The sequence below is a fragment of the Streptomyces dangxiongensis genome (assembly GCF_003675325.1).
In the GTDB taxonomy this organism is placed as follows: Bacteria; Actinomycetota; Actinomycetes; order Streptomycetales; family Streptomycetaceae; genus Streptomyces; species Streptomyces dangxiongensis.
The window spans coordinates 227,334-283,806 of sequence record NZ_CP033073.1 but is presented as its reverse complement, the minus strand read 5'-3'; the positions used below and the strand labels follow the sequence as shown (position 1 = coordinate 283,806).

Genomic DNA, 56,473 nt, shown 5'->3' with positions numbered 1-56,473 from the left:
GGGCGGCGAAGCCCGCCCGGCCGGCGGCGGTCATCGCCTTGCTGTCGGCCGCGCGCCGGGCCCCGAGCCGTCCATTCACTGTCCATGACTGTGTCCCCATACATGGCCGATGCCCCCGCGTCCCGGTGCGACACCTGCCCGACGGCCGCCGGTCGCGGGGGCCGGCGCTACTTCGACCGCTGCGAGGCCGCGGCGGCGGGACGCAGGTCGGCGAGAGTGAGGGGACGGGCCGGAGGGTCGGACAGTGCGGTCCGGGACGTGATGTGCCCCTGCCCGTCGACGTGCAGCAGTTCACCGGGGTCCATGAGCCGCCAGTGCGGGTTCTCGTCCATGGGCTCGCTCGCCACGACCACGGCGGGACGGTCGCTCAGGGCCGCCGAGTGCACGCGCAGCCGGCCGTGACGGCCGGAGTGGTCGAGATGCCGCGCACCGTGCCGGCCGCCGGCGGGACGCGGAAGGACGTACAGCTCGTGCGTGGCCGGATAGCGCAGGGCCCACAGTTCGTCGGCGGTGACGACGATGACGTTGAGGGCGTACAGGGGGAGGTGCGCGGCCGTCCAGCGCGCCGCGGCGAGGATGCCGGCGGACACGTCACCGCCGTGCGCCGCGGTCTCCCGGGTCACCAGCGCGAAGAAGCGCTCGGAGTCGGTGTCGCCGTGCACCAGCGAGATGTCCCCGCCCAGGTGCCGGTCCAGCTCGTCGAGACCCTCGATCACGCCGTTGTGCGCGAACAGCCGCCCGTCCTGTGCGAAGGGGTGGGTGTTGCGCACGTCCAGGCCCCCGGTCGAGGCGAAACGGATGTGGGCGAGGAAGGTGGCCGACTCGACCTGCCGGGCCTCCCGGGCGAAGACCCGGTCCTCGTAGGCGGCGATCGGCGCCTTGTGGACCTCGGGCGTGCCCTGGCGGGTGAAGTAGCCGAGCCCGGTCCCGTCGGGTTCCCGGTGGCTCTGCGCGTCGAGGCTGTCGGGCGCGTCCAGCAGCCAGAACGTGGCGGTCGTGCGCGCGGGGGAGCTGCTCAGCCCGAAAAGGCGGCACACGGCGCCCTCCTTCGTCTCGGTCTCGCCTCGGGGTTCGTCCCGGCTCTCGCCTCGGAGATCCATGGCCGGACGGCCACGGCCATGGTCCCCCGCCCGGCGCGACTCCGCACGCGGCGCGCGCGGCTGACGGTCCGTGGACATCCCGCGAAAAAAACAGGTGTGCATGCCGAGCGGCGGGGTAGACGCGGCTTCGTCGACCGGTGACCAGCACCAACGGAACGATTCGGGAGGGGAACACCATGACGACGCTCACCGTGGCCCAGGACACGAAGACGGCGGTCGGGCTGCCGGAGGTCGCGGATCCCACGGCTGTGGCTCCTCGGGATGCGCGGGAGCTGTCGAAGGTGTTCTTCGATGAGCTGGCGGTGCTGGAGGAGGGTACGGCGGAGTTCCAGTACGCGCGGAACACGTTGATCGAGATGAACATGTCCTTGGTCCGGTTCGCTGCGGCGCGGTTCCGCAGTCGGGGGCCGGAGGAGATGGAGGACATCGTTCAGGTGGGGATGATCGGTCTGATCAAGGCGATCGACCGGTTCGAGTTGACGCGTGAGGTGGAGTTCACGTCGTTCGCGGTGCCGTACATCGTGGGGGAGATCAAGCGGTTCTTCCGGGACACGTCGTGGGCGGTGCATGTGCCGCGGCGTCTTCAGGAGGCGCGGGTGGCGTTGGCGCGGGCGACGGAGGAGTTGCGGAGCCGGCTGGGGCGGACGCCGACGGTGCGTGAGCTGTCGGAGTTGATGTGTCTGTCGGAGGAGGAGGTCGTTGAGGCGCGGCTGGCGGCCAACGGCTACAACTCGGCTTCGCTGGATGCGGCGATCGGTGGCAGTGAGGACGGTGAGAGTGCGCTGCAGGACTTCATCGGGACGGAGGACGCGGCGCTGGGGCTGGTGGAGGACTTCCATGCGCTGGCTCCGATGATCGCGGAGCTGGAGGAGCGGGATCGGGTGATCCTGCATCTGCGGTTCGTGGAGGAGTTGACCCAGGCGCAGATCGGTGAGCGTCTCGGTGTCTCCCAGATGCATGTCTCGCGGCTGCTGTCGCGCACCCTCAAGCGCCTGCGCGAGGGAATGCTGACCACTAGCTGACGGCCACGGCCTCATCCGGCGCCCCTGACCACAGGGGCGCCGGCACTGTCGCCCCGCACGGTCGTCCGGGTCGCCCGCGCCACCGCGTGCGGGGACCGAGCGTTCCCGGCCCGCCCGCCGGGAAGCCGACGCCCGTGCGGGGCGCACGTGCGACGACGCCATGGCCCGCCGGGTCCACCGCCCGCCCGCCGGGTCCACCGCCTCTCCGCCGGGTCCACCGCCCTTCCGCGTCCCCGGCCGGTTCCGGCGCACGTACCCGTACGGCAGGCCACAGACCCCCACCGGCGGGGGTCTTCTCGTCTTCCGTCCCGTCCATCGGCGGACAAGTCGGGCCCGGTCCGCGCCCGTTCGGTACGTCGCCGCTCAACGCCCCTGGCTCGCCCCCTTGTTGAACGGCGTGCGGTAGGGTACGACCTGTTTGGTTTGATTTTCAGCCGGGGGAGGGTCCATGGCTCAGCAGGAGCGAGCTGTACGGACCCGGCGTGCTGTTCTCGAGGCCGCCGCCGGCGTCTTCGCGGAGCGCGGATACGCGGCCGCCACCATCGCCGAGATCCTCCACCGGGCCGGCGTGACCAAGGGCGCCCTGTACTTCCACTTCGACTCCAAGGCCGCCCTCGCCCGGGGTGTGCTCCAGGAGCAGATGCGGACCGAGTACCACCTGCCCCGGGAGCTGAAGCTCCAGGAATGGGTGGACGCGGGCATGACCCTGGCCAAGCGCCTGCCCCAGGAACCCATGCTGCTCGCCGGTGTCCGGCTCTCCGCCGACCTCCAGGGCCACGACGTCCTCGGCAGCACCTGGCCGGCCTGGGCCAGGCTGACCTCGTGCGTCCTGACCGAGGCCAAGCAGCGCGGTGAGGTCCTCCCGCACGTGGCACCCGAGGAGACCGCCCAGGTCTTCCTCGGCGCGTGGATCGGCGTGCAGTTCGTCTCGCAGGCGGTGGCCGGCTGGGCGGACCTCGACAACCGTATGGCGGCGCTGTACGACCACCTCCTCCCCGCGATCGCGGCCCCGGCCGTCCTGGTCCGGCTGGACACCGCACCGGACCGCGGCGCCCGCGTGATCGCCGAGGTCCAGGAGAAGTCGACGGCCCTCGCCGGAGCCCCCGCCTGACCCGGCCCCGCGCCGCGACCTCTCCCTCCGCCGTGCCGCACCGCAGCGGCCTTGTCCAGGCCGCCCGAACGGGCGCACGCGCGGACCGGTACCAAACCGCTGCGCCGGTTTCCCCGGACGCGCCCAGACGGTGCCGGCAACCGCGGTGCAGCGGCTGGGGGGAGCCGTACTTCCGGGACGGCGGTCCGCACGGCGTGACGGTCGCCCACGTCCGAAAGGCCTGCGCCACGTACCCGGTCGGACCTGTGACGGGACCGCCCCCCGCCGCTCGGATCACTCACCAACCCCGGCCGCGACGAATGCCGTTGGCGAACCGTTCACCTCTGAACGGTGTCGGCCGGGCGCAGCGCGTCCGATGTGAAAATCCGTGCGCGCGGTCACTAGGATGTGACACCAAGACAACCATGCGACCGGCCCGTGACCTGCGTGCCGGTCGGGGTCGCCGATGCCAGGGACCGCTCCCCGGGCTGCGGTGATCTTCCTTCTCAGGAGGACCCTCCGCATGTTCCGACGTATAGGCAACGCCGTCGTCCGTCATCCCGTTTGGACGATCGTGGCGTGGCTGATTGCCGCGGTGGCCATTGTGGCCACCGCTCCGAGTCTGCCCTCCAACAGCGATGAGAGCAGTTTCCTGCCGAAGAGTTACGAATCCATCAAAGCGGCACAACTCCAGGAGAGGGCGTTCCCCAGCGCCTTCACCCCGTCCGCGATCGCGCTCTACCAGCGCACCGACGGCGGCAAGCTGACCGCCGCCGACCAGAAGGACGTCGCCCGGATCACCTCGGATCTGGGCAAGAAGCACATCGACCAGGTGCAGAAGGTCGTCCCCGGCCAGCCGTCCAAGGACGGCAGGTATGACCTGACCCTGGTGCAGATGGACAGCAAGAACGCCGGCCAGCCCAAACAGGTCGACGCCGCCAGGGACTTGCGCGCGGAGGTCAGGAAACTGACCAAGGGCACGCATCTCGACGTCAAACTCGGTGGCTCCGCCGCCCAGGCGCTCGACCAGGAGGACTCGTCCAAGCGCGGCCAGGCGTTGATCGGTATCGGCACCTTCGTGATCATCCTGGTGACGCTGCTGATCATCTTCCGGGCGCCGATCCTGGCCGTCCTGCCACTGCTGCTGATCGGCCTCGTGTCCGCCATCGCCAACGGCCTGATCGCCTACGCCACCAAGCTGTTCGACCTCCAGGCCAACAGCTCGATCTCGTCCATCCTGATCGTCGTACTCTTCGGCGTCGGTACGGACTACTTCCTGTTCCTGATATTCCGGTACCGCGAAAGGCTGCGCGCGGGTGACGAGCCCAAGCAGGCCATGATCAACGCGGTCGCCCGGGTCGGCGAGGCCATCGCCTCGGCGGCCGGTGCGGTCATCATCGCCTTCCTCGCCCTCGTGCTGTCCACGCTGGGCTTCCTCAAGCAGATGGGCCCGGCGCTGGCCATCGCGGTCGCTGCCACCCTGGTCGCGGGCCTGACCCTGATCCCGGCCGTGGTCTCGCTCATCGGGCCCAAGGTGTTCTGGCCCTCCAAGTCCTGGCAGAAGGAGCCGGAGAACGCCCGCTTCGCCGCCCTCGGCCGCGGCGTGCGGCGCCGCCCGGCGCTGACCGCCGTCGCGTCCGGTCTCATCCTGCTGGCCCTGTCGCTCGGCACGCTCGGCTACAAGGCCACCTTCGACCTGGCCTCGGGCTCCATGCCCAAGACCAAGGAGTCCATGGTCGTCCAGGACGAGATGCAGAAGGCGTACTCGGCGGGCGCCGCGGCACCCACCGACGTCTACCTCTCCACCACCGACGGCAAGCCGCTGGACAGGTCCGCCTTCGACGCGTACGCGCGCAAGCTCGGCGCCGTGGACGGTGTCGCCGACGCCCGCATGACCCAGGTGAACAAGCAGGGCACCACCGCCGACTTCACCGTCACGCTCAAGTACGAGGCGTCCACGGACAAGGCCATCGACGCCGTGGGCCGGGTCCGCGACGTCGCGCACTCCGCGGCGCCCGGCGGCACCGAGGCGCTCGTCGGCGGCATGTCCTCGATCTACAAGGACATCGACGCCGCGGTGAACCACGACTACCGCACGGTGTTTCCCGTCGCCGCCCTCCTCATCATGATCATCCTGGGGCTGCTGCTGCGCAGCGTGGTCGCACCCTGGTACCTGATGGCCTCGGTGGGTCTCGGCTTCGGTGCGACCCTCGGCGCCACCGTGTGGATCTTCCAGGACGGGCAGGGGCACTCGGGGCTGATGTTCATGCTCCCGGTGATCATGTACCTGTTCGTGGTCGCGATCGGCACCGACTACAACATCCTCATGATCGCCCGACTGCGCGAGGAGGCCCGCGAGGGCCGTGACCCCCGCGAGGCGGCGGGCATGGCACTGCGCCACGCCGGACCGACCGTGGCCGCGGCGGGCTTCATCCTGGCGGCGACCTTCGCCACGATGATGCTGGCGGGCAACTCGCTGCTCATGGAGATGGGCTTCGCCGTCTCCTTCGGTATCGCGGTCGCCGCGTTCATCATGGCGATGTTCTTCACCCCGAGCCTCACGGCGCTCATCGGCCACGCGGCCTGGTGGCCCGGCCACGGGGACCGGGTGGCGACGCCGGCCGCCGGCCCGACCGCCGGGACCGACGGCCTCGGACCGGTCCACGGCGACGAGGACCGGGACGCCACCCACGACCCGGCGGGCCGCCGCGGCTAGCCGCGTCACCCAGGAAAGTCCTGCCGGGCCGCACGGCCCGGCAGGACTTTTTCGTGTTCGACGGGCAAGCCGCCCGGCGCCCCCGGGCGCTGACGCGGACGCCTGCGCCCGCACCGGACACGGCCGTGCGCGGGCGGCCCGCGCCGGGGGCCGCGGACACCGTGGCCGTGGGCGGCCAGTGCGCACCGCACGCTCGTGTGAGCCCTGTACGCGCCCCCGCTCGCCCGACAACACTGCGCTGTCGGCGGGCAGTCGGCAGCGATGCCGGCCGCCGGCCGTCCAAGTGACCAGAAAGGCAGGTCGGCGCCATGCTGTTGTGTCTGCCCACGTCCGTGACGGAAGCCCAGGAGTGCCTGGCCGAGGGAGCCGTGCCGATCGGCGGGGCTACGCTCGTGTGGGCGACGTGGCAACGGGACGGTTTCCCCGGCCTCGCCATGTCCCTGCGTGAGGTACCGGAGGCCAACGTCATGGGACGCGAGAGCGTCGGCGGCGCCGTGGTCCTGCACCGGATCGACGCCCAGCAGCCGGACGTCCTGCGGCTGGCCGCCGCCACGATCGGCACCGGCGCCGTGCGGCGGACCGCGACGGTCGGGGGCAACCTTGTCGGCAGTGCGCTGCGCTGCCTGCTCCCCGCCGCCCTGGTCCTGGACACCCGCGCGACGGTCCTCGAAACCGACGGGGTCCGCGAGGCGGACCTGACCGAGGTCGTCGCCGAACGGCCCGTCCTGCTCAGCCTGCGCTGGCGCGCGCCGATCGCCTCCGCCTACCGCAAACTGACCGGCCAGGCGGGCGGGCCGCCCCCTCTCGTCGTGGCCTCGGCCCTGCACGCCGGTGACGGCGGAGGCCGGTGCCTGCGCGTCGCCGTACGCGACGGCTACGACGTGCTCAGCGGGGACACCGCCGGTGACACCGGCGCCGAGGACGCCCTCGACGCGCTGCGCGGCACGGCCCTGGGCGAGCTGCCGGCCGTCGCATGGGACGTGATCCGCCCGCAGGTCACCGGCCTCCTGCACGGCGATGGCGCGAACGGAGAGGGTCTCAGCGCGCCGGATCGGTGATTCCGCCGCCGTGCGCCCCGGGGCGGCGAGACGCTCCCGCACGGCCGCGGCGTGGACCGGGCGACGGCGTACCTCCGCAGGGGCGCGATTCCACCCCCCGGACCGGCCGGTCGTTTGCCGTCCCGGCAAAGACGCTGGCCGGTGGCCGTCGCCCTGACCGAGTCTGACCGGGTACCGCTCCCGTCCCCGGAAGGCAGACCGTGACCGCGACGACGACCGCCCCGCCCCAACCCCTCGTGCCGAGCAGCCGCAGACGCTGGACGGTGCTGGCCGTCTGCTGTCTGAGCATGTTCCTGGTCGGCCTGGACACCACCATCGTCAACGTGGGCCTGCCCGCCATCGGCCACGGCCTGGGCGTGGGGACCCGCAGCCTCGAATGGACCGTGGACGCGTACACCGTCGTCCTGGCCGGTCTGCTGATCTCCTCCGGCGCGCTGGCGGACCGGTTCGGACGCCGGCGGGTGTTCCAGTGGGGGCTGACGGTGTTCGGCGTGGCCTCGCTGGCCTGCGCGGTGGCCCCGTCGGTGGGCGCGCTGATCGCGGCGCGCGCGGTGCAGGGGATCGGTGCCTCCATGCTCAGCCCCGTGGCACTCGCCATCGTGGTCAACGCGATGCCCGACCCGCGGGAGCGGGCGCGGGCGATCGGCGTGTGGGCCTCCGTGTTCGGGCTCAGCATGGCCGCGGGCCCGGTCACCGGCGGCGCCCTCGTCGCGGGACTCGGCTGGCGGTCGCTGTTCTGGATCAACGCTCCGGTCATCGTGGCCGCCCTCGTGCTCAGCGCCGTGTTCGTGCCCGAGTCCCGGGCGGCGAAGCCCCGGCGGCTCGACGTTCCGGGCCAGCTCCTGCTGACCGTGGTGATCGGACTCTGGGTCGGCATCCTCATCGAGGGGCCGCGCATCGGCTGGACGTCACCCGCGGCGCTGGCCGCCTACGCCCTCGCCGTCGCGGCCACGGCGGGATTCGTGTGGGCGGAGTCCCGCCGGGCCGAACCGCTGGTGGACCCCGGCCTGTTCCGCGGGCCCGCGTTCAGCGGCGCGGTCCTGGGCGCCGTGGCGGTGTTCGCCGCGCTGAACGTGACACTGCTGCTCAACACCCTCTACCTCCAGCACGCCCGGGGCTTCACCCCGCTGGCCGCCGGTACGGCGACCCTGCCCATGGCGTTCGGCGCCACCGTCTGCGCGCCGTGGTCCGGCCGCCTGGTCGGCCGCACCGGCCCACGACTGCCGCTGCTCGTCGCGGGCGGCTTCCTCACCGCGGGCGGGTTGTGCCTGACCGGGCTCGACCGGCACACCAGTGTGTACCTGCTGCTCTTCGCCTACCTGCTCATCGGCATCGGGTTCGGCTTCGCCAACGCGCCGATCACCAACACCGCGGTGAGCGGACTGCCGCCCGCCCGGGCCGGCGTGGCGGGCGCCGTCACGTCCACCGCACGGCAGCTCGGCTCCGCCGTCGGCATCGCCGTCGCCGGCGGCCTGGTCGCGGGCACCGGCCCCGAGGAACTCGCCCATGCCTCCCGCCCGGGCTGGCTGCTGGTCGCCGGCTGCGGACTCCTCCTGCTCCTCGTGGCCCGCGCGTCCCGGCCCACCGGGCCCCGCCAGGCCCCGGGATCCGGCACGCCGGCCGCCGCGCGGACCCGCTGACCGAAGCGCCACCGCCCCTGGCGGACGGCTCGTCCGCCCCCCGGTGACGTGTCATCGTGGCCGGTACGGCGACGGAGACGGCCATGGCCGGGCAGGTCGAGTCGCAGGCCCCGGGGGAGATCGGTCTTCCGCGCGCGGTGCCTGTCCGACCGGTAGTAGTCGGTCAGCAGGGACCTCTTCCCACGGAAGCCGTCAGGGCAGGGTGCGGCACAGCAGGGCCGCGGGGCCGGGGCGGCTGCCGACTCGGGTGGTGAAGGCGATTCCCGCGGCGTACTCGGTCACCGCGCACTGTCCCTTGGAGCTGCCGTACGCGAAGTCCCCGCCGGGCGCGTCGGCGGGACGGCCGTCGGACCGGTCGAACCACACCGTCCGCCCGGCACCCGCCGGGGCACTCCGTGCCGGGACGCACAGCGCCGCCGACACGCGCTCACCGCGCAGCCCGTAACCGATGAGGAACTCCCCGTCCGGGCACTGGTACTTGGTGTAGCCGGACGCCCAGTCCCCGCCGGCCGGCACCTGGCGCTCGTCGGTGACCACCGTCTGGCGCGCGTCCGCGGCACGCAGGTCCGCCGTGCCCGTGTCGGTGCACAGGCCGCGCCCGCCGGTGTGGCTCAGCCCGATGAGCCTGGTGCCGTCGGGGCAGGCGGCCTTGTACGCTCCCGGGTCCCAGTCTCCCGCGGCGCGCACCCGCAGTGACGCCACCGCGTCACCGTGATCGGTGCTGAGCATGCGCCAGACGGGAGCCGGAGCCACCGGACCGGTCGTGCCCGGCGCGGTCATCAGGCGCTGCCACGCCGTGCCGCGCCAGTCGCCGGGGTCGAGGATGCCGGAGCGGCGCCCGGTGTCGTCGTAGCGCAGCAGCGCCCAGTCGTCGTGGCCCGCGAAGCCGACCAGCGGCCAGAACGCGAAGTCGGCGTCGTGCTCGGCGAGATAGCCGGTGATGTTGCCGAACCAGGTCCGGGCCGCCGGGTTCGTCTCGGCCGACCCGATGCCGAACTCGCTCACCCACACCGGCGCGGTGTAGTGCCGGCCGCTCTCCTCCACGACGAACGCCTCGTCGTCCAGGACCGTGGCCAGCTCGGCGCGGGACAGGTCCTGGTAGCGGGCGTCGTGGGTCTCGCCGATGCCGGTGGCACCGCTGTGGTGCGGGCCGGTGTAGCCGTAGAAGTGGGCGGAGTAGACGAGTTTGCGGGCGTCCACGAGCGTGTGCGACAGCGTGCGGGCGGGAGCGAGCACCGGCCGGCCGTGCGGGAGCCCGTCCACGGGCACCCCGGTCCAGTTGATCCCCTCGATCACGATGAGGAGGCGGGGGTCGCCCTCGGTGAGGATGCGGTCGGCGGCCAGCTTGGCCGCGGCGTACCAGTCGTGGCCGTCGCCCAGGCCCCAGTTGGGGTCGTCCAGCACGTCGCGCCGGACCTCGTTGTACAGATCGGCGCCGACCACGTGGGGGACGGAGGCGTAGCGGCGGGCCATGAAGACCCAGTCGTCCGCCCACTGCCCGGTGGACTGCCCGCTGTTCCACCGCTCGTTGCCGTCGATGCCGCAGCACCAGCGGGAGGTGTTGGTGTGGTTGTTGAGGACGACCGCGAAGCCGCTCCGGCTGAGCGCGTCCACCACGGCGTCGTAGACCTGCAGCGGTGTCATGCCCCGCAGCCGGGGATTGGCCGCGACGGCGCTGTCCGGGACGGCAGTCGTACGGTGGATCATCTCGTTGGAGAACGGCAGCCGGATCGTGTTGATCCCCGCCTGGTGGAAGTCGGCGAGGAGTTGGGCCAGCGGTGCGCGGTCCAGGCCGAGGGGGATGTCGTGCGAGTCCTGCCCGGCGTGATGGCCGGCGGGGTCGGCGGCACTGCCGCTGCCGGTCCAGGAGCCCTGTGCGCCGTCCCAGTTGGCGCCCTTCAGCCGGAAGCGGTCGCCGTGCGCGTCGACGATGTACCGGCCCCGGGTCGACAGGGGTGCTGCCCAGGCGACGGGGTCCGCCGCGTCGGCGGGGGCCCGCACGGCCGTGGCGTGCCGCGGTACGGCGGCGGAGGCCGGCGTGGCCAGGGGGGTGGCGGTGAGGGTGGTGGCCGCGGTGAGCAGGAGACCCGCGGCGGTGACGGCGAGGCGCGGCACGGCTGATGGCATCGGCATGAGGGGCTGCCTTGAGGTCGGAGGCGTGGGGGAGCGGGGCGACGGGCCGGCGGCACCGCCCGGCCGGGGCCGGCAGCGGCGGGCGACCGGAGCACGGCCGGCCCCGGACGGTGCGGGAACTCCCCGTTCCGGGGGGGGGCGATGCTGCTGCGAGGGCGGCTGCTCGCGCCTCCTCACACGGTGGGAGTTGTCAGCAGGACAGGTTGCCGCCCGGGCTCACGCCGAGGATCTGGGTGAACCTCTGGTAGGCGTCGACGCGGCTCTGCACCTGGGCGGGGTTCTTGCCGTCGCACTCCAGGGAACCGTTGATGGAGCGGATGGTCTGACCGAAACCGGCACCGTTGACCATCGCGTTGTGCGGGGTCATGGTGCCCGGCCCGGACTGGGTGTTCCAGTACCACAGGCCCGTCTTCCAGGCCACGGCCGCGTCGTTCTGGACCAGCCAGGGGTTGTTGAGCAGGTCGATGCCGAGCGCGTCCCCGGCCGCCTTGTAGTTGAAGTTCCAGGAGAGCTGGATGGGGCCGCGCCCGTAGTAGGCGGCCTGGCCGGCCGGGCACCCGTAGGGCTGCCCCCAGTCGCAGTAGTGCGGGTAGTCGGCGGTGTTCTGCTCCACGACGTGGACGAGTCCACCGGTCTCGTGGCTGACGTTGGCCAGGAACGCCGCGGCTTCCTGCTTCTGCACTGTGTCGCTGCCGGTGTGCGCGAAGGCCGGGTAGGCGCTGAGCGCGGCGGTGAGGCCGCTGTAGGTGTAGAAGGAGTTCCGGTTCGGGAACATCTGGTTGAACTGCGCCTCGGAGACCGCGAATCCGGACGGCGTGCTGCCGCCCCCGCCTGCCGGAGCGTTCCACTTCTGGTTCGCGCCGCCGGAGCAGCTCCAGATCTGGAGACGGGTGGCGTTGGCCGAGTTGTTGTCGCGCACGTCCAGGCACTTGTTCGCGGCCGGGTTGACGATGTCGTGCGTGGCGGTGACCACCCACTGCTGGTTGGTTCCGCCGGAACAGTCCCAAAGCTGCACGGCGGCGCCGTCGGCGGTGCCGCGGTCCACGACGTCCAGACACTTGCCGAGCGCCCGCAGGGTGCCGTCACCCGGGTTGGCCCAGCGCTGCGCGGCGGTTCCGTTGCAGTCGTAGAGCTGTACGGCGGTGCCGTTGGTGCTCGCGGCGCCCGCCACGTCGGCACACTTGCCGGCGAGGCCGGTGATCTGCCCGTCTGCGGCCTGCGCGGGCGTGACGGCGAACAGGACGGCGAAGGACGCGGCCATGAGGCCGGCCACGAGCCGTCCGGGGCGTATGCGCGGGGAGGACGACCGTCTGATGCACGGGAGAGACATGGAGAGAACGCTCCAGTTCACGGGGCGGCTGCGATACGGGTCAAGGGGGGCGACGGAGGTCAGTCGAGAACCTTCTGCGTGACCACGATGTGTCCGGCGTCGGGGTTCAGGCTGCCGCCCAGCCGGCCGAACGCGCCGTCGGTGAGATCGAGGCACTTGGGTTCCTGCGGGGTCTGCGCGAACGTGCCCCGGTCGTTGATCCGGACCACCAGTGACCTGCCGTTGGCGACGTTCGTCACCTGGACCCGGGTCCCGAACGGAAGCTGGGGCCGACGGGTGAGAGAAGTGGCGGCCGTGTAGGCGTTGTTGTCGAAGACCTCGCCGCCGGCGGTCAGCGCGCCGGGCGGCTGGGGGCCGTAGTGCGTCGCCCAGCACCGCTCGGCGGCGGCCTGGGCGGGGGAAGTGATGAGCAGGCCGGCCGGCGCGGCGAGGGCGAAGGCGAGCGCGGCCTGTAACAGCGCGGAACGCGTGGGGGGTTGTACGGCCACGGAGGAGATCACAGCCTTTCGCGGTCGACGGATGGCAGGGCGTGCCGCACCGGGCTGCGTGTGCCGGATGAAGGTCCGCCCGGCATCGGAACGTAAAAGGTCTGCACCACAATCGTCAAGGCCTGAACGGGCCGTCGGCGCAAGGCAGTTGGAGTGTCCGGAACGTGAAGGCGGCGTTCGGACGGCGATGAGCAGGCTCTTCGGAGGATGCCCTCCGCCGCCCGACGCTCACCTGACGACGCAGCCGGAGACCCCCGCACGGCCGCCCGGCCGATGGAGGCCCCCGCCCGCACGGCCGCCGGCGTTGGACGGAGTACGCCCAGCGCGGCAGGACCGTCGCGATCATCGGTCAGGACGAGGCCGGTGCGCGCATGCGCGGGACGCTCGGCGGCGAGCCGGCCGGCAGCCGCTGAACCGAGGGGACCGGCCGGAGCGGGCGCGCGTTCGCCGGCTGTTCGTCGCGCAGTTCCCGCCCGGCGGCGTCAGCCGCTCGTGAGGACGACGAGGTGCCGGGTCGCCCGGGTCATCGCCACGTAGCGGTCCACCGCTCCCTCGACGCCCTCGCCGAACTTCTCCGGGTCGACCAGGACGACCAGGTCGAACTCGAGTCCCTTCGACAGTTCCGGGGTCAGGGACCGGACACGGGGCGTCGCCCGGAACGTGGGGTCACCGATGACGCAGGCGATCCCCTCGGCATGCGCGGCGAGCCAGTCGTCGAGGATCGACTCCAGGTCGGCGGTCGATCCGTGGACGACGGGTGTGCCGCCGCCGCGGATGGACACCGGCACGTTGGCATCGGGGAGCACGGCCCGGATGACGGGCTCGGCCTCCGTCATGATCTCCTCCGGCGTCCGGTAGTTGATGCTCAGGGGAGCCACGGTGACCCGGCCGAGCCCGACACGTGCCAGCCGTTCCTGCCACGACTCCGTGAACCCGTGCCGGGCCTGGGCGCGGTCCCCGACGACGGTGAAGCTCCGGGACGGACACCGCAGCAGCAGCATCTGCCATTCCGCGTCGGTCAGTTCCTGCGCCTCGTCCACGACGACGTGCGCGAACGGGCCGGCGAGCAGGTCAGGGTCGACGGTGGGCAGGGCGCTCCGGTCGACGAGGCTGTCCTGCAGGTCCTGGCCGTGCAGCATCATCACCGCGCCCTCACCGTCGTCGTCCGCCCTGAGCAGGCCCTCGATGACGGTGGACATGCGCTCGTGTTCGGCGGCCACCGCGGCCTCGTGCCGGCGCCTGCGCCGCGACGCCTCCGGGTCACCGAGCCGCTGCCGGGCCGCGTCCAGGAGGGGCAGGTCGGACACCGTCCACGCCTGGGCGTCCGCGCGCTGGAGCCGCTGTACGTCGTCCCGGTCCAGCCAGGGAGCGCACATCCGCAGGTAGGCGGGCACCGACCACAGGTCACCGACGAGGTCGGCCGCCTCCAGCAGCGGCCACGCGCGGCCGAACGCCGTGAGCAGCTCCCTGTTCTGCCGCAGCGCCCTGCGCAGCAGCGTCTCCGACACGTCGCCGGGGTGCTTGTCCACCAGCATCGTCAGCAGCTCTTCCCAGACCTGGTGACGCGCGTCGTTGTGCGGCGTACCGGGCTCCGCCGCATCGAACGCCACGGCCCAGTCGTCGGCGGTCAGCCGGATCTCCGACCAGGGGGTGATGACCGTCATCCCCTCGGCGGGCGGTTCCTCGTAGAAGCGGACGGCCTTCTCGATCGCCCGCACCATGTCCGCGGACGACTTCAGCCGGGCCACCTGCGGGTCGGCCTCGACCGTCGCCGCCGCTCCCTCGGCGACGAGGTCCCGCAGGATGCAGGTCTGCACACCCTCCTCGCCCAGACTGGGCAGGACATCGGCGACATAGTCCAGATAGGGCCGGTGCGGACCGACGAACAGCACGCCGCCCCGGCGGTGACCCAGCCGGGGGTCGGTGTACAGGAGGTAGGCGGAGCGGTGCAGCGCGACGACGGTCTTCCCCGTGCCCGGCCCGCCGTCCACGACAAGAGCGCCGCGGGACCCCGCGCGGATGATGGCGTCCTGGTCGGCCTGGATGGTGGCGAGCACGTCCCGCATCCGGGCCGACCGGTTGCCTTCGAGGCTGGCGATGAAGGCGGACTGGTCGTCGAGCGCGGCGTGTCCCTCCAGCCCGTCCGCGGCGAACACCTCGTCCCAGTAGTCGCTGATCCGGCCGCGGGTCCAGCGGTAGCGGCGGCGGCTCGCCAGTCCCATCGGGTTGGCATGGGTGGCCCCGAAGAACGGCTCCGCCGCCGGGGAACGCCAGTCGACCAGCAGCCGGCGTCCCGAGCTGTCGGTGAGGCCGAGCCGTCCGACGTACACGGGCTCGGGGTGGTCGGTGCTCACCATGTGCCCGAGGCACAGGTCCAGGCCGAAGCGGCGCAGGGTGCGCAGGCGGGCGGTCAGCCGGTGGATCTCCGCGTCCCGGTCCATCGCCTGCCGGCCCTTGCCGCCGGGCGCCTTCCGCTCGGCCTCCAGACGGTCGGACAGTTCGGCGACCGACTGTTCGAGGCACTCCGCGATGGCCGCGAAGTGCTCCTCGTCGCCGCTGATCAGAGCCGGGTCGGCCTTGGAGGACAGGCGGTCGGGAAGGTCGAACGCGCCGAGGGCCAGGGGGTTCACGCATCAGCTCCGATATGAGATCGCTTGCGGCCATGACGACACCCGGTGCCGCGAGAAGCCGGTTCAGGCCGGTCATTCTGCGGTACGACCGGGACCTTGCCGCAAGGCCCCCGATCGGCTATATGTTGAGAGTGGCAAGGAGTGGGTGACCTCCTTGCCTTTTCTTTTTGCCCGGCTCCGTCCGGGAACCGGTCCCGGCTCCGTCCGGAAACCGGTGACGAAGTCAGGGTACCGAGCGTCCCACCGAACGATCTTGGTGTAGGGCCTCGGCTTCGGGATACCCGCGTCACACACCCCGCCCGCCGCTGCCCCGACGCGCGGTGGCGGGGTGCCTTCACGCGACCGTCGACACCGGCCGGTCGGCCGTCGGGCGAAGAAGCCCGAGACAACCCGAGAGACGGAGAACACACATGTCGCAGGTGGAAGAGTCCATCGAGGTCGACGTCCCGGTCCGCACCGCCTACGACCAGTGGACCCAGTTCGAGACCTTCCCCCAGTTCATGGAGGGCGTCGAGCGCATCGAGCAGCGCACGCCGACCCTCACGCACTGGGTGACGAAGATCGACGGTGCCACCCGCGAGTTCGACGCCGAGATCACCGAGCAGACCCCCGACGAGCGCGTCGCCTGGACCACCGTGAGCGGCGAGGCCGAGCAGGCGGGGGTCGTCACCTTCCACCGTCTGGACGCCACCCGCACCAAGGTCATGCTGCAGTTGGACTACGAACCCCACGGCCTGGCCGAGACCGTCGGCGACAAGCTCGGCGTCGTCAAGCGGCAGGTCACCGGCGATCTGGCGCGGTTCAAGAAGTTCATCGAGGCCCGCGGCGACGAGACCGGTGCCTGGCGCGGCGAGGTCTGAGCCACGCACGTGAGGGCCGCTACCCGCGCCCTGCCGCACGGCGGACGCGGGCACCGTCCTCGGGTCCGGTCGTCCCACGGGCATAACCCCGGCCGGCCGGGCAACACGCGGTGGCAACGGCGGGCAACCGCGCGACGAGGAGGGGACAGGGCCATGGCGGTCACGCGGCACGAGGCGTTCGCGATCAGCTTCGCGGCGATGGCAGGAGCGGGGACGGCCGTCGGCGGCCGTCCGCTGGTGGAACCGTCGCCGGCCGCGGCCCTACCCGCACCGGCCGGGCGAGGACCGGGTGGAAGAGCTGCACCTGGCCTTCGAGGACCCCTCGGTCCCGCCGTCCGACGCACCGGAAGAGGTGCTGCACCGGTACTGGAGCCGGTTGCAGCCGCTGGACCTGACAGCCGAGAAGGCGGACGCGCTGCCCGCGCTGCCGCCCGAATGACCACACCGAGAGCACCGAGTGCACCGCTTCACCACCGTCGGCCGGATGAAGCCGGGCCAGCCGCCCTGCACCGCTCTGTTCGGGGTACTCGCACGCTCTCCGGGGCCGGGCGCCGACGGCGCCCTCGGCTCTCGGGAACAACGATCGACGGGAGGTGATCGTCATGTCGGATGCACATTTTCACCAGGAAACAGGCCGACAGGCGCCGGCTTCGGAGCCGGTGGGCGAACTGGTGCAGCGTGCCTCGCAGCAGCTGACGGAGCTGGTGCGGGGTGAACTTCGCCTGGCACAGGCGGAGATGAAGGACAAGGGCAAGCGGTACGGCAAGGGCGGCGGGACTGTTCGGCGGCGCCGGACTGGTCGGGTTCCTCATGCTCCAGGCCCTCGTGGCCACGGTGATCGCCGCGTTGGCGGTACCCCTTCCGGTGTGGGCCGCGGCCCTCATCGTCACCGCGGTCCTCGGCGTGATCGCCGGGGTGATGGCGCTGAAGGGGAAGAAGGAAGTCGCCCAGGCCGCCCCGCCCGCCCCCCAGCAGACGATCGAGAACGTGAAGGCCGACGTGGCCGAGATCAAGGAGAGTGCGCACCGATGACCCAGCCGCCGCATGACGAGCCGACCGCTTCCAGCCAGGAGGAGCTGAGGGAGCAGGTCGAGCACACCCGTCAGGAATTGGGGGAGACCGTGGAGGCGCTGGCGGCCAAGGCCGACGTCAAGGCCCGCGCCCAGGAGAAGACCGCGGAGGTCAAGGAGCAGGCCGTGGCGAAGGCCGGCGAGCTGAAGCAGCAGGCCGCGGTGAAGGCCGGGGAGGTCAAGGCGCGGGCCGCCGAGGCGGCTGCCCGGGTGCAGGACAAGCTCCCCGAGCCGGTCAAGGACAAGGCCTCCTCGGCCGCCGAGCAGGCTCGCGCGAAGGCCGCCGAGGCGGGCCGGCTGTGGCAGGAGAAGGCGCCGGAGCCGGTGCGTGCGAAGGCGGCGCAGGGCGCCCGGATGGCCCGTGAGAACCGGACCTGGCTGGTGGCAGCCGTCGGGGCGGTCGTCGTGGCCGGTCTGGTCTGCCGCCGCCGCAAGGGCTGAGCCCGTGACGGCGACGACGGCATGCCGGCCCGCCGGAGGCCGGGCCGACGTCGCCGTCCCCCGCGGCCCGCCCGGACACCGGCCGGGCTGATCCGCCCCGCGAGGGGGGCACCGGCGACACCGACAAGACCGGCGCCCCCCGCTGAGGGCACCCGCACGCGGACCCCGCTCCCGGCACCTCACGACCGACCGGCACAGCCGTGCGTGGCCGTGCCGGACACTGAAGAAGGACACGGGAGGTGGCGGATGCCGGTGGACGTGCGTGTGCGGCTGGGCAGGGCCCTGTTCCAGCGGGTCGCGGGTCCCGACGGGCCGGTCACCCGCGCCCGGATCCACCAGACGCCGGGCCCCCGCTGGTTCGGCCCCGACCGCCCGATCCGGACCGTGCACGGCGACGCCTCGATGTTCATCGGCGGGATCAGCGCCCTGCTGCTCCAGTCCCTGCACCCGCGCGCCATGGCGGCCGTCGCCGCCCACTCCGGTTATCGCGGCGACCCCTGGGGCCGGCTGCAACGCACCAGTGCCTTCCTGGCCGTGACGACGTACGGCACCGCCGTGGACGCCCAGAGCGCGGTCGACCACGTCCGCGCGATCCACGAGCGGATCAGCGGCACGACGTCCGGCGGCCTCGCCTACCACGCCGGCGACCCCCACCTGCTGGGCTGGGTGCACGCCGCCGAGACGGACATGTTCCTGCGCGCCCACGCGCGCTACGGGGCCCACCCGCTCGACGCCGCCGGGTACGACGCCTACGTCGCCGACACAGCCCGGGTCGCCGAGGCACTGGGCGTGACCGACCCGCCCCGGGACCGCCGCGCCCTGGCCGAGCGCCTGGCCGCCTACCGGCCCGAGCTGCGGGCCTCCTCCGAGGCCCGCGCCGCCGCCCGCTTCCTGCTGCTGCGGCCCCCGCTGCCCCTGGCGGCCCGGCCGTTCTACGCGGGACTGGCCGCCAACGGCGTCGCGCTGCTCCCGCCATGGGCCCGGAACCTGCTGCGGCTGCCCAGGCTCCCCGTGGTGGAGGACATCGCCGTACGCCCCACGGGCCACGTCCTGACCCGGACCATCCGGTGGGCCATGGCGCCGCCGCGCTCGCGCACGGACTGATCCGGCACGCCCGGGCCCGCCGTCCCCGCCCGCCTCAGCGGCGGATGCGGCGCTTCGAGCCGCCCCGGCGGAAGCGGATCGCCACATAGACGAGATCGACGACGAGGACGACCACGCCGATGATCAGAAGGTAGAACAGGCCGTGCGCGGCGACTCCGATGATGCCCAGGACCACGGCCACGAGGATCAGGAACAGGAACACGCTCATCGGGTCTCCCGGCGGCTCGATGCGTCAGCGGCGGGCCAGGCGGCGCTCGCCGCCGGCGCCCGGTGCGTAGGGCAGTTCGTAGTGGGCGAAGACACCGGGTTCCTCGGTGGCGGTCAGCTCACCGTCGGTGTCGATCGCCGGGGCCTTCCTCACAGTGTCCTTGCTGTGGGCGACCTTCAGGTATCCCGGGCCGACCGTCGCACCGGTGAGGGGCACGAACGCCAGTCGGCGCCGGGTGGGCAGGCCCACGGTCACGGTGGCGAAGAACGGCTGGTCGGTGCCGGTGTCCACGTAGACGGACTCCAGTACACCGATCTTGTGGCCGTCCGGGTCGACCACGTCGTGGCCGCGCCATTCCCTGATATCGGATGCCTCGAACATCGAAAAACCTCCTCTGCGGGGGTACCCGCGATGACGCCCGTGATGTCGTCGCCGCCATCGGCCGCGGCCCATTGCGGTGATCAGAAGGCGTACCGGATGCGCAGCCAGGGGGCGTGGGCGGCCACGAGACCGCGCAGGGTGTGCACGGCGTCCGCCTTGACGTGGTTGGCGTAGCGGACGTTCGACGCGCCGTTCTCCGAGCGTTTGCCTTGTTGCAGGGCGGGCTGCCAGAGCACCTCCTCGGCGCGGGGATGCCAGCCGAGGTTGACCTCGTGCAGGTCCCGGTTGTGCGTCAGCATGATCACTTCGGCGGCTGCCTGCCGTTTCACCCGGTCCGGCAGGACGTCGTCCAACTGCCGGAGCAACTCGGTCCAGGCGCCCTGCCAGCCGGGGCGCAGGACCACCGGGGAGAGGTTGAAGTGCACCTCGTAGCCCGCGTCGAGGAAGTCCGCCGCGGCGGCGATCCGGTCGGCCACCGGCGAGGTCCGCAGGTCCAGCAGCCGCGAGTCCGCCGCGGGCATCAGCGAGAAACGGATCCGGGTCCGGCCGCGCGGGTCCAGCGTCAGCAGGTCGGGGTTGACGAACTTGGTGGCGAACGACGCCTTCGCCGTGGGCCACTGCCGGAAGGACCGCACGAGATCCGCGGTGTTGTCGCAGATGAGCGCGTCCACCGAACAGTCGCCGTTCTCCCCGATGTCGTAGACCCAGGCCGTCTCGTCGCACTGGTTGGGTTCCGGTTTGCGGCCCTGGCGGGCGATGTGCCGTGCCAGGTGGGCGATGATGCCGTCGATGTTGGTGAAGACGGTGATGGGGTTGGCGTACCCCTTGCGGCGCGGCACGTAGCAGTACGCGCAGGCCAGCGCGCACCCGTTGGAGGGGCCGGGGGCGATCCAGTCGGCCGACCGGCCGTTGGGCCGCGTGGTCAGCGTCTTCCGCTCGCCCAGGACCAGCGTCTCGCCCTTCACCCGCACCCAGCGCTCGACGTTGCCCTCGTTGCCGTGCAGACCCGGGATGCGCCAGTGCGACGCCACCTCGATCACCTCGGCGGCCGGGAAGCGGGCGAGGATCTGACGGCCGCGCGCGGAGGCGGCGGCGGCCGGCTCCGCGTACACGGCCCGCACGGGCAGGAGGCGGCGCGCCTCGGCGGAGTCGCGGAACAGGGGGCCGTCCTGCGGCCCGCCCCCAGGACCGGAGCCGCCGTGCCCGGCCGTGTCGTGCCCGCGCGGCGACGCCGGGCCGTCCAGCGCGTCGAGACCGAACAGGGCGTCGGAGCCGTCGTCCGGTGCGGAGGGGTGTCTCATGTGCGCTCCGCTCGGGGTGTCGGGGGTGGCGGCCTCACTCCACTGTAGGCATCCCCCGGACGTACGGCGGACGCCCCGGCCGTGCGCCGCGTTCCCCGGCGTCGACGGCTCCGGCCTGCGCGTACGCGGCCGGGCCGGTCTCAGTCGTCGTCCAGGGGATCGTGGCCCCAGTTCATCAGCGAGTGGCGCCAGCGCGTGTCCCGCACGTCCCCGGAGGGGCGCTGCGCGAGGTGGCGGCGGATGTAACCGGTCACCTTGCGCATGTGCGCGTAGTCCGCGTCCGAGAGGTCGCTCTTCTTCTTGCGGAGGATGTCCACGATGGCGCGGCCGGAGGCGTGCCCGGTGGACTCACCCCCGTCCTTTGTGCTGTCCGGCCGCCCGGGAGTCCTCGGTCGCCAGCCACTGCTCCAGGGCGGCGGGTGACATGTTCACCAGCTCGCGGAAGGAGTCCTGGGTCTCGCGGTGCCCGTCGTCGCCCGCCACGCCGGAGCTACTTCTTCTTCTTGAGGGCCGACGGCTTGTGCACGGCCTTGCGGCCGGACTTGTCGCTGCGCACCTCGTACTGCGGGTCGTCCGGTGAGGCGTCCACGGTGCGGCCCGCCGCCTCGGTCCGCTCGGTGATCTTCTTCTCCACGGTGCCCGAGGTCTCGCTGCCGTGACTGCGCCAGGCGACCTTGTCGCCCTTGGACGGCTCGTTCTTCCCGGAAGGGTCCTTCGCCTTGGCCATGGTCGTACTCCCGCCGTGAGGGGTCCGCTGTCTCGCAGTACCACCTTGCGGGCGGGAGCCGCCCTCCGCACGTGCAGAACACCGGCGGCCGCGGCGAGCGAGGCCGTGTCGCCGCCGGGCAGGACGGAGCCGCGTGCGACGCCGCTTCCCGCCGGGCGGAGGCCGTCCTTCCTCGCCCGCCGGAGGCCCGCGTTCCCCACCGGACACCTGCCGCGCAGCACCGCGATCAGGCCGCGATCAGGCTGCTCATCTGCGTTGCGGCCGTCTCCGCGGAGCATCGGTTGCTTATTGCCGAGCCAGCTGGGAAGTCGGAGGTGCACAGCCCGCCGCCCGCACAGCCGGCCAGGCGGGGTCGGTTTCGGGGCGGAGCGGCCAAGCGCCCGCCCGTCACCTCAAGGAGTACCGTGACCGTTCGCATCGGAGTGGAAGAGGAATTCCACATCGTCGAGGTGGAGACGGGCCTGCTCGTTCCACGGGCCGACACGGTGCTGGAGGACCTCCCCGCAGAGATCTTCACGACCGAGTTGCAGCAGGCGACCGTGGAGTCGAACAGCGGCGTGCACACGTCCCTGAACGACCTGTACGGCGATGTCATCAGCACCCGGCGCCGGCTCGACGCCGCCGCGACCTCCCACGGCCTGGCCGTGGTGGCCGCGGGTACCGTGCCGCTGGCCCGCACGGCGGACATCCACCCCACCGCCGGCTACCGCTACCGCCACATGGTCGACGAGTACCGGATGGTCGCCGACGAGCAGCTAATTTGCGGAGCCCACGTCCACGTCGACGCCCCCGACCGCGACCTGACCGTACGCATCATGTGCGAGGTCGCGCCGTGGCTGCACGTCCTGCTGGCCCTGTCCGCCAGCTCCCCCTTCTGGCTGGGCGCCGACACCGGCTACGCGAGCTGGCGGACCATGCTGTGGCAGCGCTGGCCCACCGCGGGACCGGCCGGATGCTATGCCGACGCGGCCGAGTACGACGCGGCCGTCCAGGAGCTGATCGGCTCGGGCGTCATCAGCGACGCGAAGATGATCTACCACGACATCCGGCCCTCCGCGCACCAGAGGACCATCGAGCTGCGCATCTGCGACGCCTGCCCGCGCGCCGAGACGGTCGTGCTGATCGCCGGCCTGTTCCGGGCCCTCGTGACCGAGGCCCGTGAGCGGCTGGAGCGGACCGGGGTCCCTCCCTGCCAGGGCCGCCACGAGTGGCTGCGCGCCGCCGCCTGGCGGTCCGCGCGCTCGGGCCTCGAAGGCGTCCTCGTCGACCCCCGCACCCGGCAGGAGGCTCCCGCGGCCGAGGTGGTCCGGAGCCTGCTGCGCCGGGTCCGCCCGGCTCTCGAGGCCGCCGGCGACCGGGAGACGGTCCGGGAACTGGCCGAGCGGGCGCTCGCGGACGGCAGCGCCGCGTACCGCATGCGCCGCACGGCCGCGGACCAGGACCTGCTGGCCTGCACCGACCTGGCGATCGCGGAGACCCGCGGCGCCGCCGGCCTGCGCCGCCGGACCGTCACCGGCGCGGCCCGGCCCGTTCCCCGCCTCGGTCTGCCCGCCGAGGACGAGGTGCCCGGCTCCCACCCGGCACCGATCGCCGGCGGCTGACGAGGCCGAGACCTGCCGCCGCGGCCGACCACTCCGTACGCACCCCCGTTCCGAAGGAGATGCACCACCATGTCAACCAGCCCCGACCAGATACCGACGGGCGGGTCCGCGCACACCTCACCACCGCGTGACCCGGACGCGCACCGGGGAGGGGATGCCTGATGTGCGGGCTGAGCGGAGAGATGCGCTTCGACGGCGGCCGGCCCGACGTCGCGGCCGTACAGCGCATGAGCGACCGGCTCGCCGCCCGGGGCCCCGACGGCCACGGGATCTGGTCACGGGGCGCCGTGGCGCTGGGACACCGGCGACTGAAGATCATCGACCTGTCTGATCTCGGGGCCCAGCCGATGACCGACGCCGACCAGGAGATCACCGGCGTCTTCAACGGCTGCATCTACAACTACGAGGAGCTGCGCACCCAGCTTCGGGACCTCGGCCACCGGTTCCGTTCGACCTCCGACACCGAGGTCGTCCTGAAGGCGTACCAGCAGTGGGGCACCGCCTGCGTCGACCGCTTCCACGGCATGTTCGCCTTCGCCCTCGTCGAGCACCGCACCGGCCGCCTCGTCCTGGGACGCGACCGGCTCGGCATCAAGCCCCTCTACCTGGCGCGGACCGCCGGACGGCTGCGCTTCGCCTCGTCGCTCCCGGCGCTCCTCGCGGGCGGCGACATCGACACCTCGCTGGACCCGGCCGCCGTCCACCAGTACCTCAGCTGGCACGCCACCGTGGCCGCACCCCGCACCATCCTGAACGGGGTGCGCAAGCTGCCACCGGCCACCGTGCGCGTCGTCGAACCGGACGGCACCCACCAGGACCACCGCTACTGGCAGCCGTCGTACACGCGCCGCCCCGAGCACGCGGGCATGAGCGCGAGCGAATGGCGGGACGCGGTCCTCGACGCCCTGCGCACCGCCGTACGCCGGCGGATGGTCGCGGACGTACCCGTCGGCGTCCTGCTCTCGGGCGGCCTGGACTCCAGCCTGATCGTGGCACTCCTGGCCGACGAGGGACAGCGCGACCTGGCCACGTTCAGCGTGGGCTTCGAGTCGGAAGGCGGCGACGAGGGGGACGAGTTCGCCTACTCCGACCTCGTCGCCCGGGAGTTCGCCACCGATCACCACCAGCTTGTGGTGCCCTCGGAGCGGGTGTCGTCCGCCCTTGACGGGGCCATCGCCGCGATGAGCGAGCCGATGATGAGCCACGACGTGGTCGCCTTCCACCTGCTCTCCGAGCAGGTCGCCAAGGAGGTGAAGGTCGTCCAGAGCGGGCAGGGCGCGGACGAGGTCTTCGCCGGCTACCACTGGTACCCGGAACTGGCCTCCGTGGCCCGCGAGCAGGAACCGGACAGGTACGCCGAGACGTACTTCGACCGCACGCACGCCGACCTCGCCGCGATGCTGCAGCCGCACATGCTGCCCCGGGAGGACGTCTCCGGACGGTTCGTGCACGAACACATGGCGGTGCCGGGCGCCGAGACCGCGCTCGACGCGGCCCTGCGCCTGGACACCCATGTCATGCTCGTGGACGACCCGGTCAAGCGGGTCGACAACATGACCATGGACTGGGGCCTGGAGGCCCGCGTGCCCTTCCTGGACCACGAGCTGGTGGAGCTGGCCGCCGCCTGCCCGCCGGAGCTGAAGCTGGCCGACGGCGGCAAGGGCGTCCTGAAGGAGGCCGGCCGCAAGCTGCTGCCCCACGAGGTGGTGGACCGCCCCAAGGGCTACTTCCCGGTCCCGGCGATCACCCACATGGCCGGGCCGGTCCTGGACCGGGTGCGCGAGGCGCTCAGCGCCCCCGAGGCCAAGCGGCGCGGCCTGTTCAAGGACGACTACCTCGCCGAACTCCTGGCGGCCCCCGACCGACACCGCACCAAGCGCGGAGCGAACGCGCTGTGGCAAGTGGCTTTGCTGGAGATATGGCTTCAGACGCACGGAATCTGACCGAGCGGCGCGCCGCGGACGGTACGGCCGGCACGGTCGCCGCCGCAGCCGGGCAGCCCACCGTCGCCCACCGGGCGCGGGGCGCGAGCCCGGCTCCGCCGGCTCCCGACGGCCGTACCCTCGACGGGCGGGCCCGCGACGACCGCACCCCCGACGGGCGGGCCCCGGCCTTCGCCGCCCCCGCCCGCGTCCCGCTGCCGGACGCCTCCGGACCGCGCGACGCCACGACCCGGCTCGTCGCGCACGGCTGCTGGTACCCCTCGGCCGACCCCGCCGGAACACAGGTGGCCTTCATCTGCGACCGCGGCGGCGTGCCCCAGCTATGGGCGGGCCCCGTCGACGGCGACGACCTGCGGCTGCTGGACTCCGAACCGGACCCCGTCCGCGAGGTGTCCTGGTCGCCGGACGGCCGCTGGATCGCCTACACCACGTCCCCCGGCGGCGGTGAACACTCACGGGTGCTCTGCGTACGCCCGGACGGCAGCGACCGCCACATCCTGGCCGGAGCCGAGCCGGGCAGCTCCGCCCACCTGGGATGCTGGGCCCACGACGGATCGGCCGTCGCCGTCACCGTCGCCGTCCCCACCGGGCCGCCGGCGCCCCACGACACCGCGGCGGAGCCCGCCGCGACCGACCCGGGACCGCCCGCCGGCCACCCGCCGGCCGGCTGGCCCGGCCGGGACGGCGATGCCGTGCTCCTCGGCGCGCCGCCCCACACCGGGACGGTACGCGGGCTGCTCCTGCCCGCCCTGACCGGCGCCGCCATGGCCTCCGGGAACCCGCACGAGCGGCACACCGCCCCGACGGCGGGCTTCGGCGACGGGCTGTCGGCCTATCTGATCGACCCCGACGGCGTGGCCGCCCCCGTCCTGCTCGCCGGCGAGAAGGACGCGGCGACGCTCCGCGTGTGCGACCTCAGCCGCGACGGCACACTGGCGCTGCTGCGCCGGGGACCACGCGGACGGCGCGAGGCGGTCGTGCTGCGCACCACCGACCGCGCGACGACCTGCGTGGTGCCGGTGGCCGACGGCGACCCGTGGATCGGCAGGTTCTCGCCCCGAGCGGACACCCTCTGGCTGCGCAGCAACGCCCACCGGGAGTTCGCGGTCCTGCTCGCCGCCGACCTCGACCCGGGAGGACAGCCGCGCGGGTGGTCCGTCGCCGCGGCGCGCGAGGACACCGACCTGGAGCTGCTCCAGATCGCCCGCGACGGTGGGACCGCGGTGGCGGCCTGGAACGTCCGGGGCGCGAGCGAGGTGGAGATCCTCGACCTGTACCCCTCCGCCACGGCCGGGGCCGCCACCGGTCCGCCCCGGCCCGTGCCCCTGCCCCACCAAGTGGTGACCCGCGTCGTGGGCGCCGGCACGCGGCGGCTGGTGCTGGCCCTGTCCGGGTCCCAGCGACGGCCCGGCGTGTGGTGGCTCCCGGAGGGCGTGACCCTGCTCCGCACCCCGTGGTCGTCCCGGGACGAGGACGCCGTTCCGCCGGGCCGTCCGCCCGTACGACCGGTCCAGCTCCGGCTGACCGCGCGGGACGGGCTGCCGCTGAACGGCTGGTACTACCGCGCGCCGGGGCGCGGCTCGGCGGAACCGGCACCCTGCGTCATCCATCTGCACGGTGGCCCGGAGGAACAGGAGCGGCCCGTCCTCAACCCGCTCTACCACGAGATCCTGGGGCGGGGACTGGACATCTTCGCGCCCGACGTGCGCGGGTCCTCCGGGTACGGCCGGTCGTTCGTCGACGCGGACCTGGGCAGGGGCCGGTTCGCCGCGCTGGACGACGTCGCCGACTGCGCCGCCCACGCGGTGCTGGCCGGTCCCGCCGATCCGTCACGGCTGGCCGTCATGGGCCGCTCGTACGGCGGCTACCTCACGTTCGCCTCGCTGGTCTGGCACCCGGACCTCTTCCGTACCGGGGTGGCGGTGTGCGGCATGTCGGACTTCGCGACGTTCTTCGAGGGCACGGAACCCTGGATCGCCCAGTCGGCGGCCCACAAGTACGGCCACCCCGAACACGACCGCGAACTGCTGCGCTCCCTCTCGCCGATGAGCCGTATCGACGCGCTGCGCGCACCGGTGCTCGCCGTGCACGGGGAGCACGACACCAATGTGCCGCCGGGGGAGTCCGAGCAGTTCGTACGGGCCGCACGCGAACGCGGTCTCACCGCCGAGCTGCTCACGCTGCGCGACGAGGGACACGATTTCCTGCGCGCCGACAACCGGCGCCTCTTCCGCCGCTCCGCCGCCGACTGGCTCGAACGCCACCTGACCGGCTGACAGGGCTGACCGTCCGGCCGGGTCCTGGAACCGGCCGCGCGCCGCCGTCCCCGGGGGACGGCGGCGCGCCGGTGCCGTGGGAGCGGGCTCACCGCCCCCGGCGGGTTCAGCTCAGTTCGGCCCCCTTGGCCGCCGCCTCCTCCTCGGAGTGTGCGTCGCCGGTGGCGAGGGTGCCGCGCGAGCTCTCCAGGTGGGCCCGCACGAACCACTGGAACTGCTCCAGATCGCGTAGCTGGCCGATCAGGAGATCCTCGGTGGCGGGGTCGATCTCGCCCGCCTCCTTGACCGCGGCCCGGACACCCTCGATCAACCCGGTGTAGACGAGGTCGAGCGCGCCGAGGTGCGCGATGGCGTCGGCCCGGCCGATGGAGTAGTCGTCCCAGGTGCGCTCCTTCACCAGCGCGCCCGGCGTGCCCTGGGCGATCCCGCCCAGCGCGGCGATGCGCTCCGCGACGTCGTCGGCCATCTCGCGCACCTGGTCGACCTGGGGGTCGATCATCTCGTGAACGGCGATGAAGTGCGGCCCGATCACGTTCCAGTGCACGTGCTTCAACGTCAGGTGAAGGTCGTTGAGCGCGTGCAGGCGCAGCCGCAGCAGACCGATCAGCCGGCCGGCCGCCTCCCGCTCGATGCCCGGAACGGTGTACTTTGGGGGTCAGGTCGTTGGGCTGAGTGGTCATAGCTCACCTCTGTGTCGATGGGTGAAGTCCCTGCCTGAGCACAGGTGCCCCCGTCCGACGCTGTCAGACCCGTGGGTCTCCCGCACCTCGTGAGGCGCGGGAGGTGTGGTGCGCGGCGGCGGCCGTGCGAGGTGCCGGGACCGGGGCCGTGGGTGATCCTGTAGGGGTGTGGGGTGCCCTGGTCGGTCGACTGCCGACGGCCTACGCCGTCTCCGCCCGCCATGCGCTGACCGTGACGCTGGCCCGCGGCCGGCTTCTACCTCTTCCGCTACGGCCTGGGCCGGCCCGTGGCGGCGACCTACGCACTGTTCGCCGCCGTGGCACTGGGCGGACTGTCCAGGATCCCCGGCACCGGGCGCGGGCGCGCCGTGACGGTTGTGCGGCTGCTCCCGGTGTGCTGGATCCTCGTGACCATCGGCACCTGTCTGTCGGTGCGCACGTGGAGCGCGGTGGCCGGCATGCTGGTGGTCGGCTTCGCGCTGGCCTTCGCCGCCGTGGGCGGCCCGCGTCCGGCGGGGGCCGCGCCCGGACTCCAGCTCCTCTACATCCTGCCGTCGTTCCCGCCCTACGATCCCGCTTCGCTCGGCGACCGGCTGGCCGGAACGACCACCGGTGTGGTCGTGCTGGCCGTCGCCGAGGCGCTCCTGTGCGCCGAGCCCGGCCCGACGACGTACCGGGAGCTCGCGGCCCGGGGCGCCCTGACCGCCGGGCGCTGCGCCACGCTGCTCGCCGCACCCCCCTACGCCCTGACCGGTACGGAGACCGACGCCGCCCAGCGGGCCGGTCAGGCGCTGCGGGCCGTCACCGTGCCGGAGGCGCAGCGTCCGGCGGGGCCGGGGGTGCGGGACCGCGCGCTCACCCACACCGGTCTGGCCACCCGTGCCCTGCTCACCAGGCTGGCCCAGTTGCGGTCAGGGCCCGGCCGGGACCCGGGGCCGGATGTGAGCGCCGTACTGCGCGCGGTGGCCGGGCTGGCGACGGCGACCGCGGCCTGCCTGCGGTCGGGTCCGCCGCCCACGGCGGAGTCGGCGCGGCTGGTCGCGGCACGCGCCCACCTGTCCGCCCTGTCCGCGGGCCCTCCTCCCGGCACGGCCCGCGGCTGTCACCCGCCCGACCGGGCCGCGCCCGCGCCGGACTTCCCGCCCGCCGTACTGCGCCACCACGCCGCCCTGCTGGAGATCGCCGACGCGGCGCTGGCGATGGGCACGGCGGCCGACCTGGCGGTGCGCGGCCGGCACGCCGTGGTGGAGGTGCCGCTCGGGCGTTTCTGGTACGCCTCCCAGCGGGCCCCGGTCCTGTGGTGGCACCGGCTGCGCGGCCACGCCGGGCGCCGGTCGGTGTTCTTCCAGAACGCGGTGCGCCTCGCCCTGGCGCTCACGGCGGTCCGGCTCGTCGCCGGGGTGGACACGCTGCCCCACGGCTTCTGGGCCATGCTGGCGACGCTCACCATCACCCGTACCACCGTGAACCAGACCTGGAGCACCGTCCGGCTGGCGCTGGCGGGCACCCTGGCCGGGGCCCTGCTGACCGCCGCGATCCTGCTCGCGGTGGGTTCCGACACCGCCGTCTACGCCGCCGTGCTGCCGGTGTGGATGCTGTTCGGCTTCACGGTCGGGCCGGTCAAGGGGGTCGGCTGGGCGCAGGGCCTGTTCACCGTCCTCGTGGCCCTGGTCTTCGCCCAGCTCGCGCCGCCGACGTGGCGGCTGGCGGAGGTCCGGCTGCTGGATGTGCTGATCGGCAGCGCCATCGGTGCCGTCTTCGGCGTGCTGGCCTGGCCCCGCGGCGCGCACGACGAGCTGCGGTACGCGGCGGCCGAACTGCTGCGCAGGGCGGCGGAGATCGTCGTGGCGACCAGCGCCTCGGTGGCCGGACCCGACGGCACGGCGGCGGCCGTCCAGTCGGGCGTGCCCGGTCACCGGTCGCTGCAACGCGCCGTCATCCTGGCGGAGTCGGCCTACGCGCAGTTCCTGAGCGAGCCGACGCCGCTCCAGCTCAGCAGGCGCAGGGCGGAGCTGCCCGACATGGACTGGCAGGCCACGCTGATGACCGGCCATCACACCCTGTGGGGCTCGGACCGGCTGCTGGAACCGCCGCTCACCGCGCTGAACCCGGCGGCGGCCACGTCGGCCGGCGCGCTGGGGGAGCGGGTGGCGGGGCGGATGCTGCTGGTGTCCGCGGCACTGGACCCGGGGGGCGACACCCCGGCATCCGTACCGGTGATCTCTCCCGGTGCGGCGGCTCTGGCGCCCTTCCGGGCCGAGCCGCCCGGCGCTCCCCGGCGGTACTACGCGACCGCGTCCTGGCTGGCCTCCCTCATGACCGACCTGGCACGGATCGCACACACCGCCCCCGCGCCCGCGGTCGACGACAAGACCCCCGGCAGACGCTGAACAGGGCCTGAACTGCTGCGTCCTGAGCAGGCGTCAGGGCGGCAGCAGACGGCGAGACGGTCGCGGGGCCGGCCGCAAGGGCTGGATCGTCGGTCACCGGGTAGGCGGAACGGCACAGGACCCGAAGAGAGCGGGGTACCCCGCTACCCCGGCGGAAGGAGAGTCGTGTCCGGAGTCGTCGAACGGATCAAGCAGTTCGCGCGCAGCCCCCAGGGCCGGCGCACGATCGAACAGGCACGCCGCGCCGCGGCCGACCCGCGCCGCCGCGCCCAGGCCCAACGGCTCTTCGAAAAGCTGCGCGCCCGCCGGTGACGACCGGGGGTACGGCCCCCTCCCGACGGAACGCGGGCAGCGGGCCGTACCCCCGTCACACGCCGGCCGTCACCCCTTCCCGGGTGACGAGACAGAAGGGGTGCCCGACCGGATCGGCGTACACGCGGTACCCGATGGGCTTGTCGGACCCCTCGAGCAGCGTGGCCCCCAGGGCGAGCACCTTCGCCTCGGCCACATCCAGGTCGTCCACCATCACATCGACATGCATCAGGCCCGGACGATCGCGGTCGGTCCACCGGGGCGGCCGGAAACCGTCGACACGCTGGAACGTCACCGTCTCCGTGCCCGACGGGCCGCGGAGCACCACGTAGTCGGCCGTGTCCTCCACCCGGGCCAGCGACAGCAGGCTCTCGTAGAAACCGGCGAGTTCCGAGGGGGCGGGGCAGTCGATGACGAGGGAGAACAGGCGTCCGATCATGCCGGTCAGTGTGCCGTGCGCGGGCGGACGGGGCCACCCGCCCGATCCACGCGGGCGCCGGTGCCGAGGGAGAGGCGCGGCTCACCACCCCGTGAGCAGCAGGTGGTTGAGAAGCAGGGCCAGGACCGCCTGGGCGGTGAGCCAGGCGCGGGGGTGGCTGAGGAGAGCGCCGGAGGGCAGGAGCCACAGCGCGAAGGGCAGCCAGATGCGTTCCGTCTCCGCCTTGCTCATGCCGGACAGGTCCGCGCACAGCAGCGCGAGCAGCGCGGCGGACACGAGGAGCGCGAGCCGGGCCGCCGCCCCGGGACGCCCGGGGAGGGACAGGACGTCGTGGCGGCGCCGGACGAGCAGCGCACCGGTCCGGCGCAGGCCCGCCGCCGTCGCCACACCGGTGATCAGCACCGTGCAGGCCAGGTTGGCCCACACCCAGTAGCCGTACGGCCGGATTCCGCCGACACCCTGGTTGTAGCGGGTGACCAGCAGCCGGTACGCCTCCCACCAGTCGAACCCGGCGAGCGTGAACAGCACGGGCACGACCGCGGCCCCGGCGGCCGGCAGCACGGCGATCAGCGGGCGTTCGCGGACCCGATGGCGCCCCGGCACCAGCACCGCCGCGCCGATCAGCGCGAACAGCGTCAGACCGTACGAGAGATAGCAGGTCAGGCCGAACAGCAGCCCGGACAGGGCCGCCCACCCCACGGACCGTCCGGTCACCGCGAGCGCCAGCAGGGCCACGGACCACGCGGCGACCGCCATGAAGTAGCCGTCGGCGGAGGCGCCCACCCAGACGGCGGCCGGGGCCAGCACCAGGAAGGGCGCCGCCCGCCGGGCGAGCCGCTCGTCGGCCAGCGCCCGGACCGTCACCAGCGCGGCCACGCACGCCGTCGCGCCCACGGTGATGCACCAGGCGCCCGCCCAGCCGCCGCCCCGCAGACCGGCCCGGTCCAGCAGGACGAAGGTGAGCGTGGCGGCCGGGGGATGACCGGCGATGTGGGCCGGCCAGGCGCCGGGCGGGCCCGCGACGATGTGCCGGGTGAACTCCCGCAGGGCGGCCGGGATGTCGTCGAAGCGGCCGATGACCGTCAGATACTCGTTGCGCGTGGTGAGCCGCCCGGCCACGCCCCGCTGCCACCCGTCGACCAGGGCCAGCGACCACGTCCAGGCCAGGGCCACGGCCCAGGACACGGCGAGCAGTCCGCGCCACGGCAGCCGCAGCGCGAGGGCCGGTCCGTACAGGACCGCGGCGAACGCCACCAGCACGGCGGCCGGCGTCCCCGGCCCCGTGTGCGGATCCCAGTCGGCGAACAGCGGCGGCCAGTGTACGAAGAGGGAGCGGTGGGCGTCCTGGACACGGCGGCCGACGAGCACGGCCGTCAGCACGAGCAGGACGGCGGCCAGGGCGGCGTACAGGTCCGCGTACAGGTCGGCGGTGCGGCCACGAGGGCGGAGGCGGATCACAACGGAACGCTAGGCCGCGCGGCCGGTTCCGTACCGCCGTCCGGTCCCGACGTCAGCGTTTCGTCATCAGCGGCACCCCCCGCACCGCGGATCCGCGGGCCTACGGTCGAGGCATGCGGCACCCTCTCCCACCCACCTCACCCGCCTTCTGGCGCAGCCCGCTGCGCGGCACCTGGCTCACCTCGGTGCTCGGCGTCGTCCTCCTCGCCGGCATCACCGTCCTGTTCGTGACGGGCCTGGCGTCGTACGCCGCCTACAATCCCGACCTGTCGCCGGTGAACGACCAGACCCCGGACAAGGGCGTCCTCGGCTTCTACCTCTTCTCCTGGCCGACGGACCCGCACTGGCTGTACCGCCTCGACCAGGGCGTCCACGTCACCCTCGGCATCACCCTGATCCCGATCCTGCTCGCCAAGCTGTGGTCGGTGGTGCCCAGGCTGTTCGCGCTGCCGCCGGCCCGCTCGCTCACCCACGCCCTGGAGCGGATCTCCCTGCTGCTCCTCGTGGGCGGCGCGCTGTTCGAGTTCGGGACCGGTGTGCTCAACGTCCAGCTCGACTACGTCTTCCCGGGCTCCTTCTACCCGCTGCACTTCTACGGCGCGTGGGTGTTCTTCGCCGCGTTCGTCGCCCACGCCGTGCTCAAGACACCGGCGGCCGTCCGCACCCTGCGCCGACGGGGCGAACCGGACGGCGACCTGGCCTCCCCGCTGCCGGACCCGCCCACCGTCTCCCGGCGCGGCGCGCTCCGGTTCGCCGGCGGCGGCTCGCTGCTGCTGTTCGCCACGACGGTGGGACAGAACTTCGACGGGCTGCGGCGCACCGCCCTGCTGGCGCCGCACGGCGGCGCCGACCCCGGCACCGGCCCGAACGGCTTCCAGATCAACAAGACGGCGGTCTACGCCGGGATCCGGACGGCGGACACGCACGAGGACGCGTGGCGGCTCGTCGTCACGGGCCGGGCCGGCACCGTCCGCCTCGGCCGGCCCGACCTGCTGCGGCTCCCCCTGCACAGCGCCGCCCTGCCCATCGCCTGCGTGGAGGGCTGGTCCACCTCGGACCAGTGGTGGCGCGGGGTGCGGCTGCGTGACCTGGCGGTACTCGCCGGGTACGACGGCGATCCGCCGGACCTCCTCGTCGAGTCCCTCCAGCGGCACGGCGCCTTCCGCAAGGCGGCCCTGCGCGCCAATCAGGTGGCCGACCCGCGCTCGCTGCTAGCGCTGTACGTCAACGGCGAGGAGTTGTCCCCCGACCACGGCCACCCGGCGCGCGTCATCGTCCCCGCCGCGCCCGGCGTGCTGAACACCAAGTGGGTGGCCCGGCTGACGTTCGGAGACCTGCGATGAGGCGCCTGCCGCCGCTGGGCAGCCCCTTCCACCTGCTCGTGCTGGTCTGCTCGTTCGCGCTCGCCGCCTACGCGGGGGTGCGGCTGCTCGGGGACGACCGGCCCGGCGTGGCCCTGTGGTGGGTGGGTGGGGCCCTCCTGCACGACCTCGTCCTGCTGCCCCTGTACGCGGTCGCGGACCGGGCCGTCGTACGGGGGCTCGGCGCGGCCGGCCGCCGGGAGTGGACGATGTACGTACGCGTCCCGGCAGCCCTGTCCGCGCTGCTCCTCCTCGTCTGGTTCCCACTGATCAGCGGGATGGCGGACCGGCGTTACCGGCTCGCCACCGGACTGTCGCCGGACGGCTTCCCCGCCCGCTGGCTGCTGATCACCGCCGTACTCTTCGGTGGTTCCGCCCTGCTGCTGGCGCTGCGGCCGCGCAGGGCGACGAAGGACCGGCCGTCGGCCGCCCACCGGCCGGCCGGCTCCCAGCCCCGCGCGTGACGCAGCAGCGCCGGCGTCCCGACCCGCGCCCACGGGAAGGGGGCGCCGGCCGCGCGGGTGCCCGGGGCGTCCACGACGCGCACGTGAGCGCGTTCGTCGACGTCCACCGGGGCGGTCTCGGCGATCAGCAGGCCGCCGGGACGCAGCAGTCGGGTCACCCGGTCCAGGAGCCTGCGGGGGTCACCGCCGATGCCCACGTTGCCGTCCATGAGCAGCACGGTGCCCCAGCGGCCCTCGCCGGGCAGCGGCTCGAACACCGAGCGCCGCAGGGCCTGGCCGCCGAGCCGTACGGCGTGGCCGACGGCGGCCTCGCTGACGTCGATGCCGAGGGCCGCCCGGCCCCGCCTGGCGAGTTCCGCCACCAGCCGCCCGGGCCCGCACCCCACGTCCAGCACGGTGCCCTCGCACCGGTCCAGGACGTCCAGGTCGGCCGCGTCGGCCCGGGCGCACCAGCGTTCCACCTCCAGCGGCAGCAGCCAGCCGTCCTCCCGGCGCAGGAACAGCGGCCCGCGTCCGGCCCGCAGGGCGGCCGTGTAGGAGTCGGCGGCGGCCCACGCGGGCACGGCGGTGCTCATCGGCCCGCCCCCGTCGCGTACCGGGCCAGCCGCGCGGCGAACCGGCCGTGCGGGACCAGGGCGGCGACGGCACGGGCGTCGGCCGCCGTGTCGACGTCCCGCAGCAGGGGCAGGTCACGCACCCGCAGCCCGGCGTCCACGAGCCGTTCGCGCTGCACCTCACCCGTCACCGGGGTCGACATAGGCACACCGCGCAGCAGAGCGGGGTCGGGCTCCGCCAGCCCCAGCGCCCAGAAGCCACCGTCGGCCGACGGCCCGAAGCAGGCGTCGCAGCCGGCGAAGTCAACGGTCAGCAGCCCGGGTGTCACCTGCGGGGTGTCCATGCCGATGAGGAGCGCCGGGCCCGTACAGCCGGCGAAGGCGTCCGCCAGCCGCGCGTCGAGACCGCCCGCGCACTGCGGGACGACCTCGAAACCGGGCGGCAGCCAGGGGCCGGGAGCGCCCTCCAGGACGAGGACACGGCGGACGGCCGGGGTGGCCGCCACCACGTCGAGGGTGTCCGCGAGGCACGCCTCGGCCAGCGCGGCCGCTTCGTGGGGCGTGTACGGCGGGGTGAGGCGGGTCTTGACCCGTCCCGGTCGCGGTTCCTTGGCGATGACGAGGAGCGTGGTCACCGTACGGCCCTCCGCCCGCCCGGCGCCCCGGCCGGCCGCTCGGCCAGGACCCGGCTCATGTCCCGGACCGCCTGCCAGGTCCCGCGCCACGTCCCGGTCACCTTGGACGTGCCCGTACGGGGCCGGTACGGCACGTCGTGCTCCGTGACGTGCCAGCCGGCGTCGGCGGCCCGCACGACCATCTGGAGCGGGTAGCCGCTGCGGCGGTCGGTCAGGGCTCAGGGAGAGCAGCGCCTCACGGCGGGCGGCGCGCAGCGGGCCCAGATCGTGCAGGTGCAGACCGGTACGCCGGCGCAGCATCCGCGTCACCGCGAGATTCCCGGCGCGGGCGTGTACGGGCCAGGTGCCCCGGCCCTGCGGACGGCGCCGGCCCAGCACCAGGTCGGCGACGCCGTCCCGCACGTCGCGTACGAACGGCATCAGCAGCGACGGGTCCAGCGAGGCGTCGCAGTCGCAGAAGCAGACGATGTCGGCGTCGGCGGCGCCCAGACCGGCGTGGCAGGCGGGCGCCGAAACCCCGGCGCGGCTCGTGCACCACGGTGGCGCCGAGCGCCCGGGCGACCTCGGCGGAGCCGTCGGACGACCCGTTGTCCACGACGAGGGCACGCCAGCCGGCCGGGATGCGGGCGAGCACCCAGGGCAGGGCCTCGGCCTCGTTCAGACAGGGCAGGACGACGTCGACGTCGCGCGGTGGCGGTGAGATGGTCACGGCCTTCACCCTACGGACGCGAACCACACATTCCGGACCTCCGCTCCTTACGGAACGAGGACGTGAGAGCCGCCCGGGGCGGTCCGGGGCGACGCCGGGCGGGAGGCGGTGCCAGGCTGGGGGCATGCAGCAGCAGTACGAGCCCGTCGAGGCCCGAACAGCCGGCCGGCCCACCCGGATCCTGGTCGTGGACGACGACCCGACCGTCGCGGAGGTCGTCGCCGGCTACCTGGACCGCGCCGGCCACCTCGTCGACCGCGCCGACGACGGCCCCACGGCCCTCACCCGCGCCGACGCGCACCGGCCCGACCTGGTGGTGCTCGACCTGATGCTGCCCGGCATGGACGGCCTGGAGGTGTGCCGCCGGCTGCGCGCCCGCGGCCCGGTGCCCGTCGTCATGCTCACCGCCCGCGGCGACGAGGAGGACCGGATCCTCGGCCTGGAGGTCGGCGCCGACGACTACGTCACCAAACCCTTCAGCCCCCGCGAACTGGTCCTGCGCGTGGAGTCCGTGCTGCGCCGCACCCGCCCGCAGGCCGCCTCGCCGGCCCCGCCGATCGGCGCGGCCGGACTGACCGTCGACCCCGCCGCCCGGCGGGCCACCAAGCACGGCGCCGAACTCGCGCTCACGCTCCGCGAGTTCGACCTGCTCTCCTTCTTCCTGCGCCATCCCGGACGGGCGTTCGGCCGCGAGGACCTGATGCGCGAGGTGTGGGGCTGGGACTTCGGCGACCTGTCCACCGTCACCGTCCACGTCCGCCGGCTGCGCGGCAAGGTCGAGGACGACCCGGCCCGGCCGCGCCTGATCCAGACCGTGTGGGGCGTGGGCTACCGCTTCGGGACCGGCGCCGGGGAGACGAGCTGACCATGCGCGACACCCTCCTCATCGCCCTGTGCGCCTTCGCCGGCGCCGCGGCGACCGGTCTCGCCGGAGCGGGCGTGCTGCGGCTCATCCGACGCCGCTCGCTCACCGCCTCGCTCGCCGTGGTCGCGGCGGTCGGCGTGCTGGCGATGCTGGCGGGCACCCTCGCCGTCGCCTGGGCGATGTTCCTCTCCCCGCACGATCTGACCGTCGTCACGACCGTGGTCGCCATGGCGGCCGTGGTCTCCCTGGCCACCGCCCTGCTGCTGGGCCGCTGGGTGGTGGCCCGCAGCCACGAACTCGCCGCCGCCGCCCGCTCGTTCGGCGACGCCGGCGCCTTCCGGGCCCCCACCGGACCCGCCACCGCCGAACTCGACGCGCTGAGCCGGGAACTGGCGGCCACCAGCGCCCGCCTGGCCGAGTCCCGGCAACGCGAGAGGGCGTCGGAGACCTCCCGCCGTGAACTCGTCGCCTGGATCTCCCACGACCTGCGCACCCCGCTCGCCGGACTGCGTGCCATGGCCGAGGCCCTGGAGGACGGGGTCGCCGCCGACCCCGGCCGCTACCTGAAGCAGATCCGCACCGAGGTCGAGCGCCTCGACGCGATGGTCGGCGACCTCTTCGAACTCTCCCGCATCCACGCCGGCACGCTTTCGCTGTCCCTCTCCCGCATGTCCCTGTACGACCTGGTCGGCGACGCCCTGGCGGGCGCCGACCCCCTCGCCCGCGAGCACGGGGTGCGACTGGTCGGCGCCCACGTCGAGCCGGTGCCGGTGGAGATCGACGGCCGGGAGATGAGCAGGGTCCTGGGCAACCTGCTGGTCAACGCGATCCGCCGGACACCCGCCGACGGCACGGTGGCCGTCGCCGCCGAGCGCGGACCCGACGGCGTGGTCGTGTCGGTGTCGGACGGCTGCGGCGGCATCCCCGAGGAGGACCTGCCCCGCGTCTTCGACACCGGCTGGCGCGGCACCGACGCCCGCACGCCCCCGGCCGGCGCGGGCCTGGGCCTGGCCATCGTCCGGGGGATCGTGGAGGCGCACCGGGGGCGGACCGCCGTACGCAACATCCCCGGCGGCTGCCGCTTCGAGGTGACGCTGCCGCTGCCGTCGTAGGGGCGTTCACCGCCCGTCCGGAGCCGCTGCGAACTCCCGCATGCCCTCAGCGAAGCCCACCGCGGGCCGCCACCCCAGTTCCGCCCGCAGCCGTGCGGGGTCCGCGGTGATGTGCCGGACGTCGCCCAGCCGGTACTCGCCGGTGACCACGGGCCGGGGTCCGCCGTGTGCCGCGGCCAGCGCCCGTGCCATCTCGCCGACCGAGTGCGGCTCACCGCTGCCGGTGTTGTACACCCGCAGCACTCCCTCGGCCGTGTCCGCCTCCAGCGCGGCCACGTTGGCCGCCGCCACGTCCCGGACGTGCACGAAGTCCCGCCGCTGCCGCCCGTCCTCGAAGACGCGCGGGGCCTCGCCCCGGGCGAGCGCCGAACGGAAGAAGGAGGCGACCCCCGCGTACGGGGTGTCGCGGGGCATCCGCGGCCCGTACACGTTGTGGTAGCGCAGCGACACCGCCGACCCGGCCGTCACGCGGGCCCAGGCGGCGGACAGATGCTCCTGCGCCAGCTTGGTCGTGGCGTACACGTTGCGCGGATCGGCCGGTGCGTCCTCGCCGACCAGCCCGGGGGAGAGGTCCTGCCCGCACACCGGGCAGAGCGGCTCGAACCGGCCCGCGTCCAGGTCGGCCACGGCTCGCGGCCCCGGCCGCACCACCCCGTGCGCACGGCACTCGTACCGGCCCTCCCCGTACACCACCATCGAGCCGGCCAGCACCAGCCGCCCCACGCCCGCCTCGGCCATCGCGCCCAGCAGGACGGCGGTGCCCAGGTCGTTGCGCGAGACGTACTCCGTCGCGTCGGCGAACCCGGTACCGAGACCCACCATGGCCGCCTGATGGCACACGGCGTCGACACCGGCCAGCGCGCGGGCCACCGCCGCCGCATCGCGTACGTCGGCGGCGGGATCGTCCCGGACGTCGTACACCACCGGCTCGTGCCCGCGCTCCCGCAGCGCCTCGACGACGTGGGACCCGATGAACCCGGCACCGCCGGTGACCAGTACACGCATACGGCCACGCTAGGTCGGGGACCGCGCCGGGACGGGTGACCGGCCCGGCACGTCACCGCTCCGTAAGACCTCGCCGGCCCGCCGGACCGGTCACGGGGAGACGGTGGCGCGGGGCGGCATCCACCGGTGGGTGCGGGGCACCATGCCGTCGACGCCGTACTCCTTCCGCAGATGTTCGGGGATGGCGTGGTGCATGACCCGCCCGCGGGTGAGGGAGGACAGGTCGAGGACCGTGGTCAGATGGCCGAGCCGGTCCAGGGCCCAGCCACCGAGGGGCGAGCGGTCCTCGATGGTCTCCAGCACGCCCAGCAGCCGGGGAACGGCCTCGACCTGGACGTCCCAGCGGGTACGGGGCACCCGCAGCCAGTCGGCGCACGTGTCGCCGACGAGATGGCGGATGAGCACGGAGACGATCGGGTCGAAGAAGGTGCCGGGCACGACCTCCTCGTAGAGGTCGATGAGCTGCCGGGTCAGCTCCGCACCCTCCTCGGAGGGGCCCATGTGCCGGATCATGTACAGGTCGAGGAAGGCCCGCGCGTCCTCCAGGGTCTTCGGTACGGCGTCCTGGTCGACGCCGAGCATCGCGCCGACCACCCGCCAGGCGTAGTAGTAGGCCTCCGCGCCCTCGACGGTCATGTGCGCCGCCTGCGCGGCCCCGGGCCGGTGGGCCACGGCGGACCGCAGCGCGAGATGGACGGTGGGCCGGCCGTGTCAAGCCCCGCCGCGAGCAGCACGGACTGCTCGTCCGGACCCCCTCGGCGTCCGGCATCCCCAGCCACGTCTTCTCCCCTCGCCCGAGCACGGGACGGCGCCGGTTTGCGCGCCACCGCCGCCAGCGCGGCCCGCGCGGCCGGCGGGAGACCCGCGGAACTCACCAACGAGTGATCATTCCGCATGCCCGTACGTGTCCGCCCCCGGCAGGAGATCCCGCCTCGGCGGGCCCGGGAAGTCCTGCCCCGGCGGGGATGTACGGGCGGGAATGTCCGGGCGCCCGGACCCGTTGACACCCATGTGACTGACATGCACGGACCAAGAAGATGATCCGGTCGGCAACGTGGTGTCGGTCTTCGAAAGGAGGGTCCCATGGCACGCAGCACCGTGCGTCCCGTCGTCCGGCTCACGTCGGCGGCCGGAACGGGCGTCACCTATGTGACGCGCAAGAACCGACTCAACGACCCCGACCGGCTGGTCCTGCGCAAGTACGACCCGGTGGCCGGGCGGCACGTCCTCTTCCGTGAGGCGCGCTGACCCGGGCCCGCGTCGGCCCCAGGACCGCTGAGAGGAAGGACAACCCCATGAGGCCCGGAATCCATCCCGTATCCCGCCCGGTCGTCTTCCGCGACCGTGCCGCGGACGTGGCGTTCCTGACCCGCTCCACCGCCGGCTCGGACCGGACGGTCGAGTGGGAGGACGGCGTCACCTACCCGGTGATCGACGTCGAGATCTCCTCGGCGAGCCACCCGTTCCACACCGGCACGTCCCGCGTGCTGGACACCGAGGGCCGCGTCGAACGCTTCCGGCGTCGCTACGGCCGTACCGCGCCGGCCCGCAGCCGGCACTCGTGACGAGGGGAGGGGACACGGATGAAGGTGCGTAAGTCCCTGCGCGCGCTGAAGTCCCGGCCCGGCGCCCAGGTGGTGCGCCGGCGGGGAGTGACCTACGTGCTCAACAAGAAGGAACCCCGCTTCAAGGCCCGCCAGGGCTGAACCGGGTGAGGGTGGCGAGGCCGGTGTGCGCCGCGGTGACGTCCGCGGCGCACACCGGCCGCCTGTCGTGTACGGCCAGGGGCCGGAGGGAGGCGTGGTCCGCCTCCACACCGAGGTCCGGACGCTCGCTCTCCGGTGAACCGTGGACCGCCGGTCGTACGAAGGAGGCTGCTTGACCTTGACGTCGGCGGCAGGGTCGGACGATGACCGGCATGAACAACACCGCACCACGGAGCAGCAGGGTCGTCGCCGTCACCGGAGGCGGCACCGGGATCGGCCGGGCCACCGCCCGCGCCTTCGCCGCCGAGGGCGCCCACGTCGTCGCGATCGGACGGCGCACCGAACCGCTCGCGGAGACCGCCGCCGGGCACGACCGGATCACACCGCTGGCCGCCGACATCACCGCCGAGGGCGAACCCGAGCGCATCGTCCGAGCCGTACTGGACACACACGGCCGACTGGACGTGTTGGTCAACAACGCCGGCATCGTGCGCAGCGGCGCCCTCGGGACGCTGACGCCGGAGATCATCGCGCCTCAGCTCGCCACCAACCTCGTTGCCCCCGTCCTGCTGGCCCAAGCCGCGCTACCGCACCTGGAGACGGCGCGCGGGGTGATCGTCAACGTCAGTACGTCGGTGGGCCAGCGGGCCTGGCCGGGCAACTCGGTCTACGCCGCGACCAAGACCGCCCTGGAACTGCTGACCCGGAGCTGGGCGATCGAGCTGGCACCCCGCGGGATCCGGGTCGTGGCCGTCGCCCCCGGCGCGATCGACACCCCCATCGGCGAACATCAGGGCCTGACGCCGGAGCGAATGACCGCGGTGCGGGAATGGCAGTTGGCGCACACCCCATGGGGCCGGGTCGGCCGGCCCGAGGAGGTGGCCTGGGCGATCACCCGACTTGCCGCACCGGCGGCGTCGTTCGTGACCGGAGTGGTCCTCCCGGTCGACGGCGGAGCGGTCGTGGCGTGATAGGAGTGATCCGGGAGGTGGGACGGGTGCGGATCGGTGAGCTGGCCAAGGCCGCTGCGACGACCGCCCGTGCGCTGCGGCACTACGAGCAGGCGGGGTTGATCTCCTCCGAGCGGGCGCCCAACGGCTACCGCGTCTACGACGAGGGGGCGGTCGTGCGGGTGCGCAACATCCGCTACCTGCTGGCCGCCGGACTCACCCTGGACGACGTGCGCGTGTTCCTGCCGTGCCTGGACGGCGACGTGGCTGCCGCACCGCCGTCGGAGAGAGGTCTGCGCGTCGCGTCGGAACGGTTGGCGGTCCTCGACGAGCGGATAGCCGCCCAGACCGAGGCCCGCGACCGGCTGGAAGCCGCACTACGGCAGAGAACCGGTGGTCCGATCCGCCCGGTGGTCCGACCGGTTGTCCCGAGGTAGAGGCCGGAGAACTTCCTGAGCACGACGAGACGCTCCCGACCGGACATGTCTCGTGCCCGGGTGATCGACTTCCGGCCACCCGTCCGAACTCATTTGTCCCCACTGGAAGTTCAGCACCTGGATATAGGGTGGCGGCATGGCGCTGCACCTCTTCGAACTGAATGTCAAAGCCCGGGACGACTCGGCGCTGGGCCGGTTCTGGGCGGAGGCGCTCGGCTGGGACGTTTCCAGCGCGGAGCCCGGTGCGACCAGCGTCAAGCCCGTGGGTCCCGTCTGGCCGGACCCCGCCGCCGTCCGCATCGATGTCATCGCCGTCCCGGACCCCGAAACAGTGAAGTACCGCGCGCACATCGAACTCGCGACCGACTCCGCGGCCCATCACGCGGAGTCGGTGGCGCGCCTTGAGGAACTGGGCGCGACACCCGCCGATGAGGGCCACGGCGACCTCGCGCGGACGGTCCTGGCCGACCCGGAGGGCAACGTGTTCTGCGTCCTGGAGCCCCGGGAGACCCACCGGGACACCGGACCGATCGCCGCGGTGGTCGTCGACTGCGCGGACCCGCGGGCCATGGCCCGGTTCTGGGGCGAGGCGATGGACTGGACCGTCCACGACGTGACCGACGATCGTGCGCTGCTGCGCTCCGCCAAGGGTGTCGGCCCGTATCTGGAGTTCCTCCGCACGCCCCACCTGACGGACGTGCGGCACCGCCTCCATCTCGACCTGGCGCCCCACCCCTTCGACGGTCGACGTCAAGCGGCGGAGGTGGCCCGGCTCGGAGCCCTCGGCGCGACGTCCGCCGACGCGGGCCGGGGCGACTTCCCGTGGCAGGTCCTGACCGACCCGGAGGGCAACGAGTTCTGCGTCCTCGGCCCGGCCTGACGCGGAGCCCCCCCGCGCCCACGCGGGGAAGGCCCGCGCCCGAGGACGCCGTGCCGCGCTGCCGACGGGCGGGCGGCCCCTCCTCCCGGTCCACGAAGGGCCCGCCCGTGTCCGGCGCACCGTGGGACACCCCTCACCGCGTCCCGGGCAGACGCCGCAGCTCACCGATCCTCATCAGGCGGGCGAGCCGAGGTAGGCCACGGTCAGCGTCAGCGTTCCCGCGGCGAGGGCGAGGGCCCCGGCGTTGAGTGCACCGCCGATCAGGAGCGTGTACAGGCTGGTCGGCACCGTGTTGTGGGTACTGGCCAGGAGCCCCGTGCCCAGCGCGGTGGCCTGAAGTACCTGCCGGACGAGTCCCGTTGTCCGGGAGGCGACCGTGCCCACCACCATCGGCAGCGAGGAGCGGGCCGGTTCTCCCGTCGCCGTCCGGTCCCGCCGGGCGGCATGCCGCCCCCGTGCTCGCTGTCCCGATGACGCGGTCCGCGCCGTGGTCTTCGCCCCCTGCACCATGGTGACAACGTACGGGCTCACGATCTTCGGGCTGGACCGCCCCGGCTCCGCCCCGGCCGTCGCCCCGGGGCGCCGTCGGTCAGGCCGGGCGGGGCGGCGGGGCGGGCGTCGCGCGGCCGGCGGTGGTCTGCTGGATGAGGTGGTCGACCACGTCGGAGAGGCTGTGCCGGCGGCGGTACGCCCGGCGTTGGCGGTCGGCACCGTTGCCCGCGGTGCCGAGGCGTTCCCGCGCCGCACGGACCAGGCGGCGCTCCGCCGGAGCGAGGGCCGGCAGGGCGGTGCGCCAGAGCCGGTCGAGGTGCACGGCCGCCGGTTCAAGCCGGCCGGTCCGCTGGTCGAGGGCCCGGCCCCGGATGCCGTCGCGGGCGGCGCGCCAGTACGCGGCCCGCAGCAACTCGGGCTGCGGGCGCGGGGCGGGCCGCCCGTCCCGTACGGCGGACAGGGCGGCGCCGGCCAGACCCTTGACGGCCGCGGCGAGGAGCAGTGTGTCATCGACCGTGGGCGCGGCGTCGGCGACCCGGATCTCCAGGGTGGGCACGTGATGGGAGGGACGGATGTCCCAGTACAGCCCCCCGCGGTCGAGGAGGGTCCCGCTCGCGATGAGCCGGCCGACGAGGTCCTCGAAGTGGGAGACGGACTCGAAGTACGGCGGGGCGCCGGCCACCGGCCACCGCCCCCAGGTGAGCGTGCGCCAGCCGTCGTAGCCGGTGTCCTGCGCGTCCCAGTACGGCGAGTTCGCACTCAGCGCGATCAACGCCGGCAGCCAGGGCCGCAGATGGTTGGCGACCTCCAGCGCGGTGGCCAGGTCGGGGATGCCGACGTGGACGTGGCATGCGCAGACGCTCTGCTCGTTGTCCAGGGCGCGGAAGGTCGCCAGGCTCTGGGCGTAGCGGGCCCCGGCGGTCAGCGGTGGGGGACTGTGCCGGCCGAGGACCGGTGTGCCGCTGGAGACGATGCGCAGTCCGAGACGGGCGGCGGCGTCTGCCACGGCCTGGCGCGTCCCGCTCAACTCCGCGCCCAGGCCGGCCAGGCTGCCGTGCGGATCGGTGCGCACCTCGACCTGGAACCGGGTCAGTTCGGTGGTGACCCGGTCACCGAGCCGCTCCGCGGCCTGCGCCACGACCTTGTCCGCCCGGGTGCTCAGCTCCCGGGAGACCGGATCCACCAGCAGGTACTCCTCCTCCACACCGACCGTGAGCGCGGGCTCGCCGCCGAGGCTCTGTGACGTGCCGCTGCCGCTCGCCGGCACGGGCCGCGTGCCGGTGGATGTCCACGTCTCACTCTCCATGGCCATCAGTGTGACCCCGGTGGTCACGATGCCGGGGCACACAAGTCGGCCAAGCGGCCGACGCCGCCCGGGTGCACCGAGGACCACGTTCCGGAAGGTGCTCCGCTCGCCCGACACGGCCGGCTGAGCGAGGGAGATCACCCCCGCCGGCCGAGCCGCCCGAAAACCGGTCGCGGACGGTGGCACGGTCCGGCACACTCCGGGGTGTGGACCGTCTGACAGAGATCGCCGATCGGCTGGCCCAGGTCAGGGGTGTCGTCGCGGTGGCCCTCGGTGGCAGCCGGGCGACGGGGACGCCCCACCCCGACTCCGACCACGACCTCGGCCTGTACTACCGGCCGCCCCTGGACACCGACGCCCTGCGGCACCTCGCGGCCGAACTGACCGGCGTGCCGGTCGAGGTGACAGAGCCCGGCGGCTGGGGGCCGTGGGTGGACGGCGGAGCCTGGCTCACCGTGGACGGCCACCGCGTCGACTGGATCTACCGTGACCTGGACCGGGTGCGCCGGATCTGGGCGGACTGCCAGGACGGACGCTTCGAAGTGGGCGCTCAGCCCGGCCATCCGCTGGGGGTCTACTCCCACACGTACGTCGGCGAGGTGGCCGTCGGGCGCGTCCTCGCCGACCCCGGCGGCGAGCTTCAGGCCCTGAAGGAGCGGGCACGCCGATACCCGGAACCGCTGCGCGAAGCACTCATCGCCGACGCGCGGTGGGAGACCCCGTTCATCCTGGCGGCCGCCCGCAAGGGAGCGGCACGTGGTGACACCTTCTACGTCGCCGGCTGCCTCTTTCGCGCGGTGGGTCTCCTCGTGCACGCCCTGCACGCCCACGCGCGCTCCTGGGTGCTGAACGAGAAGGGCGCGGTCCGGGCCACGGGAGACCTCCCTGCCGCTGTCCCCGCTTTCGTCGCGCGGGCTCACGGGCTGTTCGCCGCGCTCGGCACCACCCCGGACACCCTGCGCGCCGCGTTGGACGCGGCGGACGACCTGGCCGCCGAGATCTGCGGGCGGCTCACCTCCTGACGGCAGCCCCACCACGGCCCGCCGGGGCCCCGGCGGGCACGCCAGGGCCCCCGGCCGGCGGGGAGGTCGGCCGCCGGAGCGCGGAGGTCACTTGGTCGCGCCCTGGGCGAAGCCGTTGTAGATGTACCGCTGCAGGAAGAGGAAGACGAGGAGGGTCGGCAGGATCACCAGGATCGTGCCGGCGGAGATGTCCTCCCAGTGCGCTCCGAACGGCCCCTTGAAGCGGAAGAGCGCGGTGGAGATGGTGCCCAGGTCCTCGGACGGCATGTAGAGGAACGGTATGTAGAAGTCGTTGTAGACGGTGATGCCCTTGATGATGACGACCGTGGCGATCGCCGGTTTGAGCAGCGGCAGGATGATCCTCCAGTAGATGGTGAAGGTGTTCGCCCCGTCCAGGCGCGCGGCCTCGTCGAGGGAGACCGGGATGCCCCGGATGAACTGGAGGAAGATGTAGATCGAGACGATGTCCGTGCCCATGTAGAGCAGGATCGGCGCCCAGATGCTGTTGAACAGCCCGAAGCTGTTGACCACCTGGAAGGTCGCGACCTGTGTGGTGACGCCGGGTACCAGGGTGGCGACCAGGAACAGCCCCATGATCAACTTCTTCGCCCGGAAGTCGAAGCGGTCGATGGCGTACGCGGTCATCGAGCCGATGATCACCGTGCCGGTGATGGAGAACAGCAGGATGAAGGTCGTGTTGGCGAAGGCGGACAGCATCTTGCCGTCGCTGAACGCCGTCGCGTAGTTGTCGAAGTTCAGCCAGTCGCCCGGCAGTGACAGCGCACCGCCGTCCGAGACCTCTTCGGAGGTCTTGAGGGAGGTGAGGAAGACGACGACGAGCGGGATCAGCACGACCAGGGAGGCCGCGATCAGCGACAGGTAGGTCAGTGCGGGTGCGATCCGGCGGCGGGCGGGCAGGGGCGTGGTCATACGAGGTCCACCTTCTCGTCGGGCACGAGGCGGCGCTGGATCCAGGTGATCAGCAGGATGATCAGGAGCAGGACGACGGCGGCCGCCGAGGCCAGGCCGGTCTTGTTGAACTGGAAGGCGAGTTTGACCGTCTGGATGACGAACGTCGTCGTGCCGGTCGCGCCGCCGGTCATGATGTACGGGATCTCGAACACGGACAGGGATCCGGAGACCGCCAGGATGACGCTCAGGCTGACAACCGGCCGGATGCCCGGAGCGATGATGTGCCGGAACTGCTGCCAGCGCGTGGCCCCGTCCAGTTGGGCCGCCTCGTACAGCTCGGCGGGGATCGACTGGATCGCGCCGAGGAACAGGACGAAGTTCAGCCCGGTGAAGCGCCAGACGGACACTCCCGCCAGCGAGGTGTTCGCCGAGGACGGGTCACCGAGCCAGGCGTGGCCGGAGCCGGCGCCGAACCAGGACAGCACCGAGTCGAGCGTGCCGCCGTCCTGGAAGAAGTACAGGAAGACGAAACCGATGGCCACGCCGTTGATGAGGTAGGGGAAGAACAGGATCCCCTTGAACAGGTTGCGGCAGCGCAGGTCGAAGCTGAGCACGGTCGCGAAGTACAGGGCGATCACGATCTGCACGGCCGACGCGGCCAGGTAGTAGAAGCTGACGAAGAACACCCGGAACAACTCGGGACGGGTGAAGATCTGCTCGTAGTTGTCGACGCCGGTGAAACGGCGGTCGGGGCTGACGCCGTCCCAGTCGGTGAAGCTGTAGTAGATCATGTTGCCCACGGGCACGTAGGTGAACGTGACCAGCAGGAGGAGGGGGACGGCCAGGAAGAACCACGGGGTGAGCCGGCGCAGGACGCGTACGCCCCGGCGGCCCTCGCCCCCGGCGGGCGTCCTGGAGGGCGGCGGGGCGGTGCCCGGCACCTTCGCGGGTGCCGTGCGGGTCGTCTCGGTCATATCGGGCCTTTCGTCTTCGCGGGTGAGCGACGGGCGGTGGCCCCGTCCGGGGTGCGGACGGGGCCGGTACCGGCGTCCGGCCGGGCCGGGAGCACCGGCGCCGCTCAGGAACCGGCGGTCCGGGCCGCCTCGTTCCACCGCTTGTCGAGGTCCGCGAGGTAGTCGTCGAGACTGCCGTGCTGCGCGCCGCGGGCGAGGTCGACCAGCTTCTGGCGGTAGTCCGGTTTGTTCAGGCCGATCTCGGCGGCGTTGTCGATCGTGTTGACCTCGCCGGTCTTCGCCTCGGAACGCTCCATGAAGGTGACATCGTTGTCAACGAAGTCCTTCAGGGTGCTGGGCATGGGAGCGGACTTCAGGACCGGCACGGCGCCCTCCTTCGCCGAGTAGCCCGACTTCTGGGTGAACCAGTCGATCCAGGCCCGGGCGGCCGCCTTGTGCGAGGAGTGGATGTTGACCGCCTGCTGGTAGTCGCTGGCGAGGACGGCGCAGTACTTGCCGCCCTTCTGTACGGGGAAGGGCATGAAGCCGATGTCGCCGGGGTCGGTGCCGGCCTTCTCGGCGGCGTCCTGCATCTGCGTGACGGCCCACGAGCCGAGCTGCATGGTGGCGACCTTGCCCTGGGCGATCAGTCCCTTGGACGCCTCCCAGTTGGTCGTGCTGGGGTCCTTCTCGGACAGGCCGCCCTTGACGATGTCGTAGAGCAGGGTGTCGATCGTGTTCAGTTCACCGCCCCGCTTCCACGGGGAGACGGCGCCGGCGAGCTTGTCGTTCGCCTTGGCGTCGCAGGTGGCGGAGCCGATGTTGTTGGTCCAGGCGGTCAGCGGCCAGCCGTCCTTGAAGTTCGTGTAGTACGGCAGGGCGTCCGTCTTCGCCTTGACGGCCTTCAGGTCGGTGAGGAACTCCTGCGGGGTGGCCGGCCACCTGGTGATGCCGGCCTTCTTCCAGACGGCCTTGTTGTAGAGGAAGCCGTTGGCCGTGCCGAACTGGGCGATGCCGTAGACCTTGCCCCCGACGTCGGTCTTGTCGCTGAACCGGTACGTGGCGCTCAGGTCCGCATCGGTGCCCAGCGGGGCGAAGAACTTCGGGTAGTCGTTCTTGGCGACGGCGGCCGGGATCATGAGGACGTCACCGTAGTCCTCGGTGTTCATCCGGATCTTGACCTCGCCCTCGTAGTCGGTGAGGGCCTCGAACTTCACCTTGACCTTGGGGTAGGTCTTGTTGAACTCGTCGGCGTACCTGGCCATCGTGCCGTTCTGGACGAGGTCGGTGCGGGCCGTCAGCACCTTGATCGTGCCCGACGCGTCGGCCGGGTCGGCGGGTGCCTTCGCGGTCTCGGTGGAGGCCGTGCCCCCGCCCCCGCAGCCCGCGACGGTCAGTATCGCGGTCGTCAGAAGCGCTCCGGTCAGTGTCTTCGTCTTCCCCATGTGCCCAGCTCCTTCAGGTTGGCGGCTCAGCTCTGCGAGTGGGATGTCGGCACTATGTCAGCCCTCGGTTAACCGGTAAAGCTAAAATTTCGAGCGCGATGCGTAATTGTTACCGTCCGATGGCTCTCGCCCCCTGCGACGTGGCACTCTCGCCGGAGAGTCGCCCGACTGGGGTCACTAGACCGGTTTATAGACAGTGTGCAGATCAGCGCGTTAGGTTGTCCGCCGTTGTCCCTCGAACGGCCTGAGTCAGGCGATTGGAGCCGCACCATGAAGGACGTCACCCCGCTCACCGGGGGCTGGAGCCTGCGCCACGGGGAGGACCTGCTGGAGGCCAGGGTGCCCGGCTGCGTCCACACCGACCTGCTGGCGGCCCGGGTCATCCCCGATCCCTTCCTCGACCGCAACGAGGCCGACGTCGCCTGGGTGGGGCGCCGCGCCTGGACCTACGTCCGCCACCTCGGTCACGACAGCGTCCACGAGCGCACCGATCTCGTCTTCGAGGGCCTCGACACGGCCGCGTACGTCACCCTGGACGGGCGCCCCGTCGGCACGACGCGCAACATGCACCGCGGCTACCGGTTCGACGTCACCGGACGCGCCGGTGAGCTGGAGGTCCGCTTCGCCTCCGCCTACGACGAGGCGGCGGCCGTCCGCGCGGTCACGGGGGAGCGGCCCAACGTCTATCCCGAGCCCTCGCAGTACATCCGCAAGATGGCGTGCAACTTCGGCTGGGACTGGGGGCCGACCCTGGTGACCGCGGGCATCTGGCGGCCGGCCCGGCTGGAGCACTGGTCCACCGCGCGCATCGCCCGGGTGCGGCCCCTGGTCACCGTCGACGGCGGCACCGGCCGGGTCGAGGTGCGACTGGAAGTGGAGCGCACCGCGCAGGGGCGGGGACGCACCCTGCGCGCCGAGGCCCGGGTGGCCGGCGTCCGCGCCGAGGCCACCGTCACCGGCGACACGGCGGTGCTGCGCCTCGACGTCCCCCACCCGCGCCTGTGGTGGCCCCGCGGTTACGGCGAACAGCCCCTGTACGACCTCGACATCACCCTCGGCGACGAGGCGGGCCCGCTCGACACCTGGCACCGCCGGATCGGCTTCCGCACCGTCGAACTCGACCGGTCGGCCGACGGACACGGCACCGGCTTCACCCTCCTCGTCAACGGGGTCCGGATCTTCGCCCGCGGCGTCAACTGGATCCCCGACGACGCCTTCCCCTCCCGGATCACCCCCGAGCGCTACCGCACCCGCCTCACCCAGGCCGCCGACGCCAACATCGACCTGGTGCGCGTGTGGGGCGGCGGCATCTACGAGGACGACGCCTTCTACGACACCTGTGACGAACTGGGCCTCATGGTCTGGCAGGACTTCCTCTTCGCCTGCTCCGCCTATCCGGAGGAGCAGCCGCTGCGCGGGGAGATCGAGGCCGAGGCCCGCGACAACGTTGTCCGGCTCATGCCGCACCCCTCGCTGGTGCTGTGGAACGGCAACAACGAGAACCTCTGGGGCTTCCGCGACTGGGACTGGGAGGAACCGCTCGCCGGCGACTCCTGGGGCGAGGGCTACTACCTCGGTCTGCTGCCCCGCATCGTCGCCGAACTCGACCCCACCCGCCCCTACACCGCCGGCAGCCCCTGGTCCGGCTCCTGGGACCACCATCCCAACGACCCGGCCCACGGCACCCACCACTCGTGGGAGGTGTGGAACCGCCAGGACTACGCCGAGTACCGGGCGAACGTGCCCCGCTTCGTCGCGGAGTTCGGCTGGCAGGCGCCGCCCGCGCTGGCCACCCTGCGCCGCGCCCTGCCCGGCGAGGAACTCGCCCCCGACTCCCCGGGCATGCTCCACCACCAGAAGGCCGAGGACGGCAACGGCAAGCTCGATCGCGGCGTCGCCCGCCACTTCCCGCTGCCCGAGGACGACTTCGACCGGTGGCACTACCTGACCCAGCTCGTCCAGGCCCGCGCCGTCGCCGCGGGCATCGAGCACTGGCGCGCCCACTGGCCGGTGTGCGCGGGAACGATCGTCTGGCAGCTCAACGACTGCTGGCCGGTCACGTCCTGGGCCGCCATCGACGGCGACGGGCGCCCCAAGCCGCTCTACCACGAGCTGCGCCGCGTCTACGCCGACCGGCTCCTCACCCTCCAGCCGGACGCCGACGGCCTCGTCCTCGCCGCGGTCAACCAGTCCGCCGAAACCTGGCGTACGACGGTGACGCTGCGGCGGGTGGAGGCGGACGGCACCGTGGTCGCCGAGACCCTCCTCGACATCACCGCCGACCCCCGTTCCGTCACCCGGACCGCGGTGCCCGAAGCGCTCGTACCGGACGAGCGGTCCGCCAAGGAGTTCCTGGTCGCCGACGCGTCGGAGTCCTCCCGCGCATGGGGGTCCTCCCGCGCATGGGGGTCCTCCCGCGCATGGGGGTCCCCCCGCGCGAGCGAAGTCGAGCGTGGGGGAGAAGTCGAGCGTGGGGGAGAAGTCGAGCGTGGGGGAGAAGTCGAGCGTGGGAAAGGGGCCGAGGGCGGGGAGGGACTGCGCGCCCTGCACTTCCCGGTTCCCGACAAGGACTTCGCCTACCCCCGGCCGCGCTACGACGTCACGCTGGAGCCCGTTCCCGGCCAGGGAGATAGAGTCGACGTCGTGGTGAGCGCCCGTACTCTCGTCAGAGACCTCCTGCTCCAGCCCGACCGGCTCGGCCCGGCCGCCGTCTGTGACCGGGGCCGGCAGACCCTGCTGCCCGGCGAGCGGACGCGCATCCGGGTCCAGGGCTGCGGCCCCGTCACCCCTGACGCCGTCAGGGCCGCCCTGTTCTGCGTGGACGTGGTGTGAGCGGCTCCCCCCAGCGCGTCACCATCAAGGACGTCGCGGCTCGGGCCGGGGTGTCCAAGGGGGCGGTGTCGCTCGCCTTCAACCACAAGCCCGGCGTCTCCCAGGCCACGCGCGAGCGGATCTTCGCGGCGGCCCAGGAACTGGGCTGGGCCCCCAGCGCCACCGCCCGCAGCCTGTCCAGCCAGCGGGTCGACATCGTCGGGCTGGCCCTGTGCCGGCCCGCCCGGCTGCTCGGCCTGGAACCGTTCTACATGGACTTCATCTCGGGTATCGAGAGCGTCCTGGCGGAACGGTCCTGCTCGCTGCTGCTGCGCCTGGTGCGCGACCTCGACGAGGAGATCGCGGTCTACCGCGAATGGTGGCGCGGCCGGATGATCGCCGGCGCGATCCTCGTGGACTTCCGCGAGGACGACCCCCGGGTGCCCTCTCTCCAGGGCCTCGGCCTGCCCGCGGTCGCGGTCGGCCACCCCTCCCTCACGGGCACCTTCCCGGCGGTGTGGACGGACGACGCGTCCGCGGTCGCCGAGGCGGTCCGCTATCTGGCGGCCCTCGGCCACCGGCGCATCGCCCGCGTCGGCGGCCCGGCCGACCTCGGGCACAGCGCCATCCGGGCCCGCGCCTTCGCCGCCACGACCCGGGAACTGGGCCTGGAGGAGGCGCGGCAGATCGCCACCGGCTTCGACGAGAAGGAGGGCGCCCGCGCCACCCGCACCCTGCTGCTCGCGGCCGACCGGCCCACCGCGATCGTCTACGACAACGACATCATGGCGGTCGCGGGAGCGGGCGTCGCGGCGGAGATGGGGTTCACCGTCCCCGACGATCTGTCGCTGCTGGCGTGGGACGACTCCCAGCTCTGCCGGATCACCCACCCGGCGATGACCGCGATGAGCCACGACGTGCACCACTTCGGTGCCGAGGTGGCGCGCGTGCTCTTCGACGTGGTCAACGGCACGCACACCGGCGGCCATCAGGTGCCGACGCCGTCCCTGACCCCGCGCGGCTCCACCGCGCCGGCGCCGGGAACGGACGCGTAGTGATGCCGGAGGGCCGCGTCCGGTGCGGACGCGGCCCTCCGGCACACCGGGGGAGTGGTGTCAGCTCTTGGTGCAGGTGTTCCCGTTGAGGGTGAAGGCGGCCGGGACGCCGTTGGTGCCGGTGGAGGAGCCGTTGAAACCGAAACTCACGGAGGAGCCGGCCGGGATCGTCTCCGTCCAGGACTCGTTGCCCGCCCGGACCTCATTGCCCTGCTGGACGGCCTTGGCGTTCCACACCGAGTTCAGCTTCTGGGCGCCGGGGAAGGCGAAGGCGAGCTGCCAGCCCTTGACGGCCGTCGTACCGGTGTTGCGGATGGTGACGTCCGCGTTGAACCAGTTGCCCCAGTCGCTGAGGTTGTAGCTGACCGCGCAGCTTCCGGTGGCCGGACCGGCGTCGCTGAACACGCCGGCTTCCTTGGCGGTCTGCTTGATGCCGTTGGTGCCGGAGAAGATCCGCTGTCCCCAGGCGGTGAGCCGGGAGGCGTCGAACCCGGTGGCCATGTCCAGGTACTCCACGCCACCGCCGTTGCCGCTCCAGGACCAGCCGAGGTAGCCCACGCCGAGCTGCTGCGCGGTGGCCATGATGGCGTCCTCGTCCGGGTCGCCGTCCGAGTGCATGTTGCCGAACTCACCGACGACTATGGGGAGATGCTGGGAGGTGAACCGCTCCAGGTAACTCTTGACCTTGTCGGCGGTGTTGAACACGCCGTACATGTGGATCGAGAACACCGTGTTGCGGTCGGGGTCCGCGGCGAACACCTCCGCGGCGTGGTCGCGCATCGTGAACGACCAGTCCTGACCCCAGTTGGGGGCGTCGACCATGAGGGTGTGACGGAATCCGGCGGCGCGCATACGGGCCACGGCGTCGGCGGTGTCGGACGTCCACGCCGCGTACCCGGTGTTGCCGTAGGGCTCGTTCCCGATGTTCAGGACGACGTACTTCTCCTGGCCCTGCACCGCGGCCTTGACGCTGGTCCAGTAGGCGACGGCGCGGGAGAGGGACACGGCGCCGTCCTGCTCGCCGTAACCGGTGGTGTCGTGGGCCTCCAGGACGCAGACGAGCCGGTTCTCCTTGCACTGCGCGACGACGGACGCGACATCGGCGGTGTCGTTCTTCGTCCAGCGGTCACCGGTGGCGAGCACCACGCGCACCGAGTTGGCGCCCAGCGCCTTGACGTCCTTCAGGGCCTGCGCCGTCCTCGTGGGATACCAGGCGTGGGCGTGGTTCACGCCCCGCAGGACGAAGTCCTTGCCGGTCGCGTCCAACAGCCGCCCGTCGGCGACGTGGAAGCCCGGCGCGGCCTGTGTGTCCGCCTGCGCGGGGGACGGCGCGGCCAGTAGCGAGGCGGCGAGGGCCAGCAGCGCTCCCGCCGCGGTGGCCAGTGTCTTTCTCATGACTGCTCCCAGGATGGTGGCGCGTGCGCGCCGGACACGAGGACGTCTCCGGCGCGCACGGCACGGCCGTTCACTGCATGGCTGTGCGTCCGGCTCGTCCGTCCGGTCCCGGCGGGGCGCCGACGGTCCGGAATGGCAAGGAGCGAGCCCGGTTGAGATCCCGCTGCCCGGGCGTTGGTTCGCGGCTCGCACCGGGCAGCGGGACGGCTGATCGCCGAAGAGGGACACCCACGAGACCTCGCCAGGAGATGGGTGGCTCGAAATCCCCTTCGTCGACGGCTGGGAGAGAGGCTAGAACGAGACTGTCGCGGGGACAACCATTCGAACCAAACCGGTTAAGTTTAGTTCGAGTTCAGTTGACGGTGGTGAAATTGACTTGGGAGCCTGCCCGTGTTGTCCGACTTTACAAAACCGGTTTAGCGCATGGTCGCTCCCTGATCTGAGGCAGTGTCCGGGAGCGGTCACCGGCGATCCCGCCGCCGGGGCGTTCTTGGTGCGCGGCGGACTGTCATCACGTTCCGCGCTCGATTCCGTGCTTATAGTGACTTTCTGGATCGTCTCCGAAGTCCGGGTGAGGGAGCCTTATGGACGTCATGGCCGCGAGGGACCGCGTCTTCCGCACGCTGGATGCGGACAACGACGGTGTGATCACCCGCGACGAGTACCTGACCCGCCCGGACCGGGCGGCGGCGAGGCTGGGCCGCGGTGTCAACGACCCGCTCGTCGCCGTCGCCCGTAGCCGGCACGAACGCGTCTACGACTCGATGGACGCGGACGGAGACGGCAGGGTGACCTTCCAGGAGTACGCGGCCTGGGCGGGAGCCCACACCTTCGACGACGTCTGCCGGCAGGCCCTGGGCTCCCTGTTCGACCTCGCCGACACCGACGGCGACGGCATGCTGGACCGCGAGGAGTTCACCCGGCTGCGGGAGGTCCTGGGCAACAGCGCCGGCAACGCGGGGGAGGCGTTCGACGCGCTGGACGCCGACGGCGACGGGCGCGTCGACCGTGACGAGTACCTCTCCGCCATCCGTGCCTTCGTCAGCGAGGGCACATCGCCCATGTACGACGCCCTGGTCGCCGTCCGCTGAACCGGTCCGGCCGAGGCCCCTGACCGGGCCGGCGCCTGGGCGGTGAGAGGAAGAACTCCCGGTGGCCTCCCGGTCCGGACGCGTTCGCCCGTCAGTCCTTCACGGCTCCGCCCAGCCCGGAGACCAGGCGTCGCTGTACGAGTACGAAGAACACCAGCACCGGCACCGTCATCACCGTGGACGCCGCCATGACCCCGCCCCAGTCCGGCTCGTCGGGCTTGTAGAAGACGAGCAGCGCCATCGGCAGGGTCGACTGCGAAGTGTCGCTGATGATGAAGGACTTGGCGAACAGGAAGTCGTTCCAGGCGGAGATGAAGGAGAACACGCTCGTGGCCACCAGGCCCGGCAGGACGAGCGGAAGAAGGATCTGCCACAGGAAGCGCGCGCGGCTCGCCCCGTCCAGGTAGGCCGCCTCCTCCAGCGACTCCGGCACGGCCTTCACGAACCCCCGCAGCATCCAGATCGCGAACGGCAGCGAGAAGGCGATGTGCGGCAGGATCAGTGCACCCAGCGTGTTGAGCTGGCCGAAGTCGCGCATGAGGAAGAACAAGGGGATGGTGAGCGCCTCCACCGGCACCATCTGCGCCACCAGGAACATGATCAGCAGGGTGGTGCGGAAGCGGAACCGGAAGCGGGTCACGGCGGTCGCGGCTAGGAAGGCGATCAGCGCGGAGGCGACCACGACACTCACCGCGACGACGAGGCTGTTGACGAAGTACCGGCCGAACTCGTGCTGTCGGAGAACGCGCCGGAAGGAGTCCAGCGACGGGGAAGAGGTCCAGGGTCTCGGCCGGGTGGACTCGATCTCCTCGGCCGGCCGGAACGCGCTGAGCACCATCCAGTAGAGGGGGAAGGCGACGACCGCGGCGGTCAGCAGCGCGGTCGCCTCGGCCGCCAGCCGCCACGGGCGCCGCA

At 72.8% G+C, this 56,473-nt stretch carries 49 protein-coding genes and 5 pseudogenes (2 of these 54 only partly in view); 28 read left to right on the top strand and 26 right to left on the bottom strand.

Annotation, left to right across the window (positions count from 1 at the left end; genetic code table 11):
- Together D9753_RS01685 and D9753_RS01680 are read right to left on the bottom strand one after the other, a co-directional pair.
- Positions 1–100, bottom strand: the start of a protein-coding gene (locus D9753_RS01685) for a DUF1206 domain-containing protein (protein ID WP_394346669.1). The gene continues 746 nt to the left of window position 1, outside the view; only the first 100 of its 846 coding nucleotides appear in the window; it begins with the start codon at positions 98–100; its stop codon lies beyond the left edge, outside the window.
- A 67-nt stretch (positions 101–167) separates the two neighbouring features.
- Entirely contained in the window at positions 168–1,037 is an 870-nt protein-coding gene (locus D9753_RS01680; protein ID WP_121790830.1) for a class II glutamine amidotransferase, read from the bottom strand.
- 239 nt (positions 1,038–1,276) lie between these two features.
- Here D9753_RS01680 and D9753_RS01675 point away from each other — a divergent pair, with 239 nt between their 5' ends.
- From D9753_RS01675 to D9753_RS01655, 5 genes are all read left to right on the top strand, one after another.
- Positions 1,277–2,122 carry an RNA polymerase sigma factor SigF gene (locus tag D9753_RS01675; RefSeq protein ID WP_121785389.1) on the top strand — a complete coding sequence of 282 codons (846 nt, stop codon included), beginning with the start codon at positions 1,277–1,279 and terminating at the stop codon, positions 2,120–2,122.
- Between the two features lie 448 nt (positions 2,123–2,570).
- Positions 2,571–3,233, top strand: coding sequence for a ScbR family autoregulator-binding transcription factor (locus tag D9753_RS01670; RefSeq protein WP_121785388.1), 663 nt, complete (start codon positions 2,571–2,573; stop codon positions 3,231–3,233).
- A 502-nt stretch (positions 3,234–3,735) separates the two neighbouring features.
- Entirely contained in the window at positions 3,736–5,928 is a 2,193-nt protein-coding gene (locus D9753_RS01665; RefSeq protein ID WP_121785387.1) for an MMPL family transporter, read from the top strand.
- Between the two features lie 308 nt (positions 5,929–6,236).
- On the top strand, positions 6,237–6,986 hold the full coding sequence (locus tag D9753_RS01660) for an FAD binding domain-containing protein (RefSeq protein WP_121785386.1): 750 nt from the start codon (positions 6,237–6,239) through the stop codon (positions 6,984–6,986).
- A 200-nt stretch (positions 6,987–7,186) separates the two neighbouring features.
- Positions 7,187–8,626 (top strand): MFS transporter, encoded by a 1,440-nt coding sequence (locus D9753_RS01655; protein WP_121785385.1) that lies wholly within the window; start codon positions 7,187–7,189, stop codon positions 8,624–8,626.
- A gap of 192 nt (positions 8,627–8,818) precedes the next feature.
- On the opposite strand, the gene D9753_RS01650 is transcribed toward D9753_RS01655, so the two are convergent.
- From D9753_RS01650 to helR, 4 genes are all read right to left on the bottom strand, one after another.
- Positions 8,819–10,759, bottom strand: a complete 1,941-nt coding sequence (locus D9753_RS01650; protein ID WP_121785384.1) for a glycoside hydrolase family 5 protein — start codon at positions 10,757–10,759, stop codon at positions 8,819–8,821.
- A gap of 190 nt (positions 10,760–10,949) precedes the next feature.
- Entirely contained in the window at positions 10,950–12,020 is a 1,071-nt protein-coding gene (locus D9753_RS01645; protein ID WP_240468416.1) for a chitinase, read from the bottom strand.
- A gap of 128 nt (positions 12,021–12,148) precedes the next feature.
- Positions 12,149–12,577: a septal ring lytic transglycosylase RlpA family protein gene (locus tag D9753_RS01640; protein ID WP_240467993.1), complete on the bottom strand. Its 429-nt coding sequence runs from the start codon at positions 12,575–12,577 to the stop codon at positions 12,149–12,151.
- 482 nt (positions 12,578–13,059) lie between these two features.
- Complete coding sequence (gene helR, locus D9753_RS01635; RefSeq protein WP_121785383.1) at positions 13,060–15,207, bottom strand: RNA polymerase recycling motor ATPase HelR; 2,148 nt, start codon at positions 15,205–15,207, stop codon at positions 13,060–13,062.
- 410 nt (positions 15,208–15,617) lie between these two features.
- Here helR and D9753_RS01630 point away from each other — a divergent pair, with 410 nt between their 5' ends.
- The 5 genes and pseudogenes from D9753_RS01630 to D9753_RS01615 all read left to right on the top strand — a co-directional run bounded on the left by D9753_RS01630 (position 15,618) and on the right by D9753_RS01615 (position 18,682).
- Positions 15,618–16,067 carry an SRPBCC family protein gene (locus D9753_RS01630; RefSeq protein WP_121785382.1) on the top strand — a complete coding sequence of 150 codons (450 nt, stop codon included), beginning with the start codon at positions 15,618–15,620 and terminating at the stop codon, positions 16,065–16,067.
- Positions 16,068–16,356: 289 nt separating this feature from the next.
- A complete protein-coding gene (locus D9753_RS36285) occupies positions 16,357–16,506 on the top strand; it encodes a hypothetical protein (RefSeq protein ID WP_163010584.1) in 150 nt (49 codons plus the stop codon).
- A gap of 163 nt (positions 16,507–16,669) precedes the next feature.
- A pseudogene (locus D9753_RS01625) lies at positions 16,670–17,099 on the top strand (phage holin family protein).
- Complete coding sequence (locus D9753_RS01620; RefSeq protein WP_121785381.1) at positions 17,096–17,578, top strand: DUF3618 domain-containing protein; 483 nt, start codon at positions 17,096–17,098, stop codon at positions 17,576–17,578. The pseudogene D9753_RS01625 and the gene D9753_RS01620 overlap by 4 nt, the downstream one beginning before the upstream one ends.
- 252 nt (positions 17,579–17,830) lie before the next feature.
- Positions 17,831–18,682, top strand: coding sequence for an oxygenase MpaB family protein (locus D9753_RS01615; protein WP_394346667.1), 852 nt, complete (start codon positions 17,831–17,833; stop codon positions 18,680–18,682).
- A 34-nt stretch (positions 18,683–18,716) separates the two neighbouring features.
- On the opposite strand, the gene D9753_RS36280 is transcribed toward D9753_RS01615, so the two are convergent.
- The 5 genes and pseudogenes from D9753_RS36280 to D9753_RS01595 form a co-directional block, all read right to left on the bottom strand.
- The gene (locus D9753_RS36280; protein ID WP_163010583.1) at positions 18,717–18,890 is read right to left on the bottom strand and encodes a hypothetical protein; all 174 of its coding nucleotides are present in this window, start codon (positions 18,888–18,890) and stop codon (positions 18,717–18,719) included.
- Positions 18,891–18,914: 24 nt separating this feature from the next.
- Positions 18,915–19,271: a PRC-barrel domain-containing protein gene (locus tag D9753_RS01610; RefSeq protein WP_121785379.1), complete on the bottom strand. Its 357-nt coding sequence runs from the start codon at positions 19,269–19,271 to the stop codon at positions 18,915–18,917.
- Positions 19,272–19,351: 80 nt separating this feature from the next.
- Positions 19,352–20,572 (bottom strand): spore photoproduct lyase family protein, encoded by a 1,221-nt coding sequence (locus D9753_RS01605; protein WP_121785378.1) that lies wholly within the window; start codon positions 20,570–20,572, stop codon positions 19,352–19,354.
- Between the two features lie 140 nt (positions 20,573–20,712).
- Positions 20,713–20,998: pseudogene (locus D9753_RS01600) on the bottom strand (DUF3140 domain-containing protein).
- A 64-nt stretch (positions 20,999–21,062) separates the two neighbouring features.
- Entirely contained in the window at positions 21,063–21,299 is a 237-nt protein-coding gene (locus tag D9753_RS01595; protein WP_121785377.1) for a hypervirulence associated TUDOR domain-containing protein, read from the bottom strand.
- A 404-nt stretch (positions 21,300–21,703) separates the two neighbouring features.
- On the opposite strand from D9753_RS01595, the gene D9753_RS01590 reads away from it, so the two are divergent.
- The 3 genes from D9753_RS01590 (at position 21,704) to D9753_RS01580 (ending at position 27,119) form a co-directional block, all read left to right on the top strand.
- A complete protein-coding gene (locus D9753_RS01590) occupies positions 21,704–22,900 on the top strand; it encodes a carboxylate-amine ligase (protein ID WP_121785376.1) in 1,197 nt (398 codons plus the stop codon).
- Positions 22,901–23,061: 161 nt separating this feature from the next.
- Positions 23,062–24,843 (top strand): N-acetylglutaminylglutamine amidotransferase, encoded by a 1,782-nt coding sequence (locus tag D9753_RS01585; RefSeq protein WP_121785375.1) that lies wholly within the window; start codon positions 23,062–23,064, stop codon positions 24,841–24,843.
- On the top strand, positions 24,819–27,119 hold the full coding sequence (locus D9753_RS01580; protein WP_121785374.1) for a S9 family peptidase: 2,301 nt from the start codon (positions 24,819–24,821) through the stop codon (positions 27,117–27,119). Before D9753_RS01585 ends, D9753_RS01580 begins: the two co-directional genes overlap by 25 nt.
- A 106-nt stretch (positions 27,120–27,225) precedes the next feature.
- Here the strand turns inward: D9753_RS01580 and D9753_RS01575 are convergent, their stop codons facing one another.
- Positions 27,226–27,750, bottom strand: a complete 525-nt coding sequence (locus D9753_RS01575; RefSeq protein WP_121785373.1) for a Dps family protein — start codon at positions 27,748–27,750, stop codon at positions 27,226–27,228.
- Positions 27,751–28,086: 336 nt separating this feature from the next.
- On the opposite strand from D9753_RS01575, the gene D9753_RS01570 reads away from it, so the two are divergent.
- Positions 28,087–30,189: an FUSC family protein gene (locus tag D9753_RS01570; protein ID WP_240467992.1), complete on the top strand. Its 2,103-nt coding sequence runs from the start codon at positions 28,087–28,089 to the stop codon at positions 30,187–30,189.
- 165 nt (positions 30,190–30,354) lie between these two features.
- A complete protein-coding gene (locus D9753_RS36275; RefSeq protein WP_163010582.1) occupies positions 30,355–30,501 on the top strand; it encodes a hypothetical protein in 147 nt (48 codons plus the stop codon).
- A gap of 55 nt (positions 30,502–30,556) precedes the next feature.
- Here the strand turns inward: D9753_RS36275 and D9753_RS01565 are convergent, their stop codons facing one another.
- Both D9753_RS01565 and D9753_RS01560 read right to left on the bottom strand, forming a co-directional pair.
- Positions 30,557–30,940: a VOC family protein gene (locus D9753_RS01565; protein WP_163010581.1), complete on the bottom strand. Its 384-nt coding sequence runs from the start codon at positions 30,938–30,940 to the stop codon at positions 30,557–30,559.
- Between the two features lie 81 nt (positions 30,941–31,021).
- The gene (locus tag D9753_RS01560; protein ID WP_240467991.1) at positions 31,022–32,398 is read right to left on the bottom strand and encodes a hypothetical protein; all 1,377 of its coding nucleotides are present in this window, start codon (positions 32,396–32,398) and stop codon (positions 31,022–31,024) included.
- Positions 32,399–32,511: 113 nt separating this feature from the next.
- On the opposite strand from D9753_RS01560, the gene D9753_RS01555 reads away from it, so the two are divergent.
- The gene (locus D9753_RS01555; RefSeq protein WP_121785370.1) at positions 32,512–33,741 is read left to right on the top strand and encodes a molybdopterin-dependent oxidoreductase; all 1,230 of its coding nucleotides are present in this window, start codon (positions 32,512–32,514) and stop codon (positions 33,739–33,741) included.
- A 310-nt stretch (positions 33,742–34,051) separates the two neighbouring features.
- Here D9753_RS01555 and D9753_RS01550 read toward each other — a convergent pair whose 3' ends face one another.
- From D9753_RS01550 to D9753_RS01540, 3 genes and pseudogenes are all read right to left on the bottom strand, one after another.
- Complete coding sequence (locus D9753_RS01550; protein WP_121785369.1) at positions 34,052–34,798, bottom strand: class I SAM-dependent methyltransferase; 747 nt, start codon at positions 34,796–34,798, stop codon at positions 34,052–34,054.
- Entirely contained in the window at positions 34,795–35,412 is a 618-nt protein-coding gene (locus D9753_RS01545; protein WP_121785368.1) for a TIGR04282 family arsenosugar biosynthesis glycosyltransferase, read from the bottom strand. The genes D9753_RS01550 and D9753_RS01545 overlap by 4 nt, the downstream gene beginning before the upstream one ends.
- Positions 35,409–36,130: pseudogene (locus tag D9753_RS01540) on the bottom strand (glycosyltransferase family 2 protein). The gene D9753_RS01545 and the pseudogene D9753_RS01540 overlap by 4 nt, the downstream one beginning before the upstream one ends.
- A gap of 115 nt (positions 36,131–36,245) precedes the next feature.
- Between D9753_RS01540 and D9753_RS01535 the strand changes: the two are divergent.
- A complete protein-coding gene (locus tag D9753_RS01535) occupies positions 36,246–36,986 on the top strand; it encodes a response regulator transcription factor (protein WP_121785367.1) in 741 nt (246 codons plus the stop codon).
- A 2-nt stretch (positions 36,987–36,988) separates the two neighbouring features.
- Positions 36,989–38,098, top strand: a complete 1,110-nt coding sequence (locus D9753_RS01530; RefSeq protein WP_121785366.1) for a sensor histidine kinase — start codon at positions 36,989–36,991, stop codon at positions 38,096–38,098.
- Positions 38,099–38,104: 6 nt separating this feature from the next.
- Here the strand turns inward: D9753_RS01530 and D9753_RS01525 are convergent, their stop codons facing one another.
- Together D9753_RS01525 and D9753_RS01520 are read right to left on the bottom strand one after the other, a co-directional pair.
- Positions 38,105–39,103: an NAD-dependent epimerase/dehydratase family protein gene (locus tag D9753_RS01525; protein ID WP_121785365.1), complete on the bottom strand. Its 999-nt coding sequence runs from the start codon at positions 39,101–39,103 to the stop codon at positions 38,105–38,107.
- A 90-nt stretch (positions 39,104–39,193) separates the two neighbouring features.
- Positions 39,194–39,742, bottom strand: a pseudogene (locus D9753_RS01520) (oxygenase MpaB family protein); the annotation flags it as partial.
- A gap of 444 nt (positions 39,743–40,186) precedes the next feature.
- On the opposite strand from D9753_RS01520, the gene rpmG reads away from it, so the two are divergent.
- From rpmG to D9753_RS01490, 6 genes are all read left to right on the top strand, one after another.
- The gene (gene rpmG / locus D9753_RS01515) at positions 40,187–40,351 is read left to right on the top strand and encodes a 50S ribosomal protein L33 (protein ID WP_121785364.1); all 165 of its coding nucleotides are present in this window, start codon (positions 40,187–40,189) and stop codon (positions 40,349–40,351) included.
- A 47-nt stretch (positions 40,352–40,398) separates the two neighbouring features.
- On the top strand, positions 40,399–40,668 hold the full coding sequence (locus D9753_RS01510) for a type B 50S ribosomal protein L31 (RefSeq protein WP_121785363.1): 270 nt from the start codon (positions 40,399–40,401) through the stop codon (positions 40,666–40,668).
- An 18-nt stretch (positions 40,669–40,686) separates the two neighbouring features.
- Positions 40,687–40,809, top strand: coding sequence for a type B 50S ribosomal protein L36 (gene ykgO, locus D9753_RS01505; protein WP_121785362.1), 123 nt, complete (start codon positions 40,687–40,689; stop codon positions 40,807–40,809).
- 203 nt (positions 40,810–41,012) lie between these two features.
- A complete protein-coding gene (locus tag D9753_RS01500; protein WP_121785361.1) occupies positions 41,013–41,780 on the top strand; it encodes an SDR family NAD(P)-dependent oxidoreductase in 768 nt (255 codons plus the stop codon).
- Between the two features lie 26 nt (positions 41,781–41,806).
- Entirely contained in the window at positions 41,807–42,196 is a 390-nt protein-coding gene (locus D9753_RS01495) for a MerR family transcriptional regulator (RefSeq protein WP_121790826.1), read from the top strand.
- Between the two features lie 136 nt (positions 42,197–42,332).
- On the top strand, positions 42,333–43,076 hold the full coding sequence (locus tag D9753_RS01490) for a VOC family protein (protein WP_121785360.1): 744 nt from the start codon (positions 42,333–42,335) through the stop codon (positions 43,074–43,076).
- A 240-nt stretch (positions 43,077–43,316) separates the two neighbouring features.
- On the opposite strand, the pseudogene D9753_RS01485 reads toward D9753_RS01490, so the two are convergent.
- Positions 43,317–43,586, bottom strand: a pseudogene (locus D9753_RS01485) (murein biosynthesis integral membrane protein MurJ); the annotation flags it as partial.
- Positions 43,587–43,665: 79 nt separating this feature from the next.
- Positions 43,666–44,874: a carboxylate-amine ligase gene (locus D9753_RS01480; RefSeq protein WP_121790825.1), complete on the bottom strand. Its 1,209-nt coding sequence runs from the start codon at positions 44,872–44,874 to the stop codon at positions 43,666–43,668.
- Positions 44,875–45,080: 206 nt separating this feature from the next.
- Between D9753_RS01480 and D9753_RS01475 the strand changes: the two genes are divergently transcribed.
- A complete protein-coding gene (locus D9753_RS01475) occupies positions 45,081–45,896 on the top strand; it encodes a nucleotidyltransferase domain-containing protein (protein WP_121785359.1) in 816 nt (271 codons plus the stop codon).
- 87 nt (positions 45,897–45,983) lie between these two features.
- On the opposite strand, the gene D9753_RS01470 is transcribed toward D9753_RS01475, so the two are convergent.
- The 3 genes from D9753_RS01470 to D9753_RS01460 all read right to left on the bottom strand — a co-directional run bounded on the left by D9753_RS01470 (position 45,984) and on the right by D9753_RS01460 (position 49,206).
- On the bottom strand, positions 45,984–46,826 hold the full coding sequence (locus D9753_RS01470; protein WP_121785358.1) for a carbohydrate ABC transporter permease: 843 nt from the start codon (positions 46,824–46,826) through the stop codon (positions 45,984–45,986).
- Positions 46,823–47,782 carry a carbohydrate ABC transporter permease gene (locus D9753_RS01465; protein ID WP_121785357.1) on the bottom strand — a complete coding sequence of 320 codons (960 nt, stop codon included), beginning with the start codon at positions 47,780–47,782 and terminating at the stop codon, positions 46,823–46,825. Before D9753_RS01465 ends, D9753_RS01470 begins: the two co-directional genes overlap by 4 nt.
- A 104-nt stretch (positions 47,783–47,886) precedes the next feature.
- On the bottom strand, positions 47,887–49,206 hold the full coding sequence (locus D9753_RS01460; RefSeq protein ID WP_121785356.1) for an ABC transporter substrate-binding protein: 1,320 nt from the start codon (positions 49,204–49,206) through the stop codon (positions 47,887–47,889).
- Between the two features lie 270 nt (positions 49,207–49,476).
- On the opposite strand from D9753_RS01460, the gene D9753_RS01455 reads away from it, so the two are divergent.
- Both D9753_RS01455 and D9753_RS01450 read left to right on the top strand, forming a co-directional pair.
- Positions 49,477–52,038 carry a glycoside hydrolase family 2 protein gene (locus tag D9753_RS01455; RefSeq protein ID WP_121785355.1) on the top strand — a complete coding sequence of 854 codons (2,562 nt, stop codon included), beginning with the start codon at positions 49,477–49,479 and terminating at the stop codon, positions 52,036–52,038.
- The gene (locus D9753_RS01450; RefSeq protein WP_121785354.1) at positions 52,035–53,072 is read left to right on the top strand and encodes a LacI family DNA-binding transcriptional regulator; all 1,038 of its coding nucleotides are present in this window, start codon (positions 52,035–52,037) and stop codon (positions 53,070–53,072) included. The genes D9753_RS01455 and D9753_RS01450 overlap by 4 nt, the downstream gene beginning before the upstream one ends.
- Before the next feature lie 60 nt (positions 53,073–53,132).
- Here the strand turns inward: D9753_RS01450 and D9753_RS01445 are convergent, their stop codons facing one another.
- Positions 53,133–54,467 carry a cellulase family glycosylhydrolase gene (locus tag D9753_RS01445; RefSeq protein ID WP_121785353.1) on the bottom strand — a complete coding sequence of 445 codons (1,335 nt, stop codon included), beginning with the start codon at positions 54,465–54,467 and terminating at the stop codon, positions 53,133–53,135.
- A gap of 584 nt (positions 54,468–55,051) precedes the next feature.
- Between D9753_RS01445 and D9753_RS01440 the strand changes: the two genes are divergently transcribed.
- Complete coding sequence (locus D9753_RS01440; protein WP_121785352.1) at positions 55,052–55,558, top strand: EF-hand domain-containing protein; 507 nt, start codon at positions 55,052–55,054, stop codon at positions 55,556–55,558.
- 91 nt (positions 55,559–55,649) lie between these two features.
- Here D9753_RS01440 and D9753_RS01435 read toward each other — a convergent pair whose 3' ends face one another.
- Positions 55,650–56,473, bottom strand: the 3' portion of a protein-coding gene (locus D9753_RS01435) for a carbohydrate ABC transporter permease (protein WP_121785351.1). Its footprint extends 28 nt past the window's final position; 824 of the gene's 852 nt are visible here — the last part of the coding sequence; its start codon lies beyond the right edge, outside the window; it ends in the stop codon at positions 55,650–55,652.

Bases quoted from the DNA above. Each gene is read 5' to 3' on its own strand.
- D9753_RS01510 (WP_121785363.1), top strand. From the start codon at position 40,399: ATGAGGCCCGGAATCCATCCCGTATCCCGCCCGGTCGTCTTCCGCGAC.
- D9753_RS01650 (WP_121785384.1), bottom strand. From the start codon at position 10,759: ATGCCGATGCCATCAGCCGTGCCGCGCCTCGCCGTCACCGCCGCGGGT.
- D9753_RS01490 (WP_121785360.1), top strand. From the start codon at position 42,333: ATGGCGCTGCACCTCTTCGAACTGAATGTCAAAGCCCGGGACGACTCG.
- D9753_RS36280 (WP_163010583.1), bottom strand. From the start codon at position 18,890: ATGAGCGTGTTCCTGTTCCTGATCCTCGTGGCCGTGGTCCTGGGCATC.
- D9753_RS01585 (WP_121785375.1), top strand. From the start codon at position 23,062: ATGTGCGGGCTGAGCGGAGAGATGCGCTTCGACGGCGGCCGGCCCGAC.
- D9753_RS01605 (WP_121785378.1), bottom strand. From the start codon at position 20,572: ATGAGACACCCCTCCGCACCGGACGACGGCTCCGACGCCCTGTTCGGT.
- D9753_RS01445 (WP_121785353.1), bottom strand. From the start codon at position 54,467: ATGAGAAAGACACTGGCCACCGCGGCGGGAGCGCTGCTGGCCCTCGCC.
- rpmG (WP_121785364.1), top strand. From the start codon at position 40,187: ATGGCACGCAGCACCGTGCGTCCCGTCGTCCGGCTCACGTCGGCGGCC.
- D9753_RS01620 (WP_121785381.1), top strand. From the start codon at position 17,096: ATGACCCAGCCGCCGCATGACGAGCCGACCGCTTCCAGCCAGGAGGAG.
- D9753_RS01555 (WP_121785370.1), top strand. From the start codon at position 32,512: ATGCGGCACCCTCTCCCACCCACCTCACCCGCCTTCTGGCGCAGCCCG.
- D9753_RS01595 (WP_121785377.1), bottom strand. From the start codon at position 21,299: ATGGCCAAGGCGAAGGACCCTTCCGGGAAGAACGAGCCGTCCAAGGGC.
- ykgO (WP_121785362.1), top strand. From the start codon at position 40,687: ATGAAGGTGCGTAAGTCCCTGCGCGCGCTGAAGTCCCGGCCCGGCGCC.
- D9753_RS01500 (WP_121785361.1), top strand. From the start codon at position 41,013: ATGACCGGCATGAACAACACCGCACCACGGAGCAGCAGGGTCGTCGCC.
- D9753_RS01660 (WP_121785386.1), top strand. From the start codon at position 6,237: ATGCTGTTGTGTCTGCCCACGTCCGTGACGGAAGCCCAGGAGTGCCTG.
- D9753_RS01665 (WP_121785387.1), top strand. From the start codon at position 3,736: ATGTTCCGACGTATAGGCAACGCCGTCGTCCGTCATCCCGTTTGGACG.
- D9753_RS01535 (WP_121785367.1), top strand. From the start codon at position 36,246: ATGCAGCAGCAGTACGAGCCCGTCGAGGCCCGAACAGCCGGCCGGCCC.
- D9753_RS01565 (WP_163010581.1), bottom strand. From the start codon at position 30,940: ATGATCGGACGCCTGTTCTCCCTCGTCATCGACTGCCCCGCCCCCTCG.
- D9753_RS01610 (WP_121785379.1), bottom strand. From the start codon at position 19,271: ATGTTCGAGGCATCCGATATCAGGGAATGGCGCGGCCACGACGTGGTC.
- D9753_RS01675 (WP_121785389.1), top strand. From the start codon at position 1,277: ATGACGACGCTCACCGTGGCCCAGGACACGAAGACGGCGGTCGGGCTG.
- D9753_RS01670 (WP_121785388.1), top strand. From the start codon at position 2,571: ATGGCTCAGCAGGAGCGAGCTGTACGGACCCGGCGTGCTGTTCTCGAG.
- D9753_RS01525 (WP_121785365.1), bottom strand. From the start codon at position 39,103: ATGCGTGTACTGGTCACCGGCGGTGCCGGGTTCATCGGGTCCCACGTC.
- D9753_RS01460 (WP_121785356.1), bottom strand. From the start codon at position 49,206: ATGGGGAAGACGAAGACACTGACCGGAGCGCTTCTGACGACCGCGATA.
- D9753_RS01550 (WP_121785369.1), bottom strand. From the start codon at position 34,798: ATGAGCACCGCCGTGCCCGCGTGGGCCGCCGCCGACTCCTACACGGCC.
- D9753_RS01530 (WP_121785366.1), top strand. From the start codon at position 36,989: ATGCGCGACACCCTCCTCATCGCCCTGTGCGCCTTCGCCGGCGCCGCG.
- D9753_RS01440 (WP_121785352.1), top strand. From the start codon at position 55,052: ATGGACGTCATGGCCGCGAGGGACCGCGTCTTCCGCACGCTGGATGCG.
- D9753_RS01580 (WP_121785374.1), top strand. From the start codon at position 24,819: ATGGCTTCAGACGCACGGAATCTGACCGAGCGGCGCGCCGCGGACGGT.
- D9753_RS01630 (WP_121785382.1), top strand. From the start codon at position 15,618: ATGTCGCAGGTGGAAGAGTCCATCGAGGTCGACGTCCCGGTCCGCACC.
- D9753_RS01455 (WP_121785355.1), top strand. From the start codon at position 49,477: ATGAAGGACGTCACCCCGCTCACCGGGGGCTGGAGCCTGCGCCACGGG.
- D9753_RS01645 (WP_240468416.1), bottom strand. From the start codon at position 12,020: ATGGCCGCGTCCTTCGCCGTCCTGTTCGCCGTCACGCCCGCGCAGGCC.
- D9753_RS01470 (WP_121785358.1), bottom strand. From the start codon at position 46,826: ATGACCACGCCCCTGCCCGCCCGCCGCCGGATCGCACCCGCACTGACC.
- D9753_RS01465 (WP_121785357.1), bottom strand. From the start codon at position 47,782: ATGACCGAGACGACCCGCACGGCACCCGCGAAGGTGCCGGGCACCGCC.
- D9753_RS01480 (WP_121790825.1), bottom strand. From the start codon at position 44,874: ATGGAGAGTGAGACGTGGACATCCACCGGCACGCGGCCCGTGCCGGCG.